This window comes from Pseudomonas fluvialis (genome assembly GCF_002234375.1).
GTDB lineage: Bacteria > Pseudomonadota > Gammaproteobacteria > Pseudomonadales > Pseudomonadaceae > Aquipseudomonas > Aquipseudomonas fluvialis.
Genome location: NZ_NMQV01000002.1, coordinates 56341 through 111807 on the forward strand (window position 1 = coordinate 56341; position 55467 = coordinate 111807).

General features: G+C 65.1%; 55 protein-coding genes and 1 pseudogene (2 of these 56 cut by a window edge). 28 read left to right on the forward strand and 28 right to left on the reverse strand.

The window, feature by feature from the left end; translation table 11 throughout:
- Both CFY91_RS00910 and sutA read left to right on the forward strand, forming a co-directional pair.
- Positions 1 to 988, forward strand: the 3' portion of a protein-coding gene (locus CFY91_RS00910; RefSeq protein WP_093984458.1) for an ammonium transporter. It extends 263 nt beyond the left edge of the window; only the last 988 of its 1251 coding nucleotides appear in the window; its start codon lies beyond the left edge, outside the window; it ends in the stop codon at positions 986 to 988.
- Positions 989 to 1199: 211 nt separating this feature from the next.
- Positions 1200 to 1532, forward strand: a complete 333-nt coding sequence (sutA, locus tag CFY91_RS00915; RefSeq protein ID WP_093984459.1) for a transcriptional regulator SutA — start codon at positions 1200 to 1202, stop codon at positions 1530 to 1532.
- Between the two features lie 61 nt (positions 1533 to 1593).
- On the opposite strand, the gene CFY91_RS00920 is transcribed toward sutA, so the two are convergent.
- From CFY91_RS00920 to lptM, 6 genes are all read right to left on the reverse strand, one after another.
- The gene (locus tag CFY91_RS00920) at positions 1594 to 2301 is read right to left on the reverse strand and encodes an HAD family hydrolase (RefSeq protein WP_093984460.1); all 708 of its coding nucleotides are present in this window, start codon (positions 2299 to 2301) and stop codon (positions 1594 to 1596) included.
- Complete coding sequence (xerC, locus tag CFY91_RS00925; protein WP_093984461.1) at positions 2298 to 3203, reverse strand: tyrosine recombinase XerC; 906 nt, start codon at positions 3201 to 3203, stop codon at positions 2298 to 2300. The genes CFY91_RS00920 and xerC overlap by 4 nt, the downstream gene beginning before the upstream one ends.
- Before the next feature lie 68 nt (positions 3204 to 3271).
- Positions 3272 to 3967 (reverse strand): DUF484 family protein, encoded by a 696-nt coding sequence (locus tag CFY91_RS00930; protein WP_093984462.1) that lies wholly within the window; start codon positions 3965 to 3967, stop codon positions 3272 to 3274.
- A 20-nt stretch (positions 3968 to 3987) separates the two neighbouring features.
- Positions 3988 to 4818: a diaminopimelate epimerase gene (gene dapF, locus CFY91_RS00935; RefSeq protein ID WP_093984463.1), complete on the reverse strand. Its 831-nt coding sequence runs from the start codon at positions 4816 to 4818 to the stop codon at positions 3988 to 3990.
- A gap of 10 nt (positions 4819 to 4828) precedes the next feature.
- Positions 4829 to 6076 (reverse strand): diaminopimelate decarboxylase, encoded by a 1248-nt coding sequence (gene lysA / locus CFY91_RS00940; RefSeq protein WP_093984464.1) that lies wholly within the window; start codon positions 6074 to 6076, stop codon positions 4829 to 4831.
- 9 nt (positions 6077 to 6085) lie between these two features.
- A complete protein-coding gene (gene lptM / locus CFY91_RS00945) occupies positions 6086 to 6223 on the reverse strand; it encodes an LPS translocon maturation chaperone LptM (RefSeq protein ID WP_093984465.1) in 138 nt (45 codons plus the stop codon).
- A gap of 135 nt (positions 6224 to 6358) precedes the next feature.
- Here lptM and cyaY point away from each other — a divergent pair, with 135 nt between their 5' ends.
- The 3 genes from cyaY (at position 6359) to rnk (ending at position 7688) form a co-directional block, all read left to right on the forward strand.
- Positions 6359 to 6691: an iron donor protein CyaY gene (cyaY, locus tag CFY91_RS00950; RefSeq protein ID WP_093984466.1), complete on the forward strand. Its 333-nt coding sequence runs from the start codon at positions 6359 to 6361 to the stop codon at positions 6689 to 6691.
- Positions 6692 to 6835: 144 nt separating this feature from the next.
- Positions 6836 to 7108, forward strand: coding sequence for a hypothetical protein (locus CFY91_RS00955; RefSeq protein ID WP_093984467.1), 273 nt, complete (start codon positions 6836 to 6838; stop codon positions 7106 to 7108).
- Positions 7109 to 7283: 175 nt separating this feature from the next.
- Positions 7284 to 7688: a nucleoside diphosphate kinase regulator gene (rnk, locus tag CFY91_RS00960; RefSeq protein ID WP_093984468.1), complete on the forward strand. Its 405-nt coding sequence runs from the start codon at positions 7284 to 7286 to the stop codon at positions 7686 to 7688.
- Between the two features lie 46 nt (positions 7689 to 7734).
- On the opposite strand, the gene CFY91_RS00965 is transcribed toward rnk, so the two are convergent.
- From CFY91_RS00965 to CFY91_RS01015, 11 genes are all read right to left on the reverse strand, one after another.
- Positions 7735 to 8139: an HPF/RaiA family ribosome-associated protein gene (locus tag CFY91_RS00965; protein WP_093984469.1), complete on the reverse strand. Its 405-nt coding sequence runs from the start codon at positions 8137 to 8139 to the stop codon at positions 7735 to 7737.
- Positions 8140 to 8250: 111 nt separating this feature from the next.
- Positions 8251 to 9375 carry a cytochrome-c peroxidase gene (locus tag CFY91_RS00970; RefSeq protein WP_093984470.1) on the reverse strand — a complete coding sequence of 375 codons (1125 nt, stop codon included), beginning with the start codon at positions 9373 to 9375 and terminating at the stop codon, positions 8251 to 8253.
- A gap of 54 nt (positions 9376 to 9429) precedes the next feature.
- Positions 9430 to 12252 (reverse strand): TonB-dependent receptor, encoded by a 2823-nt coding sequence (locus tag CFY91_RS00975; RefSeq protein WP_188390257.1) that lies wholly within the window; start codon positions 12250 to 12252, stop codon positions 9430 to 9432.
- A 129-nt stretch (positions 12253 to 12381) separates the two neighbouring features.
- Positions 12382 to 13317 carry a FecR family protein gene (locus CFY91_RS00980; RefSeq protein WP_165765282.1) on the reverse strand — a complete coding sequence of 312 codons (936 nt, stop codon included), beginning with the start codon at positions 13315 to 13317 and terminating at the stop codon, positions 12382 to 12384.
- Between the two features lie 69 nt (positions 13318 to 13386).
- Positions 13387 to 13893: a sigma-70 family RNA polymerase sigma factor gene (locus CFY91_RS00985; RefSeq protein WP_093984582.1), complete on the reverse strand. Its 507-nt coding sequence runs from the start codon at positions 13891 to 13893 to the stop codon at positions 13387 to 13389.
- 81 nt (positions 13894 to 13974) lie between these two features.
- A complete protein-coding gene (locus CFY91_RS00990) occupies positions 13975 to 16824 on the reverse strand; it encodes a class I adenylate cyclase (protein WP_093984472.1) in 2850 nt (949 codons plus the stop codon).
- Between the two features lie 50 nt (positions 16825 to 16874).
- On the reverse strand, positions 16875 to 17768 hold the full coding sequence (locus CFY91_RS00995; RefSeq protein WP_093984473.1) for an EamA family transporter: 894 nt from the start codon (positions 17766 to 17768) through the stop codon (positions 16875 to 16877).
- 7 nt (positions 17769 to 17775) lie between these two features.
- Entirely contained in the window at positions 17776 to 19461 is a 1686-nt protein-coding gene (locus CFY91_RS01000) for a putative 2-aminoethylphosphonate ABC transporter permease subunit (RefSeq protein WP_207759378.1), read from the reverse strand.
- A 57-nt stretch (positions 19462 to 19518) separates the two neighbouring features.
- The gene (locus CFY91_RS01005) at positions 19519 to 20583 is read right to left on the reverse strand and encodes a putative 2-aminoethylphosphonate ABC transporter ATP-binding protein (RefSeq protein ID WP_093984475.1); all 1065 of its coding nucleotides are present in this window, start codon (positions 20581 to 20583) and stop codon (positions 19519 to 19521) included.
- Positions 20584 to 20634: 51 nt separating this feature from the next.
- Entirely contained in the window at positions 20635 to 21657 is a 1023-nt protein-coding gene (locus CFY91_RS01010) for a putative 2-aminoethylphosphonate ABC transporter substrate-binding protein (protein ID WP_371870510.1), read from the reverse strand.
- A 210-nt stretch (positions 21658 to 21867) separates the two neighbouring features.
- Positions 21868 to 22770 (reverse strand): LysR substrate-binding domain-containing protein, encoded by a 903-nt coding sequence (locus CFY91_RS01015; RefSeq protein ID WP_093984476.1) that lies wholly within the window; start codon positions 22768 to 22770, stop codon positions 21868 to 21870.
- A gap of 177 nt (positions 22771 to 22947) precedes the next feature.
- On the opposite strand from CFY91_RS01015, the gene CFY91_RS01020 reads away from it, so the two are divergent.
- From CFY91_RS01020 to phnX, 3 genes are read left to right on the forward strand one after another with little or no spacing between them, the layout of a single operon-like run.
- Entirely contained in the window at positions 22948 to 23631 is a 684-nt protein-coding gene (locus tag CFY91_RS01020; RefSeq protein WP_093984477.1) for an HAD family hydrolase, read from the forward strand.
- A gap of 59 nt (positions 23632 to 23690) precedes the next feature.
- The gene (locus CFY91_RS01025) at positions 23691 to 24809 is read left to right on the forward strand and encodes a 2-aminoethylphosphonate--pyruvate transaminase (protein ID WP_093984478.1); all 1119 of its coding nucleotides are present in this window, start codon (positions 23691 to 23693) and stop codon (positions 24807 to 24809) included.
- Positions 24806 to 25639 (forward strand): phosphonoacetaldehyde hydrolase, encoded by an 834-nt coding sequence (gene phnX / locus CFY91_RS01030; protein ID WP_093984479.1) that lies wholly within the window; start codon positions 24806 to 24808, stop codon positions 25637 to 25639. The genes CFY91_RS01025 and phnX overlap by 4 nt, the downstream gene beginning before the upstream one ends.
- Positions 25640 to 25647: 8 nt before the next feature.
- Here phnX and CFY91_RS01035 read toward each other — a convergent pair whose 3' ends face one another.
- From CFY91_RS01035 to argH, 6 genes are all read right to left on the reverse strand, one after another.
- A complete protein-coding gene (locus CFY91_RS01035) occupies positions 25648 to 25890 on the reverse strand; it encodes a TIGR02647 family protein (RefSeq protein ID WP_093984480.1) in 243 nt (80 codons plus the stop codon).
- Positions 25891 to 25972: 82 nt separating this feature from the next.
- Positions 25973 to 26767 carry a substrate-binding periplasmic protein gene (locus tag CFY91_RS01040; RefSeq protein ID WP_093984481.1) on the reverse strand — a complete coding sequence of 265 codons (795 nt, stop codon included), beginning with the start codon at positions 26765 to 26767 and terminating at the stop codon, positions 25973 to 25975.
- Positions 26751 to 27218, reverse strand: coding sequence for a hypothetical protein (locus CFY91_RS01045; protein ID WP_229727142.1), 468 nt, complete (start codon positions 27216 to 27218; stop codon positions 26751 to 26753). Before CFY91_RS01045 ends, CFY91_RS01040 begins: the two co-directional genes overlap by 17 nt.
- Before the next feature lie 50 nt (positions 27219 to 27268).
- Positions 27269 to 28411, reverse strand: coding sequence for an NnrS family protein (locus CFY91_RS01050; protein ID WP_093984482.1), 1143 nt, complete (start codon positions 28409 to 28411; stop codon positions 27269 to 27271).
- A 1-nt stretch (position 28412) separates the two neighbouring features.
- A complete protein-coding gene (locus CFY91_RS01055) occupies positions 28413 to 29162 on the reverse strand; it encodes an endo alpha-1,4 polygalactosaminidase (RefSeq protein ID WP_165765283.1) in 750 nt (249 codons plus the stop codon).
- Between the two features lie 115 nt (positions 29163 to 29277).
- Positions 29278 to 30672, reverse strand: coding sequence for an argininosuccinate lyase (argH, locus tag CFY91_RS01060; RefSeq protein WP_093984483.1), 1395 nt, complete (start codon positions 30670 to 30672; stop codon positions 29278 to 29280).
- A gap of 200 nt (positions 30673 to 30872) precedes the next feature.
- Between argH and CFY91_RS01065 the strand changes: the two genes are divergently transcribed.
- The 9 genes and pseudogenes from CFY91_RS01065 to CFY91_RS01105 all read left to right on the forward strand — a co-directional run.
- Entirely contained in the window at positions 30873 to 31940 is a 1068-nt protein-coding gene (locus tag CFY91_RS01065) for a sensor histidine kinase (protein WP_093984484.1), read from the forward strand.
- Entirely contained in the window at positions 31937 to 32683 is a 747-nt protein-coding gene (locus CFY91_RS01070) for a LytR/AlgR family response regulator transcription factor (RefSeq protein WP_093984485.1), read from the forward strand. Before CFY91_RS01065 ends, CFY91_RS01070 begins: the two co-directional genes overlap by 4 nt.
- Positions 32684 to 32772: 89 nt before the next feature.
- Positions 32773 to 33711 carry a hydroxymethylbilane synthase gene (gene hemC, locus CFY91_RS01075; RefSeq protein ID WP_093984486.1) on the forward strand — a complete coding sequence of 313 codons (939 nt, stop codon included), beginning with the start codon at positions 32773 to 32775 and terminating at the stop codon, positions 33709 to 33711.
- Complete coding sequence (locus CFY91_RS01080) at positions 33708 to 34490, forward strand: uroporphyrinogen-III synthase (protein ID WP_093984487.1); 783 nt, start codon at positions 33708 to 33710, stop codon at positions 34488 to 34490. Before hemC ends, CFY91_RS01080 begins: the two co-directional genes overlap by 4 nt.
- Before the next feature lie 4 nt (positions 34491 to 34494).
- Positions 34495 to 35601 (forward strand): uroporphyrinogen-III C-methyltransferase, encoded by a 1107-nt coding sequence (locus tag CFY91_RS01085; RefSeq protein WP_093984488.1) that lies wholly within the window; start codon positions 34495 to 34497, stop codon positions 35599 to 35601.
- Positions 35598 to 36833 (forward strand): heme biosynthesis HemY N-terminal domain-containing protein, encoded by a 1236-nt coding sequence (locus CFY91_RS01090; RefSeq protein WP_093984489.1) that lies wholly within the window; start codon positions 35598 to 35600, stop codon positions 36831 to 36833. Before CFY91_RS01085 ends, CFY91_RS01090 begins: the two co-directional genes overlap by 4 nt.
- A gap of 85 nt (positions 36834 to 36918) precedes the next feature.
- Entirely contained in the window at positions 36919 to 37410 is a 492-nt protein-coding gene (locus CFY91_RS01095; RefSeq protein ID WP_093984490.1) for a disulfide bond formation protein B, read from the forward strand.
- A 223-nt stretch (positions 37411 to 37633) separates the two neighbouring features.
- Positions 37634 to 38104: a sigma D regulator gene (rsd, locus tag CFY91_RS01100; protein ID WP_093984491.1), complete on the forward strand. Its 471-nt coding sequence runs from the start codon at positions 37634 to 37636 to the stop codon at positions 38102 to 38104.
- Between the two features lie 76 nt (positions 38105 to 38180).
- A pseudogene (locus CFY91_RS01105) lies at positions 38181 to 38822 on the forward strand (AlgP family protein); the annotation flags it as partial.
- Between the two features lie 7 nt (positions 38823 to 38829).
- On the opposite strand, the gene CFY91_RS01110 reads toward CFY91_RS01105, so the two are convergent.
- On the reverse strand, positions 38830 to 39294 hold the full coding sequence (locus tag CFY91_RS01110) for a TIGR02444 family protein (RefSeq protein ID WP_093984493.1): 465 nt from the start codon (positions 39292 to 39294) through the stop codon (positions 38830 to 38832).
- A 38-nt stretch (positions 39295 to 39332) separates the two neighbouring features.
- On the opposite strand from CFY91_RS01110, the gene CFY91_RS01115 reads away from it, so the two are divergent.
- From CFY91_RS01115 to CFY91_RS01135, 5 genes are read left to right on the forward strand one after another with little or no spacing between them, the layout of a single operon-like run.
- Positions 39333 to 41243, forward strand: coding sequence for an ATP-binding cassette domain-containing protein (locus CFY91_RS01115; protein ID WP_093984494.1), 1911 nt, complete (start codon positions 39333 to 39335; stop codon positions 41241 to 41243).
- On the forward strand, positions 41243 to 41782 hold the full coding sequence (locus CFY91_RS01120; RefSeq protein ID WP_093984495.1) for a mechanosensitive ion channel family protein: 540 nt from the start codon (positions 41243 to 41245) through the stop codon (positions 41780 to 41782). Before CFY91_RS01115 ends, CFY91_RS01120 begins: the two co-directional genes overlap by 1 nt.
- A 24-nt stretch (positions 41783 to 41806) precedes the next feature.
- Positions 41807 to 42556, forward strand: coding sequence for a TerC family protein (locus tag CFY91_RS01125; RefSeq protein ID WP_093984496.1), 750 nt, complete (start codon positions 41807 to 41809; stop codon positions 42554 to 42556).
- Positions 42557 to 42574: 18 nt separating this feature from the next.
- Entirely contained in the window at positions 42575 to 43204 is a 630-nt protein-coding gene (locus CFY91_RS01130; RefSeq protein ID WP_093984497.1) for a LysE family transporter, read from the forward strand.
- Positions 43204 to 43656, forward strand: coding sequence for a YaiI/YqxD family protein (locus CFY91_RS01135; protein ID WP_093984498.1), 453 nt, complete (start codon positions 43204 to 43206; stop codon positions 43654 to 43656). Before CFY91_RS01130 ends, CFY91_RS01135 begins: the two co-directional genes overlap by 1 nt.
- A 52-nt stretch (positions 43657 to 43708) precedes the next feature.
- Here the strand turns inward: CFY91_RS01135 and CFY91_RS01140 are convergent, their stop codons facing one another.
- Both CFY91_RS01140 and elbB read right to left on the reverse strand, forming a co-directional pair.
- Positions 43709 to 44179 (reverse strand): thioesterase family protein, encoded by a 471-nt coding sequence (locus CFY91_RS01140; RefSeq protein ID WP_093984499.1) that lies wholly within the window; start codon positions 44177 to 44179, stop codon positions 43709 to 43711.
- Positions 44180 to 44218: 39 nt separating this feature from the next.
- On the reverse strand, positions 44219 to 44878 hold the full coding sequence (gene elbB, locus CFY91_RS01145; RefSeq protein WP_093984500.1) for an isoprenoid biosynthesis glyoxalase ElbB: 660 nt from the start codon (positions 44876 to 44878) through the stop codon (positions 44219 to 44221).
- Between the two features lie 186 nt (positions 44879 to 45064).
- Between elbB and hemB the strand changes: the two genes are divergently transcribed.
- Complete coding sequence (gene hemB, locus CFY91_RS01150) at positions 45065 to 46081, forward strand: porphobilinogen synthase (RefSeq protein WP_093984501.1); 1017 nt, start codon at positions 45065 to 45067, stop codon at positions 46079 to 46081.
- Between the two features lie 46 nt (positions 46082 to 46127).
- The gene (gene ppk1 / locus CFY91_RS01155) at positions 46128 to 48371 is read left to right on the forward strand and encodes a polyphosphate kinase 1 (protein WP_371870508.1); all 2244 of its coding nucleotides are present in this window, start codon (positions 46128 to 46130) and stop codon (positions 48369 to 48371) included.
- Here the strand turns inward: ppk1 and ppx are convergent, their stop codons facing one another.
- On the reverse strand, positions 48372 to 49874 hold the full coding sequence (gene ppx / locus CFY91_RS01160; RefSeq protein ID WP_093984502.1) for an exopolyphosphatase: 1503 nt from the start codon (positions 49872 to 49874) through the stop codon (positions 48372 to 48374).
- Between the two features lie 219 nt (positions 49875 to 50093).
- On the opposite strand from ppx, the gene trxA reads away from it, so the two are divergent.
- From trxA to CFY91_RS01180, 4 genes are all read left to right on the forward strand, one after another.
- A complete protein-coding gene (trxA, locus tag CFY91_RS01165) occupies positions 50094 to 50420 on the forward strand; it encodes a thioredoxin TrxA (protein WP_093984503.1) in 327 nt (108 codons plus the stop codon).
- 227 nt (positions 50421 to 50647) lie between these two features.
- Positions 50648 to 51907 carry a transcription termination factor Rho gene (gene rho, locus CFY91_RS01170; protein WP_093984504.1) on the forward strand — a complete coding sequence of 420 codons (1260 nt, stop codon included), beginning with the start codon at positions 50648 to 50650 and terminating at the stop codon, positions 51905 to 51907.
- A gap of 149 nt (positions 51908 to 52056) precedes the next feature.
- On the forward strand, positions 52057 to 53523 hold the full coding sequence (ubiD, locus tag CFY91_RS01175) for a 4-hydroxy-3-polyprenylbenzoate decarboxylase (RefSeq protein WP_093984505.1): 1467 nt from the start codon (positions 52057 to 52059) through the stop codon (positions 53521 to 53523).
- A 37-nt stretch (positions 53524 to 53560) separates the two neighbouring features.
- A complete protein-coding gene (locus tag CFY91_RS01180; RefSeq protein ID WP_093984506.1) occupies positions 53561 to 54532 on the forward strand; it encodes a 2Fe-2S iron-sulfur cluster-binding protein in 972 nt (323 codons plus the stop codon).
- 59 nt (positions 54533 to 54591) lie between these two features.
- Here the strand turns inward: CFY91_RS01180 and serA are convergent, their stop codons facing one another.
- On the reverse strand, positions 54592 to 55467 hold the 3' portion of the coding sequence (serA, locus tag CFY91_RS01185; protein ID WP_093984507.1) for a phosphoglycerate dehydrogenase. It continues 354 nt past the right edge of the window; only the last 876 of its 1230 coding nucleotides appear in the window; the start codon falls outside the window, past its right edge; the stop codon is at positions 54592 to 54594.

The following is a 55467-nucleotide window of genomic DNA, read 5'->3' on the forward strand; positions in this document are numbered from 1 at the left end:
TGACGAGCATGCCGTAGATGTCGTGGCGGCGGGTGGCGAGGATGCTCCCTATTACTCCGCGCGTGCCGACTTCTTCTTCCAGGTAGTGTTTGCCGCGACCTGTATGTCGATCGTTTCCGGTGCCGTGGCCGAGCGCATGAAGCTGTGGGCCTTCCTGGCCTTCGCGGTGGTGATGACCGGTTTCATCTACCCGATTCAGGGCTTCTGGAAGTGGGGTTCGGGCTTCCTCAACGAAGCCGGCTTCCTTGACTTCGCCGGTTCTGGTGTTGTGCACATGGCGGGTGCGGCTGCCGCTCTGGCGGGTGTCCTGCTGCTCGGTGCGCGTAAGGGCAAGTACGGCCCGAACGGCCAGATCAATGCTATTCCGGGGGCCAACCTGCCGCTGGCTACGCTGGGCATGTTCATCCTGTGGATGGGCTGGTTCGGTTTCAACGGTGGTTCGCAGCTGAAGATCAGCACCATCGAGGATGCCAACGCAGTGGCCAACGTGTTCGTCAACACCAACATGTCTGCCGCCGGCGGCCTGATTGCTGCGCTGATTGTCGCGCGCATCCTGTTCGGCAAGGCTGACCTGACCATGGCCCTCAACGGTGCACTGGCTGGCCTGGTGGCCATCACGGCCGAGCCGCTGACGCCCAGTGCGCTGATGGCTAGCCTGATTGGTGGTGTAGGTGGTGTGCTGGTGGTGTTCTCCATCCTGGCGTTGGATAAGTTGAAGATCGACGATCCGGTCGGTGCCATCTCGGTGCACGGTGTAGTCGGCATTTGGGGCCTGCTGGCGGTCTGCCTGACCAACAGTGATGCCTCGCTGGGCGCTCAGCTGCTGGGTATCGGGGCAATCTTTGCCTGGGTCTTCGTGGCCAGCCTGGTGGTCTGGAGCCTGATCAAGCTGCTGATTGGCCTGCGGGTCAGCGAGGAAGAAGAATACGAAGGCGTGGATATCGCCGAATGTGGCATGGAAGCCTACCCGGAGTTCACTCGCAAGTAAGCGGCCAGTGGCTTGGCAAGGGGCGCCTAAAGGCGCCCTTTGTTTTTTCCGGCGCCGCGCTAGAATGCGCGCCATCGAGCAGTCGCCCGTTGTCGGGCGACCTCATCGACAGCGCTTGGGAGCACCACTGAACGCCAGAGCCGGCAGGCCGGCGGCGGGTTTTTCCGGCTCTGCTATAACTAAGCTGCTTTGGCAAGCCATGAGGTAGAACATGAGCGACGATGATCTGGAACGCGACGAGCTGGAAGCCGGCGACGAAGACGAGGCGGAGGAGCTTGACGCCGCTGATGACGAGGTTGTCGAAGAAGAGGACGAAGATGGCCTGGTAGCAGCGCCAGCTGGCAAGCCTGCGAAGAAGGCCAAGGCGGCTGCCGTCGAGGAAGAGCTGCCGAGTATCGAGGCCAAGCAGAAGGAACGTGATGCTCTGGCACGGGCCATGGAAGAGTTCCTGGCGCGCGGCGGCAAGGTACAGCAGGTGGATGACAACGTGGTGGCCGATCCGCCCAAGAAACCGGACAGCAAGTACGGCAGTCGCCCGATCTGAGCGGATGCTGGCTGACGGCCTGCCCATCGATCCCCTGTTCAGCCTGGCTGACAGGGGATTTTTATTGCCTGCTTAGCCCGCCTCGCAACAGGCCAGGCAGTTCGGCGAGGCGTCGTACCTGGGCAGTGGGCGGCGCTGTGCTTGCCTGCCACGGCTGGCCCTGCGGATTGAACCAGATGGCCTGCAGGCCGGCCTGGCGGGCTCCGGCGATATCGTCCAGTGGATGATCGCCGATATGTACGGCCTGGTTGGCGCTGATTCCGGCCAGACGCAGGGCTTCCTGAAACGGTCGCGGATCGGGCTTGCCGATGCCCAGCTGCTCGGCGCTGACCGCGAAACGGAAGTAGTCGGCCAGGCCCAGGCGGCGAATATCGGCGTTGCCATTGGTGATCACGCCCAAGGTGTAGTCACGGGCCAGCTGCTCCAGGGTGCTGTGCACGTCATCGAAGAAGCTGACCCGGTGGCGCGCGGCGAGAAACGCCTGGAATGCACCTTCGGCGAGGCTGGCTGCTTCCTCGTCGGGGTAACCGGCGCTGCGCAGGGCCTGCAGGAGGATACGCCGGCGCAGCTCGCTGAGACGAAAACGCAGTAGCGGCTCGGCTTCCAGCAACTGGCCGCGGATGGCCCAGAGCTGTTCGATGGGCAGTGGGCCAAGACGCGGTGCCTGGCTGGCCAGCCAGTCGCGCAGGGTCGCTTCCGCACCACGCATCACGGGGGCGACATCCCACAGGGTATCGTCAAGATCGAAGGTGACTAGCCGCGGCGTCATGACTTGTCGGGGTCCTTGCGTTGCCTGGCGCGCGGGTGGGCGCTGTCATAGACCTTGGCCAGGTGCTGAAAGTCCAGATGGGTATACACCTGGGTCGTGCGGATATCGGCATGCCCGAGCAGTTCCTGCACGGCGCGCAGGTCTTGCGATGATTCCAGCAGATGGCTGGCAAAGCTGTGGCGCAGCATGTGCGGGTGCAGGTGCTCGCCCAGCTCACGGATGCCGGCCTGGCGGACACGCAATTGCACCGAGCGGGCGCTGAGGCGTCGGCCGTGGCGATTGATGAACAGTGCCGGCTCGCTGGCCAGGCCCTGACGTACCGCGAGCCAGGCACGCAGTGCGGCGCGTGCCGGTCGGCCGATTGGCACGATGCGCTCGCGGTTGCCCTTGCCGCTGACCCGTACCAGGCCTTCATCGAGGTCCAGCTGGAGCAGGTCGAGGCCAACCAGTTCGCTCAGGCGCAGGCCGCTGGAGTAGAGCAGTTCGAGAATGGCCTGGTCGCGCCGGGCGAGGAAGTCGTCCTCCGCAGCTGTCGCAAAGAGTTGCTGGGCACGGTCGGCATCCAGGGCACGAGGAAGGCGCCGTTGCCCCTTGGGGGTGCTCAGCCCGGCGGCCGGATCATGGCGGCACAGGCCTTCGCGGCCCAGGTACTGGTACAGCCCGCGACAGGCCGAGAGCAGGCGTGCCAGGCTGCGGCTGGACAAGCCCTGCTGGTGCAGGTGGGCGATCAGCCGGCGCAGGCGCGCACTGTCCAGCGCCTGCCAGTCGGCCAGTTGTTCATCCTGGGCGAAGGCCCGCAGTTTATCGAGGTCGCGCCGGTAAGCGCTGAGGGTGTGCGCGGAGAGCTGGCGCTCGCTGCGCAAGTGTTCGAGGTAGGCGTCAAGGTCAGCTGCAAGCTTCAAGCGTCAAGCTCCAAGTACGCCAGGATGACAACAGGCACGCGCGCGCCAACTGGCAGCCTGTGGCTGTTCTAGCGCACCGAGCGCAGTGGTGTGGCGTAGCGCGGCAGTACGCGGGCCAGTACTTCGCCGATGTAGCCGAGGAACAGGGTGCCCAGCGAGCTCTTGTAATGCTGGGGGTCGCTGCTGCCGATGGCCAGTACGCCATGCAGGCCCTGGTAATGCAGTACGGCCAGTGCCGCGGAGCCGACCTGGCTGGCCGCCTGCTCGCCAAACAGGAAGGTCAGTTCCTCCGGGCGCAAGGCGCCGCACAGGGTCTTGTTACCGGCCAGCAGGCCGCCGATGGCCTGCTGTGCTTCGGCCAGGCTGACGCTGCGGCCGATGCCGTGGTTGTGTTCGCTGAACAGGGTGAGGCCGACAAAGGGCACCTGGAACTCATGGCGCAGGCTGTCTTCCACGGCACTGATGACTTCGTCCAGGCTGTTGGCATCGAGCAGGCTGAGCACCAGGCGGCGGGTCTTGTCGAACAGCCGGTCGTTGTCGCGGGCCACGTCCATCAAGTGGCTCAGGCGATGGCGCATATCGATGTTGCGCTCGCGCAACAGCTTGACTTGGCGCTCCACCAGCGACACGGCGGCGCCGGGTTGGTGGGGAATGCGCAGCTCGGGGATCAGCTCTTCGTGGTCGACGAAGAACTCCGGATGCTGGCGCAGGTAGGCCGCTACGCGTTCGGCATCCAGGGGGGTGTCTTGCGGCTGATCACTCATCGGGCGCTCCTCGGGGCCGCCTACAGGCGAATCTGTCCTTCATACACCCGCACCGCGGGCCCGGTCATCATAACCGGCTGGCCGGGGCCTGCCCACTCGATGCTCAGGCTGCCCCCCGGTAGCTCCAGCTGCAGCGGCGAATCCATCCAGCCCTGGCGGATGGCGGCCACGGCCGCGGCGCACGCGCCGGTGCCGCAGGCCTGGGTTTCCCCTGCTCCACGCTCCCACACGCGCAGGCGTGCCTGCTGGCGGTTGATGACCTGCAGGAAGCCGACGTTGACCCGCTTGGGAAAACGCGGGTGGTGCTCCAGTTTCGGCCCCAGGCTGTGCACCGGCGCGCTGTCGACGTTGTCGACACGCAGCACGGCGTGCGGGTTGCCCATGGACACGGCGGCCAGCTCATGCCGCTGGCCATCCACTTCCACGGTATAGCTGAGCGCCTCGGCGTCGGCCTGGAAGGGGATCTGCTCGGGGACCAGGCGCGGCGCGCCCATGTCCACGGTGACCTGGCCGTCCGGACGCAGGTTGAGCTCGATGATGCCGCCCTTGGTCTCGACGCGGATCTGCTTCTTCACGGTCAGGCGCTTGTCCACCACGAAGCGCGCGAAGCAGCGCGCGCCGTTGCCGCACTGCTCCACTTCCGAACCGTCGGCGTTGAAGATGCGGTAGCGGAAGTCCACGTCCGGGTTGGTCGGCGCCTCCACCAGCAACAGCTGGTCGAAGCCGACGCCGGTGTGGCGGTCGCCCCAGGCCTTGGCGTGCTTGGGCTGGATATGCGCGTGCTGGCTGATCAGGTCGAGGACCATGAAGTCGTTGCCGAGGCCGTGCATCTTGGTGAAGCGCAATAGCATGATCGCGCCCTCACTGCGGCAGCAGGCTTTCGCCGGCGTAGAGTTCGGCGAGGGTCTCGCGGCGACGCACCTCGAAGACCTGTGCGCCGTCCACCAGCACCTCGGCGGCGCGGCCGCGGGTGTTGTAGTTGGAACTCATGACAAAGCCATAGGCGCCGGCCGAGCGCACGGCCAGCAGGTCGCCTTCGGCTAGCACCAGCTCGCGGCCCTTGGCGAGGAAGTCGCCGGTCTCGCAGATCGGTCCGACCAGGTCGTACTGGCGCGCCTCGCCGTCACGCGGCTGCACCGGGGTGACGTCCATCCATGCCTGGTACAAAGCCGGGCGGATCAGGTCGTTCATCGCCGCGTCGACGATGGCGAAATCCTTGTGCGCGGTGTGCTTGAGGTATTCCACGCGGGTCAGCAGCACGCCGGCGTTGGCCACGATAGAGCGGCCCGGCTCGAACACCAGAGCCAGCGCGCGGCCCTTGAGGCGCTCGCGCACGGCGGCGATGTAGTCGCCGGCCAGCGGCGGCTGCTCATCGCGGTACTGCACACCGAGGCCACCACCGAGGTCCAGGTGCTGGATCTGGATGCCCTGCGCCGCCAACTGGTCGATCAGCGCCAGCAGGCGCTCCAGGGCGTCGAGGAAGGGCGGCAGGCTGGTCAGCTGCGAACCGATGTGGCAGTCCACGCCGACGATGCGCAGGTTCGCCAGTGCGGCGGCGCGGGCATACACGGCCGGGGCCTGCTCGATGTCGATGCCGAACTTGTTCTCTTTCAGGCCGGTGGAGATGTAGGGGTGGGTGCCGGCATCCACGTCCGGGTTGACCCGCAGCGAGATGCTGGCGGTCTTGCCCAGTTCGGCGGCCACCAGCTGCAAGCGCTCCAGCTCGTCCACCGATTCGACGTTGAAGCAGTGCACGCCGACTTCCAGGGCGCGGCGCATGTCGTCGCGGGTCTTGCCGACGCCGGAGAAGACGATCTTGCCCGGCTCGCCGCCAGCGGCCAGCACGCGCTCCAGCTCGCCACGCGAGACGATGTCGAAGCCGGCACCGAGGCGCGCCAGGACGTTCAGCACGCCCAGGTTGGAGTTGGCCTTGACCGCGAAGCAGACCAGGTGCGGCATGCCGGCCAGGGCGTCGGCATAGGCGCGGTACTGCGCCTCGATGTGGGCGCGGGAATAGACGTAGGTGGGCGTGCCGAAGCGTTCGGCAATGGCGGACAGGGCCACGCCCTCCGCGAACAGTTGGCCGTCGCGGTTGTGGAAGGCTTGCATGCGGACCCCTTAGAGGAAAACGTCTTTGTCGCGTTCTTTGGTGGTTTTTTCGTCGTCAGGCAGGTACAGCGGACCTTTTTGGCCACAACCGGCGAGGGCGCTGCACAGCACGGCGAGCGCGAGGAAGGGAAGCAGCAGGCGCTTCATGGCGTAATCCTTTGCAAAATCGGCGATTGGCGGGGAGTATACCGGCCACCCGGCGCCTTGCCTATGCGCCCGCGCCGCGTCCTTTGTGGCTTGCAGCCCGTCCGGGGATGGCCCTTTTTGTTGTGAGGAATGATGATGACTCTTAGCCCTGCACGCTTTCATGCGCTGGTCGATGCGGTTCAGGAAAGCGTGGAAAATGTCTTCGATGACAGCGACCTGGATATCGATCTGGAAAACAGCGGTGGTGTGCTGACCGTGCGTTTCGAGAATGGCAGCCAGCTGATCCTCAGCCGTCAGGAAGCCCTGGCCCAGCTGTGGGTGGCGGCACGTTCCGGTGGTTTCCATTTCGACTACGACAGCGATAACCAGCGCTGGCTGTGTGACAGCGGTAGCGAGCCGTTGGGCGAGTTGCTGGCGCGGGTGGCCTTGGAGCAGGGTGGCGAGGCGCTGGACTTCGCCGGGCTGTGAAACCGACAGGTCGCTAGCCGGTGTGCGCGTCGGGCGCCTGCGCAGGGGTGGCTAACAAGTGCTTACATAGTCGTGCTGGTTATCGCCGGAGAGGCGCGCATACTGGCCGTCCATGCGCTGAGCAGGCCACGAGGGTCGGCACCGATGAATCATTTCTACCTGATCCCCTTCCTGTTGCTCTGCGGCCTGTTCTACGGCATGACCTTCGCGGTGCTCAAGCTCAATCGCTGGAAGGCCCTACCGACCGAGGAACAGTACCTGGCCAGCCTGGCGGGTCACCTGGCCGGCCAGCCTGCGCAGTGCAGCCACTGTGCCTCGGCGACCATCGAGGAGCGCGGCGAGTGGGGGCGCAACAGCCAGGAACGGGTGTTCGTCTGCCAGGGCTGTGGCCGCAAGCTGTACCGTAGCCAGCACTGACGGCGTGCGCTGTTTCGTGTCGTCGTGCGTCTTGGTCGGCAGGCATGCCTTGCCATTTGTCGTCGCTATGGTAGTGTCGGCCTAACGAGCCAATCTGACCGCTCTGTCAAACCAAGCCCCGCCTGTCCCGGTGGGGCTTTTTGCATTTTTTGTTCAAGGGAGAACTTGTCACGCCATGAACGCCCAGCCGCCCATCATCATCACTCGTGTCGACCTGCAACGCCTGGAGCGCCTGCTCGACAGTCTGGAGGAGTACGGCCCTGGCGCCGAGGCGCTGGAGCAGGAACTGGCGCGTGCCCAGGTGGTCGGCCATGACGAAGTGCCGGCGGGCGTGGTGACCATGAATTCGCGTGTGCATTGCCGTGAAGAGGCCAGTGGCAAGGACTACCACCTGACCCTGGTGTATCCGCAGGATGCCGGTGGCGAGGGCCGCGTTTCCATCCTGGCCCCGGTGGGCAGTGCCTTGCTGGGGCTGTCGGTCGGTCAGCACATCGACTGGCCGGCACCAGGCGGCAAGCAGCTCAAGCTGACTCTGCTGGCTGTGGAGTATCAGCCGGAGGCCGCCGGCGAGTTGCGTTGAGAAGCGCAGGGCTGCGGCAGGTCTGAGCCTGCCGTCAGCGTGGGGGTTACAGGCTGCGCAGTTGTTCGGCAGCCAGAAAGTCTTCTTCGAGCAGGGCGTCCTGGCTGGCCGTGCTGTCCTCTACCGGCTGGCTGGTGCGGCGTGCCCGCAGCTTGCCGAACTGGTGCTCCAGGGCGTGATGCAGCTTTTCCGCTGCACCGTCGATGGCTTGTTCCAGGGCTTCGGCCTTGTGTGTGACGGAAATTGGCTGTAGGCCTTTGGGGCGTGCTTCGATCTGGCAGCGCTTGTCCTGCGCCCCGGCCTTGTGGGCGTTCTCGTCATTGAGGTGCACGACCACACGGGTCAGTTCGTCGTCGAAACGTTCCAGGCGGCTGGCCAGGGTGGCGCTGACCCACTCGGCCAGGCGCGCGCTACCTTCGATATGGTTGTCGCTGTGTACTTGGATTTGCATGACGCGTTCCTTCTTCAGCTCAAGATGCCGCCCATGCCGGGCGACACTTGCAGCCTACGCCTTTCTCGCTGCGACAAGCCAGCAAAGAAAAATCCAGACATCCTTTACTGGCTACAGCGTATCGAGGAAAGCGCGTAAGGCTTGCAGTTCGGCGCGTTGCAACTGCAAAGGCTGGAGTAGCGGAGAGGTTTTCGGGAACAGGGGATCCTCGCGTTGTTGTGCGTTGGCCGGTTGCGGGCGGGGCATGCCGGCGTTGTACAGGTTGAGTATGCCTTCCAACTGGCGGAACAGACCGTTGTGCATCCACGGGCCGGTGCGACTGACCTGGCGTAGCGACGGGGTACGGAACGCGCCGACATCTTCGGCGCGACCGCTCACCAGGTAGCGACCGAGGTCCTCATAGCGGCGTCCGTAATAGGTCAGGCCGAGGTTGTGGAAGCGATTGTCGCTGAGCGCCGGGCCGGAATGGCAGTTCATGCAGCGCGCCTTGCCGCGGAACAGGTGTAGACCGTGCAGTTGCTGGTCACTGAGCAGTTGCTGGCGGCCCTGGAGGAACAGGTCGAAACGGTTGTTGCGTGGTAGCAGGCTGCGTTGGTAGCTGGCCAGTGCCTGGGCAATCTGTTCGGCCCGCAGTGGGGCTGGATCGGCAAAGGCCTTGCGAAACAAGGTCGGGTAGTCCGGGCTATTGCGTAGACGTACCACCAGTTCGTCGCTGCTGAAGGCCATCTCCAGCGGGTCGCTGACGGGCATCAGCGCCTGGCTTTCCAGGTCTGCGGCGCGTCCATCCCAGAACAGTGGCTGTACCAGTCCGGCATTGGCGGCGCTGGGCGAGTTGCGTTTACCGGCGGCACGCTGGTGACCGAACGACACGCGCCGGCCGTCGGCGAAGGCCAGGTCAGGTTCATGGCAGCTGGCACAGGCTATCTGCTGCGAGCGCGACAAGCGTGGGTCGAAGAACAGCTTTTCGCCAAGCGCTACCTTGGCCGGCGTGTCCGGGTTGCCGGCAGGCGCTGTGAGGCGCTCGGGGAGTGGCCCCAGTTCGCGCCAGGTAACGCCTGCATCCACTTGCGGTGGCGGCCAATGCGCCGGAGGCTGCTGGTATATGGCGCGCAGGCAGGCATAGCCTGCGGCGTCGGGGGTGGCGCCAAGGCGCGTCAGACAGGCCGGGTCGGCCTGGCTGTGCGCATGCCAGAGCAGGCTTAGCAACAGGCCGAGCAGGGGGCGATAGGAAAACATGCAGAGCTCGTTATGGGAGGTGCGCCCCGTCGCCATTGGGCCGGGGCGCTGGGTTCAGAAGCGGTAACCCACTTCCAGCCAGTATTGGCGGCCGACCTCGTAGGTGGGCGTGGCTGTGGCGTTGACACTGCTGGCATCGGCGACAATGACCCGGTCAGTCAGGTTGAACACATCCACATTGACGAACACGGCCTGCTCACGGGCTGTCGGCAGCTCCCAGGCTAGGCGCAGGTCCCAGGTCAGGGCGGCGGCATACTGCACTTCGTCCCAGACATCGACACGCTCGCCCTGATAGTCGACCTTTTGTCCCGTGGCGCCGATTTTGCTGTAGCCGGCACGGTAGCGCAGGAAGTTGCTCAGGGTGAGGTTCAGCGCGGAAAGTTCGCTGACCGTGGTCAGACGCGCCGTCCATGGCCGGTTGTAGTTGTCGGCTGGGCGATCGGCATAGCGGATGAAATTGCCCTGGTACTGGATCACCGGGTTTTCCAGGTAGGCGTCGCTGTCATCGAAATAGCTGGGTGCACTGGCCTGGCGATCAGTCCAGTCGAGTGCCAGCTGGCCGCTGTGGCTGGCGCCCAGCCAGGCATAGGCCTGCAGCGGCGTGACGGTGAGCGTGTAGATATCGGTCTCGCTACTGCCACCATTGGTGTAGGTGGTGTAGTTGTTGGCCAGGGTAGGGTCGTCGGCTGGCTGTCCGAGCGCGTTGCCCGATACCTGGATGACCTGATCGCGGCCTTTGCGGCGGACATACTTGACGCCGAACTCCAGGCCCTGCCATTGCTGCAGCAGGCCGAGCATCAGCTCGTCGTCATAGGCGATGTCCAGTTGGTTGAAGCGCACCTGATTGAGCGCCTGGCTGCCTACCGACCAGTCGTCTTCCAGCGAGTTGCGCACTTCGTTGTTGTAACGCAGGCGGTTACGACCTTCCTGCAGGCGCCAGGCGGCGATATTGCGGCCGTAGTAGCGGTTGGCACCGGCCTGCAGCAGGGTCTGCCGGTTACCCAGGAGGTCGTACTGCATGGCCAGGCGTGGCGCCAGGGTGGTCTGGTCCATGTAGCTGTCGTCATCCAGGCGAATGCCCGGACGCAGGTTGAGGCGTCCCAGCTGAATGTCATCCTGCAGGTACAGGCCCAGGCTGGTTGTGTCGAAGGCAAACTCGCCGGTGGCATAGCGGGTGCGCCGGGTCAGGAACTGGCCTGGCCAACCATTGGTTGCGGGGGTGCTGGTGGTGGTGGTGCCGAGGCTGCAGGCGACGTTGTCGGTTTGCCCGCGACTGTTGGTGCAGGTGCTGGTGCGGCGCGGCGTGGTATAGGTGCTGCTTTCGCTCAGGCGCTCGTAGTAGACGTGTTGCTGGTTGAGTTCCAGACCGCTTTGCACGCTGTGCTGGCTGCCCCACAAAGTGACGGGTTGCCACTCGACATCCAGCTTGTATTGCCAGGTACGCTGCTGCTGTTCGATGTCGCCAAACTCGCCTTCCAGAGTCAGGTTGCTGGTGCCCCAGTTCTTGCTCTGTGACTTGTGCCAGGTCATGTAGTCGTCGCTGTCCGGATCGCGGGACAGCTCCAGCTCGCTCCAGCCAAGCGTCTGCACGATGCGCGCCTGGTCGCCTTGCCAGCTGCCCTTGAGGTTGAACTGGGTGCCACCGGAGCGAATGTCGATACCTGAGTTGGCGATATTGGAACGGAAGTAGTGATTCTCTTCCGGGGCATAGGTCAGGCTGGACTCCAGCAGCAGGCGCTCGTTGGCCTGCCAGACACCCTTGACGAAGTAGTTGTCGATGCTGCGGCTTTGCTGTTCTTCGCGAAAGCCAAACGTATCGACCAGATGTGCCGAGTAGAAGCTCAACGGCATTTCCGAGCGCTTGCGACTGAAGTTGGCGAGCAGCCCGAAATCCTCGTGCAAGTGACCCTCCAGGGTGCCGCGCAGGATCTGTTTGTCGAACTCCGGCTGCTCGTTGTATGAGCTGGAGTTGGCAAAGCTTTCCGCCTGGCTGGGGTCGATGTGGTAATTGGTCCAGGACGAGCGCGTGGTCTGCCAGGACAGGCGGCCATGCAGCTCCTTGCTGGGACGACGCGTGCTGGCTTCGACCACCCCGCCGTTGAAGCCGCCGTAAGCGGCCGGCACGTTGCTGTCGTACACCTTGAGTTCGTCGAGCAGGTCGCTGTCCAGGGCCAGGCCCTGGCTGCGCCCGGGAACTGCAAACAACCGGTAGGGGGTTTCTTCCTGGGCGGGGTCGATGTCGTTGTTCATGTTCAGGCCGTCGACCACAAAGGCGTTCTGGTAGAACTGTGCGCCATTGATGCTGATATTGGCCGGGCTGATTTCGCCGGGTGTCTTGCTGCTTTGTTGGCGATTGTCGAACTGCACGTTGGGATGGCTCTTGAGCAGGCTGGTCAGGTCACCATTACCTGCCGGCAGAGCTCGGATATGCGCGCTATCGAAGCGTGTTTCGCCTTGGTAGTCGATGCGCTCGCTACGGATCAGCGTGCTGTCCAGTTGCACCTTGCCGGCCTGCTCACTGGCCGGGGCTTGTACCAGCAGCGCATTATCGGCGATCACTCGCCAGCTCAGCCCGGTGCCTGCCAGCAGTTGCTGCAGGGCCTGAGCGACACTGTAGCGGCCGTGCAGGGCCGGGCTATGCCGGGTGCGCAGCAGCTGGCTGTCGACACTGACCTGCAGGCCTGCCTGTTCGGCAAAACGCAGCAGCGCCGTGTCCAGCGCCTGACTGGGGATATCGAAGTGATGCTGCTGTTGTGCCACGGCATGTCCCTTGTCCAGGGTGGCAGCCTGGCTGGGCAAGGCCTGGCCGAGCAGCAGGGCGAGCAGGCCCGGTGTGGCGAGGGTCGACCAGTGTGGGCGACGGAGGGTTGTACGCATGATCTCATCCCCAGGCAAAAGCGCCTTATCTAAATGCGAATCAAAATCAAATGATCTGAGTTCGCTATAGACGAATGGGGTGCACGGATTTTCAGAAAAAGCGCAAAAATGCTTCGCGCAGCAGCGCGTTCAGGGACGCCGACGAATCAGGGTCAGGTGCTCTCCGATGGAGAGGAGTTCGCCGCCGAGCGGTTGTAGCGCCAGTTGCAGGGCCTGCTGGGGCTGCGTGAGGTCAAGTCGTGCGCTCAGGCGGCGTTCGCCGAGGGCAGGATCGAGCAACAGGACGATACCGGGGTGATAGGGCCTGAGTTGCTCGAGCACGTCATGCAGAGGTTGCTGTTCGACGAGCAACACGCCCTGCCGCCAGCTGGCCAACTGTTTGACCGGCGCTACCTGCAGCGCAGCTTGGCGACTGCCTTCTGTCCAGCGTAGTTGCTGCCCTGCTTGCAGCGTATAGCGTGCCGGCTGTCCGGCACTGCCGACCTGTACCTGGCCGCTGCTCACGCTGACCTGTATCCGGCCGGGCTGTCGGGCGACCTCGAAGGCGGTGCCGGTGACGCGCACGGTGACGGCCGCGGCCTGCACCAGAAAGGGGCGCTGCGGGTCATGATGCACGTCGAAGAACGCCTGGCCGGCGAGTAGCTGCACCTGGCGCTGCCGGCTGGCGAAGTCCAGCTGCAAGCGACTGCCGGGGGCCAGGGTTACCTGGCTGCCATCCGCCAGCGCATGCTGGCTGACCTGCAGGCCGTCATTGTGCAGCACGTTGCGCTCGTGGCCAGGCCCGCCGAGTACTACCGCGAGCAGGACTGCCGCGGCGCTGGCTAGCGCCCAGCGTCGGTTGCGCGGACGCGGCTGGCTGGCTTGCAAAGCAGGGCCGCTCAGCAGCCAGGTGCGTTCGGCTCGTGCATAGGCCTGGCGATGCCGTGGATCGACAGCCAGCCAGGCCTGCAGGGGAGCATGCTGTGTGGCGTCGAGGTGTTGCTCATGAATCAGCAGCAGCCAGTCCAGGGCCTGCTGCCAGATCAGCTGTTCGGCATCGGCGGTGGGTGCGAGCGGTTGCGGCAAGGCCAGTCTTCCTGTGACGGGGGGTGAAGTGTGCGCTGCGCAGACGGCGGGCGACAAGTCGTCATGCACTCAGTGGTCGTCCAGCTGCTCAGCGCAGTGGCTGAGTGCCGCGCGTACCAGCTGGTGAGCCAGGCCAACCGAGATATCCAGGCGGCGGGCGACTTCCTGCAGCGTCAGGCCTTCCAGGCGATGCAGGGCAAAAGCCTCGCGGGTACGCGGGGGGAGCGTTTGCACGGATTGATGCAGGCGGCGCAGCTGGGCCTGGCTGCTCACCTGGCGTTCCGGATCGGGCGTCGTGCTGGGTAGTTGGCCCAGCGCGGCCTGGCTGTCGTCCGGGCGGCGTTCGCGACCTAAGCGGCGCTGCACATCCAGCGCCAGGTTGCGCACGATGCGGTATAGGTAGCCGACCGGCTGGCGCATCGGCAGGCTGGACGAGGGGTTCTGCGCAAAGCGCAGCCAGGCATCCTGAACCACGTCCTCGGCTTGGGCGCGGCAGCCCACGATGGGCGCGGCATAGTCAACCAGGGCGGCACGATGGTTAAGGTAGATATCCAGTTTATCGGGCTGTTCGGGCAAGGCTGCCAATACCGCAGACGGTGTTTACGGGGCGGGGTATGCAGGCATTCTAACTGCAAATAAGAATTTCTATCAATAATATCAGGCTTGCTGCAGCGCGGCGTTCAGGCGGTCTTCCAGCTGCACCTTGTAATGCAGGTAGTGCACGGTCTGCATCTGCTGCTGCGGATAGATGCGTGACAGGTCGAGGTCGGTGATGTAGCAGGGGTAGCGCCCGCCGGTGCGCCGCTGGGCGAGGATGTGACTGGCCACCACCTGGTAGAGCTGCGTGCCATATTCCAGCTCGGAGAATTCGCGGTGGTTGCAGTACAGGGTGACGTGCTGGCGAGCGTGGTCATCCGGCTCGACGATCGCCTGTACGTCGTAGAACGCCTGGTTGACTGCCGCGGTGGGGGCAGCGCGGCGCTCCAGGCGCTGGGCGCGACCGGGCAGGGGCGGGAGGATTTCGTAGTAGAGAATCTCCAGGCTGTTGCCGGGGAGTTCCAGGTTCAGTGGTAGCAGCGCGTTGTGGCGGTATTGCAGGGATTGCAGAAAGCGCTGCAAGGGCGTCAGCAGGGTCTGCTCGTCGTGAAAGGGCAAGCGTTGCCGCCACAGCGCGTTGTGCTCGTCGAGCAGGCTGACCTCGGCCATGTCGCCATCCAGCCGGTAGAACAGTTGCAGGCAGTCGGGACGCCCGCAGGGCAGGAGCAGGGCCAGGTCGTGTCCTTCCAGGGCATGTCGGTCGAGGTGCAGCGGGCTGTACTGCGGCAGCTCTTCGCCCAGCGCGCTGACCAGGCTGGGCAGGTCGGGCAGGCTCTGGTGGCGTACCTGGCCGGCCTGCAGTTGCAACAGGTGGTAACGCTGCTGGATCTGCAGAAGCAGACGACTGGGCGGCTGTTCGGCAAGACGCTGCAGGGCTTCGCGGAACAGTTCCTCGACGCGCTGGGCAATCGCGCTGGCCCGGTTGCGGCAATAACAGCGCACCAGCAGCTCGGGGTGCGGTCCCTGGGCCGGCAGGCTGTTGAGGTAATCGCGCAGGCAGTCGAGCAGCGCATCCGCACCGCTGTAGCGACTGACCAGCAGCTCGTTCCAGCTGTTCAGGGTGACCTGGTCGAGGCTCAATACGAGATTTTCACGTACCCCGGAATAGCCCAGTGCGTCGGTGCGCGCGCTGGTCAGGTGGACATTCAGCTGGCTGTGCGCCTTCAGCGGGTCGCAGCCGACATTCACCAGCAGCAGCACCCGACGCGGCTGGCTGGCCTGCAGCAGGGCGCTTTCCGCGACGCTGGGCAGCGGCAGGGGGAAGGCCTGCTGCAGACTGCCGATCAGGTTGTTCAGCTCGTAGTCGCCCAGATCACTGTCGCCCGGGTGGATGGTCAGGCGTGTGCCGGCATCGATCACGGCGTTGCGCTGGCACCAGGCCAATAGCTCGATGAGCTCGCGACTGCGCTTGAGTGGCGCGTAGTCCGGCCATTCCTGCGCATGCAGGTTGCCGGAGAACAGTGCCCACTGGCTGTCCTGGTTATCGTCCTGGGCGGGCATATGCACCAGGGTCAGGCTATCTTCGGCGATATCCGGAGCAATGCCGGGGTTGATGTACTCGACCTTGCCGGCTTTGCGCTCGAAGGCGGCATACAGACGCCGGCCGAGCACTCCCAGATCGCGGCTGCTCAGCGAGCTGCCGGCCTCGCTGAGGCGGGCAAACTGGGAGAGAAAGCGGTAGCTGAAGGTCAGTTCGTTGACCAGCGCGCGGCGCTCGCCGACGACCTGGCGTACCTTCCACTGGCTGCGGCTGTCGAGCAGGGCCAGTTGCCGCTCGTGCCACTGCCAGCTGGCGGTGAGCCGCTCGAACAGCAGGCGTTGCCAGCTTTTGCTGCGCCCGCGCGGTGGCACGCTGAGTTTCTTGCCGATCTTCAGGTACAGGCAGCGGCGGATCAGTTCCAGGCGCTCCTGCTCGCCGCGCTCCAGCAGGTACTCTTCGAGGCGGCGATAGACGACGATGTACGGGTCGAGCTCGTCGAGGTCGAGCTGGTTGGCGAACACCGCCTGCTTGAAACGCAGGGCCAGGCAGCGCACCTGCGGGTGTTCGCTGGCATAGACCTCGGTAAGCAGCAGTTTGAGCACCGACTTGAAGGGCGACTCGATGCCCTTGTACAGCTGCCACATGCCGGCGCCGATGAACTCATGGGCGGGGATACGCGCCAGGTGGCCGAGGTCGAGCACCTCGTCGGCACGCACGAAGCGCTTGTTCAGCAGGGTCTGGGTGTACTGCGGGTAGCGGGCTTCCTCGTATACCGGCACCAGCCACCAGAGTGGTGTGCGTCCGCCCAGCCAGATGGCGGTGCGGTAGAACTCGTCGAGCAGCAGGTAGTGCTGGGTGGTGCCGCAGTCGTCGGAGGTCAGCTGGCCGTCGCGTTCGCCACGGCTGAAGCGTTGCGGATCAATCAGAAAGCAGTGCACCTCGGCACCCTGGGTCGCCGCCCAGGCTTCCAGCAGGCGGCATTTGCGCTGCAGTTCGAGGATGGCAGCGGCTGGCAGCTGCGGGTCGTGGCAGACCCACAGGTCCATGTCGCTCTGCTCGGCCTGCGCCACGGTACCCAGGCTGCCCATCAGGAACAGGCCATGCAGTGGCGCCTCGCTCTTGCCGCGCGCCGGCTTGTAGACGAAGGAGCGGGTCAGGCGCTGTGCTTCGGCGAGCAGCGACTCATCCGGCTCGAAGCCGGAAAGGCCGGCCGGCGTGGCAGCCGAGACATAACCGGGGAGCAGCGGATGATTGACGTGGAACAGCAGTGGCAACAGGCGCAGCACCAGTTGCTGGCGGCTGGACAACGCCAGCATGGCGCGCTGCAGGCGCCCGGCATTGACCTTGAGAAAGCGCGCACGCAACTGCGCCAGCACCTTGCGGTCGATGCCGTCGTCGATATCCGGACGAATTTCCTGGTTTCTGCTCATGGCGCAGAGCCTAAGCATATTCTCCGGTTGGCGCCAGTTGTCGGCGTTGCTCAGTCCAGCAGCACCAGGCCGAGCCCGCCCAGTACCAGGGCGACGCCGAGCAGCTTGGCCCGGCTCAGCGGTTCGCCCAGCAGCCAGATGCCCAGCCCGAGGCCGATCGGAATACTCACCTGGCGTAGCGCTACCACGTAGCTGACATGACTGGCATAGGCCATGGCCCAGACGACCAGGACGTAGGTGAGCGGCATCATGATTCCGGTGAACAGGCTGCTCCGCCACTGGCCGGCGAGGCGGCGCCAGGCCTGCTGGCGCAACAGTGGCAGGCCTAGCCAGGCGGCCGCGGCCAGCGACTGCAGGAGCACGTAGAGCAGGGCTACCTCGGCGGCGCTGTGCGCACCGGGTAACCCGCGCAGAGCCCGGGTGGCGATGTCGTCGACCAGCGAATAGCCGGCGGTGGCCGTGGCGGCGAGCAACGCAAAGGCGCTGGCTGGGTTGAGGTAGTGGCGCAGGCGCAGGTCGCCGAAGTGCCGCATGGGCAACAGCAGGCAGCCGAGCACGATCAGCAGGATGCCGGCCAGTGCCGCGTGGCTCAACGGATTACCGGCCTGCCAGAGCAGGCCGGCCAGCATCAGCAGGAGCAGCGGCACGGCGCGGATCAGTGGGTACAGGCTGGACAGTTCGCCACGTTGGTAGGCCTGGCCCAGCCCCCACAGGTAGAGGGCCTGACATAACCCGGACAGCCCCACCCAGGCCCACAGTGTGACGGGCATGCTCTGGAGTAGTGGCCAGGTGAAGGGCAGGATCAGCGGTGCGCCGAGCAGAAAGCCCCACAGGCTGGCGAGAAAGAAGAACGCCAGGTCCGGGCGGGCCTGCTTGCCCGCCAGGTTCCAGGCTGCATGGGCGATGGCCGAAAGCAGGACCAGCAGTAGGCTCAGGCCGCTCATCGGGCGCTCAGGCCTGGCCGCGCCAGGCTCCCTGGCGACGTACCAGGTACAGGCCGAGCAGGCTGTGCAGCAGCTTGGCCAGGGCGCAGGTGGCCATGATGCAGACCGCCATGGCGGCCGCACCGGCGGTTTGCCCGGCGTCGTCGAGGTTAAGCACGCTGATCGCCGCCAGGTTGCTGTCCGGGCCATAGAGGAAGACCACTGCCGATACCGTGGTCATGGCGTTGACGAAGAAGTACAGCGCCACGTCGAGCAGTGCCGGCAGGCTCAGCGGCAGGGTGACCCGGCAGAGAATTTGCGCCCGCGAGGCGCGCAGCGACTCGCCGACCGCCTCGAACTCGCTGTCCAACTGCTTGAAGGCAGTGAGCAGGTTGAGGTGCGGTACCGAGTAAAAGTGCACCAGGGTACAGAGCACCAGCAGGGTCATACCGCCGTACAGGCCATTGAGCGGGTTGTCGGGGTGATTAAAGAAGAAGATGTAGCCCAGGCCGAGGGTCATCCCGGGAATCGCCAGTGGCAACAGGGCGAGCAGCTGGAATGCCCCGAGCAGCGGCTTGGGCTGCGGGGTGCGCTGGCTCAGCCAGGCATTCAGGAACACCAGGCTGGTGCCGGCCAGCAGGGTCAGGCCGGCCAGGCGCAGGGAGTTCAGGTAGCTACCCCAGCCATCGCCGAGCAGGCGTTCGAACTGGTAGTTGGCCAGGCTCAGTTGCAGGTTGTAGGGCCAGTACCTGACCAGCGAGGCATACACCGCCATGCCGATCACGGCGAGGATGAACAGCAACGGCGGGGTCAGTAGCAGTGCGCCGCGCAAGTCGCGCAGGCGGTCGGGCTTGGGCGTGAAGGGTACGGCGCGGGCGGTCAGGGTGGCGGCCTGGCGCTGCTGCACCCAGCGGTCGGCGAGAAACGCCAGCAGCGCCGGCAACAGCAGCAGCACGCTGACCACGGCGCCCATTTCGAAACGCTGCTGGCCAATGACCTGTTTGTATACATCGGTGGCCAGCATGTCGTAGTTGCCGCCGATCACCTTGGGTACGCCAAAGTCGGTGAACACCAGAATGAACACCACGAAGGCGGCACTGACCAGACCGTAGCGAGCGTTGGGCAGGGTGACGCAGAAGAAGGTGCGCCAGGACGAGGCGCGCAGGACCTCGGCGGCTTCGTAGTGACGGGCATCAGCCTGCGACAGCGCGGTGAGCAGAATCATCAGCGCATGCGGGAACGTCCAGAAACACGAACCCATGACGATGCCCAGCGGCCCGTAGATCGACTGGCCAGCCAGCCAGCTCTTCAACAGACCCTGTTCGCCGAACAGGTAGATCAGGCTGATCGCGGGCAGCAGCGAGGGGGCGAGGATCGGCAGCAGCAGTGCCGCGCGGATCCAGCCGCGCCCCGGCAAACGGGTACGGGTCAGCGCCCAGGCGGCGGCAAAGGCGCTACTGATGACGATCAGCGTACTCAGCCCGGCCACCCATAGCGAATGACCAAGGGCGCGCTGCAGGGCGCCACTGTCCAGGTAGGCGCGAAAATTGGCCAGGCCGACATACTGGCCCTGGGCGTCTGCCAGGCTCCGGCTGAGCAAGCTAAACAGCGGGGCCGGCAGGACCAGCAGCAACAGCAGCAAGAGGATGACGAACAGCAAGCTGAGCAGGCGGCGCTCCTGGCGAACCAGCAGCGTGGGCAAGGACAGGGACATCTGGGACATCTTCAACACTCGGGCAGGGCCGGCGCAGTCGCCGGCGGTGCGGGCTGGTCAGGCGGCGTAACAGCGCAGGTTGACGGTGGGCAGGTGGGCATCCAGTTGCTGCCCGACATGCAAGTGCAAGTGCAGGGCGCTGCGAGGGTCGACATCCACGGTCAGCAGGGGCTCCAGGCCAGCGACCCGCACACGGGCGCGCAGGAAGGTGCCGAGAAACTCCAGTTGCTCGATGCACGCCGGCAGGCCGCCGCTGTGGCGTGGTAACAGCTGAACCTCCTCCGGGCGGAACGCCAGGCGGACCCGTGCGCCCTGGCTGGCGGCCTGCGGCATGTCCAGCAGGGTAGCGCCCAGACGGACCTTGCCGTCGGCCTGGCGGGGGCTGTCGATGAAGTTCATCGCGCCGATGAACTCGGCAACGAAGGGAGTGGCCGGCTGGCGGTAGATCTGTTCGGGCGTGCCGACCTGTTCGATCACGCCATGATTCATCACCACCACACGGTCGGCCATGGTCAGCGCCTCTTCCTGGTCATGGGTGACGAGAATGCTGGTTACCCCGAGTTGTTGCTGCAGGCGGCGGATTTCCTTGCGCAGGTGGCCGCGCACGCGGGCATCGAGGGCCGATAGCGGCTCGTCGAGCAGCAGCAGGCCGGGGGCCGGGGCCAGCGCGCGGGCCAGTGCCACGCGTTGTTGCTGGCCGCCGGAAAGTTGCGCGGGGTATTTGCCGGCCTGGTCGGCGAGGCCGATCAGCGCCAGCAACTCGTCGACACGCTGCTTGATCTGCGCTTTCGGCTGGCCGAGGCTGCGCAGGCCGAAGGCAATGTTGTCCTGCACGCTGAGGTTGGGAAACAGCGCATAGGACTGAAAGACGATGCCAAAGTCGCGTTGGCGTGGAGGCAGCATCGAGATGTCGCGGTGGCCCTGCAGCAGGCGGCCACTGCTCTGCTGTTCGAGACCGGCAATGATGCGCAGCAGGGTGGTCTTGCCGCAGCCGGAGGGGCCGAGGAAGCACACCAGTTCGCCGGGCTGGATGTCCAGATGAATGTCGTCCAGGGCGGTGAAGTGGCCGAAGCGCTTGTGGATGGCCTGTAGTTGCAGGCGGCTGCCGCAGTTCTGCTGCATGGGGAATGCTCCGTGGCAAAGGCCCCGGCCGCCGGCCGGGGCGTGGCAGGGTTACTGGGCTTCGGCCTTGCCTTCGTAGCGTTTCTGCCACTCGGCGAGGATGCGCTCGCGGCTTTCCGCAGCCCAGTCGAAGTCGTTGTCGATCAGCAGTTTTTCCGGCTCGGCAGGGAAATGCTCCACCGGCCGGGCGATCCCTGGCATGGCGACGATGGCGTAGCCCTCGTTGTACAGGCGGTTGGCTTTTTCGCTGGCCGCCCAGTCGAGCAGGGTCTTGGCGGCTGCCAGGCGCTGGCTGCCCTTGATGATGGCGGCGGCTTCCATTTCCCAGCCCAGGCCTTCGCTGGGGAAGATCAGCTCCAGCGGGGCGCCGGCACTTTTTTCCTTGGCGCCACGGTAGGCGAAGGAGATGCCGATCGGCGCTTCGCCAGTGGCGGCCATCTTGCAAGGCTTGGAGCCGGAATGGGTGTAGCTCTTGATGTTCTGGTGCAGGCCATCCATGTAGGCCCAGCCCTGCTCTTCACCGAAGGTCTGCAGCCAGGCCGAGACATCCAGGTAGCCGGTGCCCGAGGAGGCCGGGTGCGGCATTACCACGTGGCCACGGTAGACCGGCTTGGTCAGGTCCTGCCAGCTGGCCGGGATGGGCAGTTGGTGCTTTTGCGCTTCCACGGTGTTGAAGCAGATGGCGGCCATCCAGGCATCCATGCCGATCCACTGCGGCTGCTGCTGATTGTCCACGTAGCGTGGGTTGAGCTTGTCCAGGCCCTTGGGCGCATAGGCTTCCAGCATGTCCTGTTGCTGCAGCAGCTTCAGGCTGGTGGCGGCCAGGCCCCACACGGCATCGGCTTTGGGGTTGTTCTTTTCGGCGAGCAGGCGTGCCGTGATCACCCCGGTGGAGTCGCGGACCCAGTTGATCTTGATGTCCGGATGGTCGGCGTTGAAGCGGTCTGCGTATTTCTTCAGGTCTTCCGGTTCCAGCGCGGTATAAACGGTCAGCTGGTCGGCGGCAACGGCCGCGCAGGACAGGCTGGTCAGGGCGGCGGCGAGCAGGTGGCGCAAGCGGTTGGACGGTTTCACGAAGCATCTCCTGGGGCGGCAACATGCCGCGACGGGTCGGGTTGGCAGGGAGCGGTACGCATAACCTGTGCTTATGGCGCAGGCCGGCTCACCTGGGGCGATGCTAGGCAGGACCTGTTGCGTCTTTGTGACGAGGTGGCGGCGAATGCCCTGGATTTTCTGGGGCTTGCACCCAGGTGGGCTTGGCCTGCCGGGCTGGCCGGCATCGGCTCAGCCAGCCAGCCCGGCCTGGTGAATGCGCAGTTCGCGGCGTAGCCAGTCGCAGAAGGCCAACACCTTGGGGCGCTGGTCGCCCACCTGGCTGACCAGATAGTGGCCGCCACGGGTTTCCAGGGTGCCGGCATGCGGGCGCACCAGCTCGCCGCGTCGTAGGGCATCGCCGACCAGGAAGCTACGTGTCAGCAGCACCCCATCGGCATGACGCACGGCCTGCATGGCCAGGGTGGTGGTGTCGAACTCCAGGCAGGGCGGCGGAGCGAGCAGGCTGACCTGCTGCGCGGCCAGCCACTGGCTCCAGCTTTCGCGGTAGCCGAGCACGCTGAGCAGCGGCCACTCCAGCAGCTCGCGGGCCGAGCCCGGCGTGCCGCGCCGGGCGAGGGTCTGCGGACTGCAGACGAGCAGCCAGTGCTCATGGGTGAGGCGCTCGACCTGGCGATTGGTCCAGTCGCCATAGCCGTTGCAGATCTCCACGTCGGCATTGTTCGGCTGGTCGAAAACGGTCCAGGGTGAGGAACTGACCCGCACGCGAAAGCGCGGATATTCGGCCAGAAAGCGATGCAGACGGGGGGCCAGGAAATGTTCGGCAAAGGAATTGGAGGCCTGCACGTTGAGTTGGGTACGGCCGCGCTCGCCGAACAGTTCGGCGGTGCTGCTGCGCAGGGTATGGAACGCCTGGGTCAGCGCCGGCAGGTAACTGCGCCCCTGCTCGGTAAGGCGCAGACCCTTGGCTTCGCGGATGAACAGGCGTGCGGCCAGGTGTTGCTCCAGTTGCTTGACCTGCTGGCTGACCGCCGCCTGGGTGACATGCAGCTCTTCGGCTGCGCGAGTAAAGCTGCCCAGGCGCGCGGAAGCCTCGAAGGCGCGCAGGGCATTGAGTGGTGGCAGGCTGGACATGGCTGGCCTTATGCGATGCACGGGTGGCTGGGCTTGGCAGTTAAGCGCTGCGACGTGACAGCGCGATGACAAGTCATAAGAAAAGCTGGGGCATTGGCCAAGCCCAGGGCGCTGGGCGAGCGGCAGGGGCACGTCGATACTGCGCCAGGTCTTTCACCTGGCAGGCAAAGGTGCCCCATGCAGGAACTTACGCTGGCGATTTTCGACCTTGACCATACCCTGCTGCCGCTGGATTGCTCGGCGCAGTGGGCCGCGCGCATGCAACAGCTGGGTTGGGTGGCCGGCGCGCAGTTTCGCGCCCGGCATGCTGCGCTGATGGCTGAATACGGCGAGCGCGGGCTGGACATGCAGGCCTACCTGCAGCTGACCCTCGAACCGCTGCGCGGACGCTGCGCGCAGGCTGTGGCCGAGGCAGTACAGCAACTGGTCGATGAGCACCTGCTGCCGGCGGTCTATGCCCAGGCCTGGCGCTTGTTGCAGACGCACCGCGAAGCCGGACACAGCCTGTTGCTGGTGTCGGCCAGCGAGGACTTCCTGGTCGAGCCGATGGGCCGGGCGTTGGGCTTCACGCATATCTTTGGCGTGCCCTGCGCTCGCCAGGACGGTTGCTTCACCGGCGCGCCGGGTGGCCCGGCTACCTATGCCGAGGGCAAGGTGCGCTGTGTCGAAGCCTGGCTGGCGGGCCAGCAGGCGCGTGTGCGGCGTAGCTATTTCTACAGTGACTCGCACAACGACCTGCCGCTGCTGCACTGGGTCAGCGACCCGCGTCCAACCAACCCCAACGCGCGCCTGCAGGCCGAAGCTCAGCGCCTGGGTTGGCCATGCCTGTGGCTCGATCCGCAGCAGGCCGCCAGCGCCTGATCCCAGGCTTCCTTAGTTCCCATCAAGGGTGCCGCCTGGGCGGCGCCAGGAGTACTTTCATGCGTGAACCCGTACTGCTTACCCCCGGCCCGCTGACCACCAGCCTGGCTACCAAGACGGCCATGCTGCGTGACTGGGGCAGCTGGGATACGGCCTTCAACCAGCTCAGCGCATCCGTGTGCAGCGACTTGCTGGCGATTGCCGACGCCGGTGACAGCCATGTCTGCGTACCCTTGCAGGGCTCCGGGACCTTTGCCGTAGAGGCCGCCATCGGCACGCTGTTGCCGCGCGACGGCACGCTGTTGGTGCTGGTCAATGGTGCCTATGGCGAGCGTATGGCGCGCCTTACCGAGGTCATGGGACGGCGTGTGGTGCGTCTGACCTTTGCCGACCACCAGGCGGTTTGCCCGCGCCGCCTGGCGGCCGCCCTGGCCGCGCACCCGGAATGCAGCCATGTCGGGGTCATCCATTGCGAAACCAGCACCGGGCTGCTCAACCCGCTGGAGCAGATCGCCGGTGTGGTAGCGGCCGCTGGGCGCGCGCTGATCATCGACAGTATGAGTGCCTTTGGTGCCTTGCCGGTGCTGGCCCGCCAGGTACCCTTTGCCGCGCTGGTTTCTTCGGCCAACAAGTGTCTGGAGGGCGTGCCGGGCATGGCCTTTGTCCTCGCCGAGCGCCAGGCGCTGCTGGCCAGCGCCGCTAACAGCCATTCGCTGGCGCTCGACCTGCACGACCAGTATGTCTATCTGCAGCGCAGCGGACAGTGGCGCTTCACGCCGCCGACCCATGTGCTGGCGGGCTTGCGTGCGGCGCTTGACCAGTACCTGGCCGCGGGTGGCCAGCCGGCGCGCCTGGCTCGTTACCAGGCCAACGCCGCACGGTTGCGCGACGGTCTGCGGCGCCTGGGGCTGCGCAGCTATCTGGCCGAGGACGTGCAGGCGCCGATCATCTTCACCGTGCATGCGCCACCCCTGCCGGGCTATCGCTTCGCCGCGCTCTACCAGGCGGTCCGTGCGCGCGGTTTCATCCTTTATCCGGGCAAGCTGACCTCGTGCGAAACCTTCCGCATAGGCTGTATTGGTGCGCTGGATGGCGCGGAAATCGACCAGGCCCTGGCCGCCCTGGCGGCGGCGCTTGATGAACTGGGCTATCTGCCCGCAGCGGAGGTGGCGGCATGAGCTATCGCTACCAGCGTCGTTACTGTGCCCCGCTGCAGGCGGTGATCCTCGACTGGGCAGGCACGGTGGTGGATTTCGGCTCGTTTGCCCCTACCCAGGTGCTGATCGATGCCTTCGCGGCCTTCGGCATCAGCGTCAGCCTTGACGAAGCACGCGTGCCCATGGGCTTGGCCAAGTGGCAACACATCCAGGCGCTGGGGCGCCTGCCGACGGTGGCGGCGCGCTGGCAGGCCCGCTATGGCAAGGCGATGAGCGACGCCGATGTGGATGCGCTGTATGCACGCTTCATACCCCTGCAGATCGAACGCGTCGGGCAGTATTCGGCACCTATTCCCGGTGCCTTGGCGGCGGTTGCCGCGCTGCGCCAGCGTGGCCTGAAAATCGGTAGCTGCTCCGGTTACCCGCGTGTGGTGATGGACGCGCTGTTGCCGATTGCCGCGGCGGCGGGCTATCAGCCTGACCATACGGTGGCCACCGACGACCTGCCGGCGGGCGGTCGCCCGGGACCCTGGATGGCGCTGGAGAATGTGCTGCGTTTGGGGGTGAGCGACGTGGCGGCGTGCGTCAAGGTTGACGATACCCCGCCGGGGATTGCCGAAGGCCTGGCGGCCGGCATGTGGACAGTCGGCCTGGCGGCTTCGGGCAACGAAGTGGGTGTCGACTACGCGCAGTGGCAGGCTCTTGACCCGCTAGCCCGCGAGCAGCGCCTGCAGGGCGCCCGCCAGCGTCTCTACCAGGCCGGTGCCCACTATGTGCTGGACAGCCTGGCCGAGTTGCCGGCGTTGCTGGACGAGATCGACGCCCGCCTGGCGCGCGGCGAGCGTCCCTGAGTGGAGGCTCAGGCGTGTTGCGGCTGCAGGATGCGCAACAGTGCCTGGGCGTGCTCGGCGGCGTCCAGGCCCAGGCTGGTCAGGTAGCCGCCATCGGCCTGGCTGATCAGTCCCTTGGCATGCAGGCGCTGGGCGGCGGCAACGGTGGCGGGGGCGGCGCTGTGGTGCACCTTGAGGCCTTCCTGGGTGTTGTCCAGGTTGAACAGGGCGAGCAGTTCGGCTTCGGCAATCAGTTCGGCGGTGTAGGCCATGGGAACTCCAGAGGTGGGGGTGTGCCAGCAGTCTAGACCCTGTGGCGTTGCCACGGGGCGTGGATAAAGGTCGCAGGTAGTTTTACGGGCCGCCCAGCTTGAGCAGGGCCGGCTGGGCATGCGCGGCCGTGGGCGCCCAGTCGCGCAGGATGGCCTGATAGCGCCCGCTGCTGTGCAACGCGCGCATGCCACGGTCGAAGGCGGCGAGCAGCGCCGGTGCCTGTGCATGCTGGCGGGAAAAACTGAGGTACAGGCTGGGACGGTGTACGGTGGCCAGGGCATGGAACTGCCCGGCCAGCTCGGGGTGTTCGCTGAACAGCACGGCAGCTGTGCCGCGGTAGGCGACAAAGAACGCCACGCGGCCGCGCTGCAGCATGCGGAAGCCGTTGAGGTCCTGGCGTACCGGGACACGCAGGATCGCTTCCCGGCTGTCGAAGCGGCTACCGTATTCGTAGCCGATGGTCACCGCGACCCGGCGGCCGTCGAGCTGTTGCAGGTGCTGGATCTCACTGTATTCGCCCTGGCGCGCCCACAGCAGGATGTCGTCCTGGAACAGCGGTTGTTCGGGCAGCAGGTAGTCGCGGGCGATCTGTGGGTTGGGTGCGGTATTGAAGCAGCCGGCCAGCTCGCCTTTGCGGGTCATCTGCATGCAGCGCGCGTAGGGATAGGCGAGCAGCTCGACTTCCACCCCGGCAGCGGCAAATGCGGCGCGAACGATATCTACCGACAGGCCACGTATTTCACCCTGGCGCACGGCGCTGTAGGGATACCAGTCGTCCTCGACGCCGATTCGCGGCACGTCGGCCTGGGCTGTGCCCAGTGCGCCAAGCAGCAGGGCCAGCAGCGCACAGGCGAGGTGCTTACTGCGCGGCTTCATCCGCCAGCTCCGGCAGCGTCGGCAGTTCACGGAGCAGGCGCTCGTAGCCGGGCATGTCGAAGGGCTGGCCGCTGTCGAGCATCTGCTTGATGCTGTAGGCCAGTACCTGGCTCATCAGTTCGATGATCTCTTCGCGTGCATAGCCCACCAGGCTGAGCTTGTTGAAGCTGGCCTGAGCGGCTGGCGGTTTGCCGGCGGCGAGCTGGTTCTCCACCGCTTCGGCGAGCATGGCCGCGGTGAACTGCTCTTCGTCGTCGTCATCATCGTGTGGGGCGTGTGGTTCGGTATGCATGGCGGAATTTTCCAGTGAGGTGGCCTGTTCCAGTTGGCACAGCTGGCAGTCATCGGGGTCGCCCAGGGTGCCTTCCTGATAGCGCACCCGGCGTTGTGCGGACTGACGGTCGGCACTGAAGCGAAAGTGCGCCGGTCGCTTTGGCGATTGTTCTGGCACGGCGGGCTCCACAAGGCGCAGGTCAGGTTGGACAGTGTACGCCAGCCCGGTTAGCGAGAAGACTGACGCTGATCAGCGCGCTGACTGTCGCGCAGTTGCCAGAGCAATACCAGCAGGCCGGCAAAGGCCAGGCTCCACAGGCCAGCCGCCAGCGCCAGGCAAAGGGCGGGAGGCAGTCCCGGCAGCCCGGCGAGCAGGCGAGCCAGGGCGGCCAGGCTGGGCAGCAGGGCGATCGCGTGGATCCAGGGCCGGGCATTGGCGTTACGCCAGCATAGCAGCAGGCGGGTGCGCGCCATCACCGCCAGGCTCAGCGTGCCCAGTGCGCCGATGCTCAGCGCATGCAGGGCGGCATTGCCGCCTGGCAGCGGCCAGAGCAGGTGCAGGCCGTACAGGGCCAGACCGATGACCAGCCAGGCATAACCCAGCAGCAAGATCAGCAAGTCAGCCCGTTGCCGGTAGCGCCAGGGTTGCCAGCGTAACCAGCGCAGCAGAACCAGCAGGCTGGTCAACAGCAGTGCCAGGCCGGCGAGGGGCTGGCTGAGCGGCTGCAGGCCAAGCAGTAGGGCCGCAGCCAGACCAAGCAGCCCGGCACCTTCCAGGCGCGGTTGCACACGGTGCTGCAGCGTCCAGCCCTGCTGCTGTGCGTGGCCGGCCAGTGCCGGGGCAATGATCCGCCCGCCCATGAAGAACAGCAGGCCAGCCAGCAGCAAGAGTGCACTGCGTGCCTGCGCCGGGCCATCGAGCAGCCCTGTGCCCGTGGCCGGCAAGCTGCTGAGCAGGGCGAGCAGGCCAACCATCGGCGCTACGCTCTGGTTGCGCCACTTTTTCGCTGCGCCGAGAAAGCGCGGCAGTACCTGCCAGGTCAGGCCGGCGGCGAACAGCGCGGCGGCCAGCCCCGCCAGCAGGCTGCCGGGATAGGCGAGGAATAACAGGCGCGCGGCCAGCCAGCAGCCGAGCAGCGCCAGGCAACGCGGTTGTGGTTGTGGGCCAAGCAGGTAGCCGGCGACCACTGCCAGGGCATAGCCAAACAGCAGCTCGTGGGCGTGCCCCAGCGGCTGGGCGAGTCCCGGTGGCATCGGTAAAACACCCAGCAGGCCGGCCACGCTCAGCGGCAGCAGCAGGGTGGCGTACAGCGCCGCCGCGGGAAAGAACCAGGCATGCGCCATGGTCGGGCGTGGGCGCTGCATGGTCATGTCAGCGGCAGGCCCGGCCTATGCCACGCAGATTGCGACGGAAGAACTGCAGCTGATAACCGGCCTGTCGTGCCTGGCGACACAGCGTGCGGCTATAGGGACGGTATTCGGCAATGAACACTGGCTTGCCCTGGCTGCGCATCAGCTGGTAAGCGGCGCATTCGCTATAGCGGTAGCAGCTTTCGTTGACGGCAAAGTCGAAGGCCTCATGCAGCTCATCCAGCAGTTCGACGGCATTCTTCAGGCCGACCGCCAGGTCGCGGGCATGCGCCTGCTCGGCCAGCCAGCGGTTGAACAGCAGTTGCTCGCTGCGCGTGAGCGCCAGTCCGTTGTGGTTGGCATAGCCGTCGACATTGTCGGGATCCACGCCGTCACAGCCCTTGTCGCGGGCCAGGTCCAGGCGCGCGGCCAGCACTGTGCGTACCTGTGGGTAGCGATAGTCCAGCCAGCGCTCACCGGGCCAGTCCGCCAGGGGCAGGCCCAGACTGTCTGGCGGGAATTGCCCGGCATCTGCGCGCCAGTCTTCCCAGGTGCCGGCACTGAAATAGCACAGCACGATGTGCCCGCGCGCCTTGAGGTGGGCGATGCGCGGCGCGCTGTGGTCGAACAGATCGATGATGTACACCTGGCGGTGCGGCTGGCGCAGCGGGCCATCGAGTTGCAGATGCCAGCTGCTCTGCGCAGGAATCACCAGGGGCGTGGCCAGTGCTGGTGTGGCAAGCAGCACAAGCAGGACAAACAGTGCACGCATGGCGATCTCCTTGAGCCTGTGCGAAAGCCGGTGGCTGGCTACTGCCGTGCGCGTAGCGCCTGTCCGGGCAACATGACCGGCGGGCCGGCCGGACAGAGCCGGCCAGGCCAACCTGTTAGCGGCTTGCCAGCAGTTCGCGGCCGCGCGCCACGGCCGCGCGTACCTGGTTCGGCGCGGTGCCGCCGATATGGTCACGGGCGTTGACCGAGCCTTCCAGGGTCAGCACGGCGAACACGTCCTGTTCGATTTGCTCGCTGAACTGGCGCAGCTCGTCCAGGCTCATCTCAGCCAGGTCCTTGCCGGTTTGCACGCCGTACTTCACCGCATGGCCGACGATCTCGTGACAGTCGCGGAAGGGCAGGCCCTTGCGTACCAGGTAGTCGGCCAGGTCGGTGGCGGTGGAGAAGCCACGGCGCGCGGCTTCGCGCATGATGTCCTTCTTCGGCTTGATCGCCGGAACCATGTCGGCAAAAGCGCGCAGCGAGTCGCGCAGGGTATCGGCGGCGTCGAACAGCGGTTCCTTGTCTTCCTGGTTGTCCTTGTTGTAGGCCAGCGGCTGGCCCTTCATCAGGGTCAGCAGGCCGGTCAGGGCGCCGAATACGCGGCCACTCTTGCCACGCACCAGTTCCGGCACGTCCGGGTTCTTCTTCTGCGGCATGATCGAGGAACCGGTGCAGAAACGATCCGGCAGGTCGATGAACTGGAACTGCGCGGAAGTCCACAGCACCAGCTCTTCGGAGAAGCGCGACAGGTGCATCATCGCCAGGGAGGCGGCGGCGCAGAATTCGATGGCGAAGTCGCGGTCCGACACGCCGTCCAGCGAGTTGCCGCCCACGGCGTCGAAACCCAGCAGCTCGGCGGTGATTTCGCGGGCGATCGGGTAGGTGGTGCCGGCCAGCGCGGCCGAGCCGAGCGGCATGCGGTTGACCCGCTTGCGGCAGTCGACCAGGCGCTCGTGGTCGCGCGACAGCATCTCGAACCAGGCCAGCAGGTGATGCCCGAAGGTCACCGGCTGGGCGGTCTGCAGGTGGGTGAAGCCGGGCATGATGGTGTCCGCTTCGGCTTCGGCCAGGCCGAGCAGGCCCTGCTGCAGGCGGGTGATTTCGCCGAGGATGATGTCGATCTCGTCGCGCAGCCACAGGCGGATGTCGGTGGCCACCTGGTCGTTGCGGCTACGTCCGGTGTGCAGCTTCTTGCCGGTGATGCCGATGCGCTCGGTCAGGCGCGCCTCAATGTTCATGTGCACGTCTTCCAGGTCGACGCGCCAGTCGAACTGGCCGGCTTCGATCTCGGTCTGGATCTGCTGCAGGCCCGTTTCGATGGCGTCACGCTCCTCGGCGGTCAGTACGCCGACCTTGGCCAGCATGGTCGCGTGGGCGATCGAGCCCATGATGTCGTGGCGGTACAGGCGCTTGTCGAAATCGACGGAGGCGGTGAAGCGGGCGACGAAGGCGTCGACGGGCTCGCTGAAGCGGCCGCCCCAGGACTGGTTGGTTTTCTCGCTGCTCATGCTGGACTCGTGCAGTTAAGGCCGGAAAAAGTGGCGCGATCATAGCAGGCTGGCGCGCCCCGCGCAGGGCTGTGGCCTGCCGTAGGTAACTGTCGGCTGGTTCACGCAATGACGTTTTGCCAGGCCTTTGACGCCGGCAAAATGGCCGGTCGGCGCCTGCCCCGCTTGTCGCCAGGCGGGGGCTGGTCAACACTGCGCAGATGCACAAGACCACGCCTGCCGCGCCGCCTGCGCCCGCTACCGATGATTTCTTCGTTCCCGAGCTGTGTCAGTCGGAGGCGCTGCTCGCCCTGGTGTTGCTGGCCGAGCTGCTGGTGCTGGTGCTGGTGCTGGCCGAGCCGATGAATGGCAGCTTCGATTGGCTGCGTCTGGCGCTGACTTCACTGTTTGTGCAATGGATCGTCCTGCTCTCGGCGGCCCTGACCTGCCGTCTGCGTCCCTGGCTGGCGCGCTTGCCGGTGGCTCTGGCCGGCGTGCTGTGCTGCCTGCTGGTGGTGCTGCTGACGCTGCTGTGTACCTGGATTGCCGACTATTACCTGTTGCTGGACGAGCCGCAGGCCGACTTGTACCTGCGCCATGCGTTGATTGCCCTGATCATGTCGGCGTTGCTGCTGCGCTATTTCTACCTGCAGAGTCAGTGGCGCCGCCAGGAGCAGGCCGAGCTGCGCGCGCGCATCGAGTCGCTGCAGGCGCGTATCCGCCCGCACTTTCTGTTCAACAGCCTGAACAGCATTGCCAGCCTGGTGGCTGTCGACCCGCACAAGGCCGAACAGGCCGTACTGGATCTCTCCGACCTGTTTCGCGCCAGCCTGGCCCGTCCCGGTACGCTGGTGCCCTGGCGTGACGAGCTGGCGCTGGCGGAACGTTACCTGTCGATCGAGCGTTACCGTCTGGGCGAGCGCCTGCAGCTGCATTGGGACATCGCCGGTGTGCCGGACGACTTGCCGATTCCCCAGTTGACCCTGCAGCCACTGCTGGAAAACGCGCTGATCTACGGTATCCAGCCGCGCATTGAGGGGGGGCGGGTGGATATCCAGGCGCGTTATGCCGATGGCCAGTTCAGCCTTTGCGTGAGCAACCCGTGTGACGCGGACGAGGTGCCGACCAACAGTCGCGGTACCAGGCTCGCGCTGGGCAATATCGAGGCGCGCCTGGCGGCGCTGTTCGGTCCGGCGGCGCGGCTCAGCCAGGAGCGCCGCGACGGTCGCCATTTTGCTTGTCTGCGCTATCCTTGTGCCAGACCCCTGCAGGAAGCCGGAGCACCATGAATGTTCTGATCGTCGATGACGAACCGCTGGCCCGCGAACGCCTGATCCGCCTGTTGAGCGAGATCGAGGGTTGTCGGGTGCTGCAACCCTGCGCCAGTAATGGCGAAGAGGCGCTGACCCTGATCGACAGCCTCAAGCCCGACGTGGTGCTGCTGGATATCCGCATGCCCGGGCTGGACGGCCTGCAGGTGGCGGCGCGCCTCTGCGAGCGTGATGCACCGCCTGCGGTGATCTTCTGTACCGCGCACGACGAGTTTGCTCTGGAAGCCTTCCAGGTCAGTGCGGTGGGCTATCTGGTCAAGCCGGTGCGTGTCGAGGCCCTGGCGGCGGCCCTGAAGCAGGCCGAACGGCCCAACCGCGTGCAGCTGGCCGCGCTGACGCGCCCGCCGCAGACGCCCGGACAGGGGCCGCGCAGTCACATCAGTGCGCGTACACGCAAAGGCATCGAACTGATTCCGCTGGAACAGGTGATCTATTTCGTGGCCGATCACAAGTACGTGACCCTGCGCCATGAGGGCGGCGAGGTACTCCTCGACGAACCGCTCAAGGCTCTGGAAGACGAATTTGCCGCACGCTTCGTGCGTATCCACCGTAATGCCCTGGTGGCCCTGGAACGCATCGAACGCCTGCAGCGTACACCGCTGGGGCACTTCCAGTTGTACCTGCGTGGCCTGGGTGATGAAGCGCTGACGGTCAGTCGGCGACACGTCGCCGGGGTGCGCAAGCTGATGCAGAGCCTCTAGCGTTCCCGGGCAATTTCCTTGATCCCGGCCAACCGGTGGCCTCTGCCTGCCTGTTATGATCGCCACCAGTTCAGCCTGTGGAAGTCATCATGTCCCGCGAAATCCGTATTGCCACCCGCAAGAGCGCCCTGGCCCTGTGGCAGGCCGAGTACGTCAAAGCCGCGCTGGAGCGTGCCCATCCCGGCCTGCGGGTGAGCCTGGTGCCGATGGTCAGTCGTGGCGACAAGCTGCTCGATGCGCCGCTGGCAAAAATTGGCGGCAAGGGCCTGTTCGTCAAGGAGCTGGAAACGGCCCTGCTGGAAAACGAAGCCGACATCGCCGTGCACTCCATGAAGGACGTGCCGATGGATTTCCCGGAAGGCCTCGGGCTCTACTGCATCTGCGAGCGTGAAGATCCGCGCGACGCCTTTGTGTCCAACACCTACGACAGTCTCGACGCGCTGCCGCCAGGTAGCGTGGTGGGCACTTCCAGCCTGCGCCGCCAGGCGCAACTGCTGGCGCGCCGTCCGGATCTGAACATTCACTTCCTGCGCGGCAACGTCAACACGCGGCTGGCCAAGCTGGATGCCGGCGAGTATGACGCGATCATCCTCGCCGCCGCCGGGCTGATCCGCCTGGGCTTTGCCGAGCGCATCCGCAGCTCGATCAGCGTCGAGGACAGCCTGCCGGCTGGTGGCCAGGGTGCCGTGGGTATCGAATGTCGCAGCGCCGATAGCGAAATCCACGCGCTGCTGGCGCCCTTGCACCATACCGCGACGGCCCTGCGGGTCAGCGCCGAACGGGCGCTCAACAAACACCTGAATGGCGGCTGCCAGGTGCCGATTGCCTGCTATGCCCTGCTGGAAGGTGATCAGCTGTGGCTGCGCGGCCTGGTCGGCCAACCCGATGGCGGCCTGCTGTTGCGTGCCGAAGCGCGTGCTGCGGCCAGCGCTGCCAGCGAGCTCGGAGTACAAGTGGCCGAGGCGCTGCTGGCCCAGGGTGCCGACCGCATCCTGCAGGCGGTGTATGGCGAGACCGATCCGGCGTGAATGACTGGCGTCTGCTGCTGACCCGGCCGGCGCAGGAATGCGCCCGTCAGGCGGCGCAGTTGGCCGAGGCCGGGGTGTTTGCCTGCTGCCTGCCGATGCTGGAGGTCGAGGCCCTGCCTGATGACCCGCAGCAGCAGCGCTGCCTGGAGGCTCTGCCCGAGTACAATGCGCTGATCGTGGTCAGCAAGCCGGCAGCCCAGTTGGGCCTGGCGCTCTACCAGCGCTACTGGCCCGGGGCCGTGCAGATGCAACCGTGGTTTACGGTCGGTGCTGCCACTGCCAGGGTGCTGGAGGATGCTGGCTTGCAGGTGCACTGCCCAGCGCAGGGTGATGACAGCGAGGCCCTGCTGGCGCTGCCCAGCCTGGCGCAGGCGTTGGCGGTGCGCACGCCGCGGGTGTTGATCCTGCGTGGCACCACGGGGCGCGATTACATGGCCGAGCAGCTGCGCAGCCAGGGCGTGCAGGTCGACTATCTGCCGCTGTACCGGCGCCTGGCGCCGATCTATGCCGAAGGCCAGGTGTTGCAAACCTGCCGGCAACACGGCTTGAATGGCCTGGTGGCCAGCAGTGGCGAAGGCCTGGCCAATCTGTGTGCCAGCGCCGCGGCAGACTGGCCGCAGCTGGCTGAGCTACCCTTGTTCGTGCCCAGCCCGCGAGTGGCCGAGCAGGCGCGCCAGGCCGGTGCGCGGCAGGTCATCGATTGTCGGGGGGCCAGCCTGCAGGCGCTGCTACAAGCCTTGCAGAAACACACCCCGGACTCTTCTCGAACCACAGGATGAACGTGTGAACGAAGCCCAGACGCCCGAAACCCCGCCACTCGACGCCCCTGTTACGACCCCGCCCAGTGCCGCGCCGAAGCCCAGGCCGGCCGGGCGTGGCCTGGCTGGGCTGGCTGTTTTGCTGGCCCTGGCGGCTGTGGCGGGTACTGCCTGGCAAGGCTGGCAGCAGCGCCAGGCGCTGCACGAGCAGCAGACTTGGCAGCAACAGCTGGACAGCAGTCAGGCGCAGTTGGCGGCGCTGCTGGCGGCGCAGGCGCAACTTGGTACGCGCCTGGAGCAGCTGCCTAGCGCGGCGCAGTGGCGCGAGCGTGAGCAACTGCTGGCCAGCCTGCAGGGTGAGCAGCAGCAACAGACGGCCCGTCTTGATGCGCTGTTCGGCAAGAGTCGTGAAGACTGGCGGCTGGCCGAGGCGGAGCACCTGTTGCGCCTGGCGGCGCTGCGCCTAAGTGCTCTGCAGGACATCAACAGTGCCGAAGCGCTGCTGCAGGCCGCGGACCAGATTCTTCACCAGCAGGACGACCCGGCGGCCTTTGCCAGTCGCCAGCAGCTGGCGCGCGACCTGGAAACCCTGCGCACCCTGCAGCGCCCTGATCGCACCGGACTGTTCCTGCGCCTGGCGGCGCTGCGCCAGCAGGCCGAACAGCTCACCCCGCTGCAACCTCTGGCAGAGGGGCAGGGTGGCGTACTCCTCGATCTGGCTGAGCAGGAGGCCCCGGACAGTCCCTTCAAGGCGTGGCTGCAGACGCTGTCGGGTTACTTCCGCATTCAATTCGATGCGCAGGAAGAAGTGCGTCCGCTGCTGGCCGGTCAGGGCCTGCAGCAGGTGCGCCTGGCCCTTTCGCTGGCGCTGGAGCAGGCGCAATGGGCGGCACTGCACGGTTATAGCGCCGTCTATCGACAGGCTCTGGGCCAGGCCGAGGAGATCCTCGCGGCGCATTTCAACGCCGAGGACCCAGCCGCTGCCGGCCTGCGCCAGCGCCTCGGCGAGCTGGCCGACCTGCCAGTCGAAGTGCAGGTGCCTGATCTCAGCGATAGTCTGGCTACCCTGCAGGCCTACCTGGCGCGCCGTGCCGGGTTGCGTGAGGCGCCGGCCGCGGAGGAACAGCCATGAAGCGCCGCCTGCTGTGGGGCCTGGTGCTGTTGGCTGGCCTGCTTGGGCTGGGCTATGGGCTGTGGTGGCTGATCAGCCAGGACCCCGGTTACGTCCTGCTGGCGTTCAAGGGCTTTCGCTACCAATCCAGCCTGTGGGCTTTCCTCGCCCTGCTGCTGGTGACCGGCCTGCTCGGCTGGGCGCTGCGCCGGGCTCTGCGCTTATTGCTGCTGTCGCTGGGGGTGGTCAATCCCTGGTCGCGCCTGCATCGCGGGCGCCGCCTGCGCCTGGCCTGCGAGCAAGGCCTGCTGGATTTGGCCGAGGGGCGCTGGCAGCCGGCCTTGCGCCATCTGCGCCGGGCCGCCGAGGGTAGCGCCCAGCCGTTGCCCTACTACCTGGGGGCTGCCAGGGCCGCCGAGGAAATGAGCGACAGTGCCAGTGCCGAGCAATTGCTGGCGCGGGCGCGTGAGCGGCAGCCCAAGGCGGAGCTGGCCATCGCCCTGACCCAGGCCGACCTGCAGGCCGAGCGCGGCGACTGGGCAGCCGCACAGGCTACCTTGCAACAGTTGCGCGACCAGTATCCGGCACATCCGCAGTTGTTGCGCCAGCTACAGCGTGTACTGACGCAACGTGCCGACTGGTCGGGGTTGCTGGGCCTGCTGCCTGACCTGATCAAGGCCAAGGCCCTGCCGGCTGCCCAGCTGCAGGCGCTGCAGGAGCAGGCCTGGCAAGGCCGCCTGCTGGCGGCTGGCCAGGCCGGTGGCGAGGCGCTGGCGACGGTACAGGAAGCCTGGCAACAACTGCATGCCCACGAGCGGCAGAATCCTTTGCTGCTCAAGGCCTATGCCGGCCAGCTGCAGGCCCTGGGGGCTGATGAAGAGGCTGAGTCTGTGCTGCGTGCGGCACTCAAGCGCAGTTACACCTCCGAGCTGGTCGCCCTGTATGGGCAGCTGTGCGGGCGTGACCCGGGCAAGCAACTGCAGCTGGCCGAGAGCTGGCTCAAGCAGGCACCGCAGGATGCACAGCTGCTGTTGTGCCTGGGCCGCCTGTGCCTGCGCAATCAGCTGTGGGGCAAGGCGCGCGAATACCTGGAGGCTAGCCTGCAGTTTGCTCGTCAGGCTGACACCTGTATCGAACTGGCCCGCCTGCTGGCCAGTCAGGGTGACCTGGCGCGTAGCAACCAGCTGCTGCAGGAGGCCGTGCAGCTGCGCGGCGGGCAGTGGCCGAGCCTGCCCCTGCCGTCAGGTCACTGAAGCCATCCAGCCGCCTGTGCCTTGCTGGGCTGGGCGGCTTTCCTCTACCGTAGCGGCCTTTGCCGATTCTCATCCTGGAGCCATCATGCCGCTGCCCAGTTCCCGTCTGTTGAATGCCCTGGCCTTCCTGGGCTGTCTGCTGCTCATGCTGGCGGCTTTGTACCTGGAGCATGTCGAGGGGCTGGAGCCCTGCCCGCTGTGCATCGTGCAGCGTATCTGCGTGCTGCTGTTTGGCCTGTTCTGTCTGGCGGCGGCGCTGCATAACCCGCAAGCCCTGGGCCGTCGTTGCTATGCCGGGTTGGCCGGACTGGCTGCTGCGGGTGGCCTGGCGGCAGCCTGGCGACAGATCTGGCTGCAAGGTATCCCGCCGGAAGAGTTGCCGGCCTGTTTGCCCAGCCTGGAGTACATGCTCGAAGCGCTGCCCTTCCAGGACATCCTGCGCCTGGTGCTGCACGGCACCGCCGAGTGCGCCGAGGTCAAATGGACCCTGCTGGGCATGAGCATCCCCGAATGGAGCCTATTGGGCTTTATCGGCATGCTGCTGTTGGTTGCCGTGCAGTTGCTGCGCCGCGATTAATGATTTGCGGCAAGTACCGGGTTGTACCCGGCGCGCAGAATGATCACGGATGATTAAACGCTTGTATTAAATTTGTCCGGGCGCTGGCTTGAAGGCGTTATGCCAGCGGCATACTCTGGCGCTGCACAGTGCCGGAAAACTGCCGTTGCGGCGCTGCGCCGCCAATCCCTCTCCCACGTGGGAGCCTGGACAGTACAAGAAAATCAAGGGAAGCGAGGCTGCCATGCTCGAGAAATGCCGAAATGCCCAGGAGCGCTGGGGTGGGGTGCATCAGCTGATTGATCGCTGGTTGCAGGAACGTCATGAGCTGATCAGTGCCTACCAGCAGCTGCAAAGCCAGCTTGATCGCTGCAGCCGTGAAACGCTGCAGGTGTTTTGCCAATGGCTGGTCGACTATGCGTCGGCAGGACATTTCGAGGTCTACGAGCAACTGCTCCGCGAAGCCCAGGATTTCAATGATCAGCGTGGTCTGGAACTGGCCCGGCAAATCTATCCGCGCCTGCAGGTCATCACCCAGCTGGCGCTCGACTTCAATGATCGTTGCGATGCCCAGTTGGCGCGTGGCGAGCAACCGCAGCTGGCCAGCGAGTTAGCACCTTTGGGGCAGTTGCTGCACGAGCGTTTCGAGCTGGAAGACTGCCTGATCGAGGTGCTGCATACCGCTCACCAACAGCAGGCCATGCAGGCGGTATAGGACGCGCAGCGCGCTAGCCAGGGCCTTGGCCTTGTGGCTAGTATGGCTGGCACATTTGTCAGCCAGGAGGCTCGTCATGTCATCGAAGAAAAAGCCGGTAACCACCCCCCTGCATTTGCTGCAGCAGCTTTCCCACAGCCTGCTGGAACACCTGCAGGATGCCTGCAGTGCAGCCCAGGCGGATGCCGAGAAGCTGCTGGCCAAGTTGGAGAAGCAGCGCGGCAAGGCCCAGGACAAGCTGCATGATGCGCGTGGCAAGCTGGAAGCCGCAGCGGCTGCCGGCAAGCAGAAAGCGCAGAGCAAGGCACGTGCCGCCATCGATGAGTTGGAGACGCTGCTGGAAAGCCTCCAGCAGCGCCAGGCCGACACCCGTCACTATATCCTCCAGCTCAAGCGCGATGCCGAGGATAGCCTCAAATTGGCACAAGGCGTCGGCAAGGTGCGCGATGCCGCCGCCAAGGCGCTGGGTGCCCGCGAAGTGGCGGCCCGCCAGGTGTCGGCCAGCGCGGCTAAGCCCGCTGCCAAGCCCAAGACGGCGCGCCGGCCTGCAGCATCGACCAGCAAAACGGTCAGTAAAAACCCGGCTGGGCAAGCTGCGCCACGCAAACCGAGCACCAGCAAAGCAGTGGCCGCTAAGCCGGCAGCCGCCCGTAAGCCGGCGACTCGTCAGCCAGCCGCCAAGCCGGTGGCAGTCCCTGCCAGCAAGGCCGCTGACGCCGCGCAGGTCAGCTGATCTCTGTCTGCTGCAGGGCCTGTTGCAGGCGCTGCAGCAGGGGCCTGTTATTGGTGTTTTGCAGCACTGGCAGGGCAGTCAGCCACGCGGCGGGCTGCCCTGCCGGCCATGTCTCACAGCCGGCCTGCAGGCGCTGCAAAAGTGTCTGCTCGGCGTGCAGTTCCAGCTGCTTGAGCTGGTCGCGCAGTGCCGTCAGTCGTTCGTCGCGCTGTGCGGCGTCACGCCATTGCTGGCGCAGCAGGCGCAGTGGCGTGATCACCTCGTTTTGCCAGGGGCTGGCCAGCTCGCGCAGTTGCTCTACGGCGCGCGCGCTGCGGGCTATGCCGCGTCGTTCCAGCCAGCACAGACACAGCAGCAGGCAGACATCCTCGCCCTGTGCCTGCAGTACCAGGCAGTCATCAGCGACTCCCGGCAAGGCATAGAGATTCAGGGCAAACTCCCACAACGCATCACGCATGCTGTTCTCCCGGGCGAACTGCTAAACTCCGCCGCCTTATGATCAGACTGCAAAATCTTACCCTGCAACGCGGCCCGCAGCGCCTTCTCGAAGGTGCCGAGCTGACATTGCACGCCGGCCACAAAGCCGGTTTGATCGGTGCCAATGGCGCTGGTAAATCCTCCTTGTTCGCCCTTCTGCGAGGTGAGCTGGCTGCCGACGGAGGTGACTGCCAGTTGCCTCCCGACTGGCGCATTGCGCACATGCGCCAGGAGGTCGACACCCTCGAGCGTCTGGCCGTCGACTATGTGCTCGATGGTGACGTGGCGTTGCGGGCGATCCAGCAGGCACTGCGCGTTGCCGAGGCGGCCCACGACGGTGCGGCCATCGCCCGCCTGCACGTGGAGCTGGACAATGCCCAGGGCTACAGTGCCGATGCCCGGGCGCGCAAGCTGCTGGCCGGACTGGGGTTCAGTAACGAGCAGATGGAACGCCGGGTGGGCGACTTCTCCGGTGGCTGGCGGATGCGTCTGAACCTGGCCCAGGCACTGATGTGCCCGTCCGACCTGTTGCTGCTCGACGAGCCGACCAACCACCTCGATCTGGATGCGATCCTCTGGCTGGAAGACTGGCTGAAGAGCTATCCGGGCACCTTGCTGCTGATTTCCCACGACCGTGACTTCCTCGATGCGGTGGTCGACCACGTGGTGCATCTCGAACAGCAAAAACTGACCCTCTACCGGGGTGGCTACTCGGCGTTCGAGCGTACCCGCGCCGAACGACTGGCCCAGCAGCAGCAGGCCTTCGAGAAGCAACAGGCGCAGCGTGCGCACATGGAAGACTTCATTCGCCGCTTCAAGGCCAAGGCCAGCAAGGCGCGCCAGGCACAGAGCCGCATCAAGGCCCTGGAACGCCTGGAAGAGCTGGCGCCGGCGCATGTCGACTCGCCGTTCGACTTCCGTTTCCGCGAGGCGCTCAAGGTTTCCAGTCCCTTGCTTGACCTGGCCGAGGGCGTGCTGGGCTATGCCAGCCAGCGCGTGCTGGAGCAGGTCAAGCTGCAACTGGTGCCGGGCGCGCGCATTGGCCTGCTCGGTCCCAATGGGGCGGGCAAGTCGACCCTGATCAAGACCCTGGCGGGTGAGCTGGCGCCGCTGGCGGGGCGCCTGGCGCGTGGCGAGAACCTGGCCATCGGTTATTTCGCCCAGCACCAGCTGGACGGGCTGGACGCCAAGGCTAGCCCGCTGTTGCACCTGCAGCGCATTGCCAGCGGTGAGCGTGAGCAGACCCTGCGCGACTTCCTCGGTGGTTTTGATTTCCGTGGCGCGCGCTGCGACGAGCCAGTGGTCAATTTTTCCGGGGGAGAGAAGGCCCGCCTGGCCCTGGCCTTGATCGCCTGGCAGCGCCCCAACCTGCTGCTGCTCGACGAGCCGACCAACCATCTCGATCTGGAAATGCGCCTGGCCCTGACCCTGGCCCTGCAGGACTTTGCCGGCGCGGTACTGGTGGTGTCGCACGACCGTCACCTGCTCAAGAGCACCACCGATGAGTTCCTGCTGGTGGCGGATGGCCGCGTGCAACCCTTTGCCGGCGACCTCGACGACTATAGCCGCTGGCTGGTCGATTACCGGGCCCGCCAGCAGGCGCCGCAGACGAGCGCGCCGGCTGCCGACAAAACCGACAAGCGCGCGCAGCGCCAGGCTGCGGCGGCACTTCGCCAGCAGCTGGCGCCGCATCGCAAGCAGGCCGACAAGCTGGAACAGGAACTTGGCCAGCTGCATGAGCAACTGGCCGTCGTTGAAGCCCAGTTGGCGGATAGCAGCCTCTACGAAACCGCGCGCAAGGATGAACTGCGTGAGCGGCTCGCCGAGCAAAGCCGCCTGAAGAGCCGCGAGGCGCAGTTGGAAGAGGCCTGGCTGAATGCCCTGGAGCATCTGGAACAGCTCCAGCAGCAACTGGAGGACAGTCTCTGATGGATTACCTTGGCGTACTGCATGAGTGGCGCGAGCCGTTATTGGTGGCCGGGCAGGTACTGCTGATCCTCTTGCTGGCCTGGCTGCTGCAAGGTTTGCTGGTGCGTGCGATCAGTCGCCTGGGCGATCGCTACAGCCTGGTGCCTCGCGAGGTATTGCTGCTGTTGCGCGGGCTGTTGCGCTGGTTGGTGATCGGCAGTGCACTGATGCTGGTGCTGGAGCGTCTGGGTGTGTCGGCCAGTGTGCTGTGGGCTGCCCTGACCGGCTTTGCCGCGGTAGCTGCCGTAGCCTTCTTCGCCATCTGGAGCGTGCTCTCCAATATGTTTTGTGCCTTGCTGATCTTCGCCCTTGGACCGTTTCGCCTGGGGGATCTGGTGGAGATCATCGAGACAGCCGACAAGCCTGGAGTGAAGGGCCGGGTGCATGCCATCAACCTGTTCTACACCACCCTGGAGGATGTCAGCGACGAGCATGCCGGCGCGCTTCTGCAGGTTCCCAACAGTATGTTTTTTCAAAAGTCCGTGCGCCGCTGGCGTTGAGCGGCTACCTAGGAGTCCTGTGTTATGGAGTGGTTGAGCAATCCGGAAATCTGGGTGGCGTTCTTCACCCTGACTGCTCTGGAAATTGTCTTGGGCATCGACAACATCATCTTTATCTCCATCCTGGTTTCCCGCCTGCCGGTTGCCCAGCAGCCACGCGCGCGATTCTTCGGCCTGGCTTTGGCGATGGGCACGCGCATCCTCCTGCTGCTGTCGATTACCTGGGTCATGCAGTTGACCAGCGACCTGTTCCAGGTGTTCGAACAGGGTATCTCCGGGCGCGACCTGATTCTGCTCGGTGGCGGCCTGTTCCTGTTGTTCAAGAGTACGCTGGAGATCGGCCATAGCCTGGAAGGGGCCGCTGATGAATCAGGCAGTACGCCGCGTAGCTATGGTTTCATGGGCATCATCCTGCAGATTGCAGTGATCGATATCGTGTTCTCCCTCGACTCGGTGATCACTGCGGTAGGCCTGGTGCAGAATGTGCCGGTGATGGTGGCGGCGATTGTCATCTCGGTCGTGGTGATGATGCTCTCGGCCAGTACCATCAGCGAGTTCATCGACAAGCACCCGAGCCTGAAGATGCTGGCCCTGTCGTTCCTCATGGTGGTGGGCACCATGCTGGTCGCTGAAGCGTTCGAAGTGCATGTGCCCAAGGGCTACATCTACTTTGCCATGGCGTTCTCGCTGGCGGTGGAGACTCTGAACATCCGCATGCGCGTGCGTCGTGAGCGTCGCACGCAGCCGGTCCAGCTGCACAAGAACCTGCCGTAACCGACAAGGAGGCAATCCATGACCCTGGAAACCTGGTTGGCATTCTTCGTGGCCTGTTGGCTGATCAGCCTGTCGCCGGGGGCCGGCGCTGTCGCCTCGATGTCGGCTGGCTTGCGCTATGGCTTCTGGCGTGGCTACTGGAATGCCATTGGCCTGCAGCTGGCCCTGCTGATGCAGATCGGCATCGTCGCGGCAGGCCTGGGTGCGGTGCTGGCGACTTCGGAGCTGGCCTTTGCGGTCATCAAGTGGTTTGGCGTGGCATATCTGCTCTACCTGGGCTGGCGGCAGTGGTGCGCGGCGCCCGAACCGCTCGACGAAGGGGCGTCTGAGCGGCCGTTGGGTCGGCCGCTGAGCTTGATGTTGCGGGGCTTCCTGGTCAATGCCAGCAACCCCAAGGCCATCGTTTTCATTCTCGCCGTGTTGCCGCAGTTTCTCGATCCGCGCCAACCGCTGCTGGGGCAATACCTGGCCATGGCCCTGACCATGGTGCTGGTGGACCTGGTCGTCATGGCCGGCTACACCGGCCTGGCGGCCCGGGTACTGCGCAGCCTGCGCTCACCCCGCCAGCAGCGCCTGCTCAACCGCAGCTTCGGCGCACTGTTCATGGGCGCCGCCGGCCTGCTGGCCAGTGTGCGGCGCGCCGCCTGATGCGTGTCTGGATCGATGCCGATGCCTGTCCGCGGCTGGCCCGCGATCAGTTGGTGAAGTTTGCCCTCAAGCGCGGCCTGGAGGTGGTGCTGGTGGCTGGCCAGGCGGTAGCCCGGCCGAACTTTGCCTGCGTGAAGCTGGTGGTGGTGCCGAGTGGCCCCGATGCGGCGGATGACTACCTGGTGGAGCATGCCGCCCCCGGTGAGCTGGTGATCTGCAGCGATATTCCGCTGGCTGCGCGGCTGGTGAAGAAGGGGGTGGCGGCGCTCGATCCGCGGGGCCGTGAGTTCGACGAGCGCAACATGGCCGACAAGCTGGCCACGCGCAATCTGTTCACCGAGTTGCGTGAGCAGGGGCAGGTGGGGGGTGGTCAGGCCAGTTATAGCGACAAGGACCGCCAGGCTTTTGCCAATGCGCTGGATCGCCTGCTCACCCGCCTGAGTCGCCGCTAGCGAATAGCACGGTGCTGCCTGGCGTCGTGCCACGCGCGACGCGCTGCACGGCTTAGCCGCACAGGTAGGTTCCGGTGCCTACGGCGACCAACAAACCTTCCTCGTTGAATAGTTCGCTGCGCACCACGGCGACCTTGTTGCCCGAGCGCAGCAGGCTGGCGCAGGCGGTGAAACGCTGGCCGCGACCGGGGCGCAGGTAGTCGACGCGCAGGTCAATGGTGCCGAGCTTGGCCAGCTTGCTCATGCGCTCATGAGTGCTCAGGTGCTGGTGCCGGTCCATGGCGCCAATCAGCGCCATGGCACCGCCGGTGACATCCAGCAGCGTGGCGATGACGCCACCATGCAGGATGCCTTGCACGTAGTTGCCGATCAGCTCGGGCTTCATCGGCAGGTGCATGGTCACCCGTTCCAGGCTCAGTTCGTCGATCTCGATATCGAGGAACTGGTTGAACGGGATGCGGGTGAAGAAGGCCCGCACCGCCTGCTGGATGTCCTCGGTCAGCACAAAGTGATTCTGGGTCATGCTGCTCTCCTGTCTGCACGGCCCGCAGGCGGCGCTGCCTTACTGCTGGGTGAGTTCCAGTACGCGGTCGACCAGCTTGTTGATGCCGGCGGCGGCCTGGCTGATCGACTGGGCGAGCATGTAGGCCGGGGTGCTGACCAGCTTGTGCGTGCTGTCCTCGACGATCTCGTCGACCGGGCACTCCTGGTGCACGGCGCCCATCTGGGCGATGGCCGCGGCGGTGTCATGGTCGTTGCCGATGGTACAGGTGACACCCGGGCCGAACAGTTTGGCGGTCAGCGCCGGGGCGATGCAGATCAGGCCGACCGGCTTGCCGGCCTTGGCAAAGGCCTGCACGGCCGCCTGTACATCGGCCTGTACCTGGCAATGCACGCCGCTGATGGCAAAGTCCGAGAGGTTCTTCGCCACGCCAAAGCCGCCGGGCATGATCAGCGCATCGAACTCGCCAACGTGCAGTTCGCGGACATCCTTGATGTTGCCGCGGGCAATGCGTGCGGCTTCCACCAGGACGTTACGCTGCTGGTCCATTTCGTCGCCACTGTAGTGGTCGACCACGTGCAGTTGCGGCACGTTGGGCGCAAAGCACTGTACCTGCGCGCCGCGTTGATCGAGGCGCAGCAGGGTGATCACGCTTTCATGGATTTCCGCGCCGTCATAGACGCCGCAGCCGGAGAGAATCACGGCGACTTTCTTGTGCATGCTAGGCTCCTCAGCAAAGGCATGATGAACCCCGCTGTTTTACTCCCTGCGCTGGCCAGCGTCGAGCCTTGCACGAGGCGGTCGGCTGTTGAGTTGTTCCTGATCAGGTCACGCCTGTCACCAATTGGTCATAATGCCCCGGTATAACCGTCAAACTCGCCCGCCTCGCGGGTTCTGGAGCCTGTTGTGAGCATTACTCCCGCCAATCGCCTGTTTCCTGCCACCCGCCTGCGTCGCAATCGTCGTGATGAGTTCTCGCGCCGCCTGGTACGCGAGAACGTGCTGACCTGCAATGACCTGATCCTGCCGGTGTTTGTCCTCGACGGTGAGAACCGCCGTGAAGCGGTGCCCTCGATGCCGGGCGTCGAGCGGCTGTCCATCGACCTGCTGCTGCAGGAAGCCGAGCGCTGGGTCGAGCTGGGTATTCCCATGCTGGCGCTGTTCCCGGTAACCCCGCTGGACAAGAAGTCGCTGCTCGCCGAGGAAGCCTGGAATCCCGAGGGTATCGCCCAGCGCGCGATCCGCGCCCTGCGTGCGCGCTTCCCCGAGCTGGGGGTGATGAGCGACGTGGCCCTGGACCCCTTCACGACCCATGGCCAGGACGGCATCCTCGACGAACAGGGCTATGTGCTCAATGACGTCACGGTGGACGCGCTGGTCAAGCAGGCGCTGTCGCATGCCGAAGCCGGTGCCCAGGTGGTGGCGCCTTCGGACATGATGGACGGGCGTATCCAGGCGATTCGCGAGGCGCTGGAGCTGGCCGATTTCCCCAATGTGCGCATCATGGCCTACTCGGCCAAGTACGCCAGCGCCTATTACGGACCGTTCCGCGATGCGGTGGGTTCGGCGGCCAACCTCGGCAAGGGCAACAAGGCTACCTACCAGATGGACCCGGCCAACGGTAACGAAGCCCTGCATGAAGTGGCTGCCGACCTGGCCGAAGGTGCCGACATGGTGATGGTCAAGCCGGGCATGCCCTACCTGGACATTCTCTGGCGGGTCAAGGAAGCCTACCAGGCGCCGACGTTCGTTTATCAGGTGAGTGGCGAATACGCCATGCACATGGCTGCCATCCAGAACGGCTGGCTGTCCGAAGCGGTGATTCTCGAGTCGCTGCTGGCCTGCAAGCGCGCTGGCGCCGATGGCATACTCACATACTTTGCGGTGCGTGCTGCGGAACTTTTGCGTCAGACGGACGCCTGAAGTCGCGTGCTGCAAGGCGCAGCCCGTGACGGCTGCGCCGCCGCCCATGACAACAAGGGGCCCGGCCCCACACAGGACTTGCCTTGCGATGAACAGTGCCGAACCGCTCGAAACCCCACCGTCGTCCACTGAACCGGCCGTCGCCGAGGCCGAGCTGCTGACGCCTGCGCCGCAGGAGGTTGCCGTAGTCAGCGAACCCGTGCCGGTGATCCCCGGGCTGGATGACAGCGGCCTGTACATCCATCGTGAAATCTCCCAGCTCAAGTTCAACATCCGCGTGCTGGAGCAGGCGCTGGACGAGTCCTACCCGCTGCTGGAGCGCTTGAAGTTCCTGCTGATCTTTTCCAGCAACCTCGACGAGTTCTTCGAGATCCGCGTGGCCGGCCTGAAGAAGCAGATCACCTTTGCCCGCGAGCAGGCGGGGGCCGATGGCCTGCAGCCGCACCAGGCGCTGGCGCGGATCAGCGAACTGGCCCACGAACAGGTGCATCGCCAGTACGCCATCCTCAACGACATCCTGTTGCCCGAGCTGGCCAAGCACCAGATCAACTTCATTCGTCGCCGGCACTGGAACACCAAGCTCAAGGCCTGGGTGCGTCGTTATTTCCGCGACGAGATCGCGCCGATCATTACCCCCATCGGCCTCGATCCCACCCACCCGTTTCCCTTGCTGGTCAACAAGAGCCTCAACTTCATTGTCGAGCTGGAAGGGGTGGATGCCTTCGGGCGCGACTCCGGCCTGGCCATCATCCCGGCGCCGCGCCTGCTGCCGCGGGTGATTCGCGTGCCGGCCGAGGTGGGCGGCGCGGGCGACAACTTCGTGTTTCTGTCGTCGATGATCCACGCGCATGCCGATGACCTGTTCCAGGGCATGAAGGTCAAGGGCTGCTACCAGTTCCGCCTGACCCGTAACGCCGACCTGGCGGTGGACGCCGAGGATGTCGAGGACCTGGCGCGTGCGCTGCGCGGCGAGCTGTTCGCCCGCCGCTACGGCGATGCGGTGCGCCTGGAAGTGGCCGACAACTGCCCGCGCCACCTGACCGACTACCTGCTCAAGCAGTTCGGCCTGGGCGAGAACGAGCTGTATCAGGTCAACGGGCCGGTCAACCTGACCCGCCTGTTCAGCATCACCGGCCTGGATAGCCATCCCGAGCTGCAGTACAAGCCGTTCACGCCGACCATTCCGAAGATGCTGCAAAGCAGCGAGAACATTTTCTCGGTGGTCAGCAAGCAGGACGTGCTGTTGCTGCACCCGTTCGAGTCCTTCACGCCGGTGGTCGATCTGCTGCGTCAGGCGGCTAAGGACCCCCATGTGCTGGCCATCAAGCAGACCCTGTATCGCTCCGGGGCCAACTCGGAGATTGTCGACGCGCTGGTCGAGGCGGCGCGCAATGGTAAAGAAGTCACGGCAGTGATCGAACTGCGTGCGCGCTTCGATGAGGAATCCAACCTGGCCCTGGCCAGCCGCCTGCAGGCGGCCGGTGCGGTGGTGATCTACGGCGTGGTGGGGTTCAAGACTCACGCCAAGATGATGCTCATCCTGCGCCGTGAGAACGGTGAGATCACTCGTTACGCGCATCTGGGGACTGGCAATTACCACGCCGGTAATGCTCGGCTGTACACCGACTACAGCCTGCTGACCTCCGATGATGCGCTGTGCGAGGACGTTGCCAAGCTGTTCAGCCAGCTGATCGGCATGGGCAAGACCCTGCGCATGAAGAAGTTGCTGCATGCGCCCTTTACTCTGAAGAAGACCCTGCTTGACCTGATCGCTCGGGAAACCGCGCTGGCTCAGGAAGGCAAGGCGGCGCATATCATCGCCAAGTTCAACTCGCTGACCGATCCGAAGATCATTCGCGCACTGTACAAGGCCAGCCAGTGCGGGGTGCGTATCGATCTGGTGGTGCGCGGCATGTGCTGCCTGCGTCCGGGGGTGCCCGGGGTGTCGCACAATATCCAGGTGCGTTCGATCATCGGCCGCTTCCTGGAGCACACGCGGGTTTTCTACTTCCTCAACGACGGCGAGGAGAAGCTCTACCTGTCCAGCGCCGACTGGATGGAGCGCAACCTCGACAAGCGGGTCGAGACCTGTTTCCCGGTGGAAGGCAAGAAGTTGATCACGCGGGTCAAGAAGGAGTTGGAAAGCTACCTGACCGACAACACCCAGGCCTGGCTGCTGAACAGTGATGGTACCTACTCGCGCCTGCAGCCCACCGGCAACCAGAACCCGCGCAACGCCCAGCAGAGCCTGCTGGAGCGGCTCGGCAGCCCGCTGGTCAGCGTGCGTTGATCAGCTGACCTTGAGCTCCAGGTCGATGCGTTTGAGCCACTCGGCTTCCTGAGCGAAATCGGCCTGGGTCAGCGGGTTGGCTTCCAGCCAGCCGCTGGGGAAGTGCACTTCCAGGCTGCTGCTGGTCACCTGCAATTCCACCTTGGGCATCTCCTGATGGCCACGGATGTGGTGGAACAGGATGGCAAAGCGCAGCAGTACGCAGAGGCGCACCAGCTTGATCGCCTCGTCGCCGAACTCGGCCAGCTTGTCGCGTGGAATGTTGCGGCGATGGCCGCGCACCAGCAGAGCGAGCATTTGCTGATCCTGGCGTGAGAAGCCGGCCAGGTCGGAGTGTTCGATCAGGTAGGCACCATGCTTGTGGTACTGGTAGTGGGCAATATCCAGGCCGATCTCGTGAACCCGCGCGGCCCATACCAGCAAGTCGCGGTGCCACTCGTCATCGAGCTGCCAGGCCTGACGTACCTGCTCCAGGGCTTCCAGGGCCTTGCTTTCAACGCGCGCGGCCTGCTCCAGGTCGACGTGGTAGCGCTCCTGCAGGGCGCTGAGGGTGCGTTCGCGGACATCTTCGTGGTGGTGGCGACCAATCAGGTCGTAGAGCACGCCTTCGCGTAGCGCACCTTCGGAATGGCTCATGCGCTGCAGTTCCAGAGCGTCGAAGATGGCTTCCAGGATGGCCAGGCCGGCCGGGAAGATGCTGCGCCGATCCGGCTTGATGCCGTCGATGTCGAGCTTCTCGGTTTCACCTATCTTGAATAACTTGCGCTTGAGCCAGGCCAGCCCTTCCAGAGTGACTTCGGCGTTGCTCAGTCCGGCCGCCTGGGTGGCCAGGCCGACCGCCTTGATGGTGCCGGAGGCGCCTACGCTGTCCTGCCAGCCGATGCGCCGCAGGGCATGTTCGATGCCCATCAGTTCCAGGCGGGCTGCCGTGTAGGCCTGGGCGTAGCGTGCCGGGGTGATCTTGCCGTCCCGGAAATAGCGCTGGGTATAGCTGACGCAGCCCATTTGCAGGCTTTCACGAATCAGTGGCTCGAAACGCTGGCCGATGATGAACTCGGTACTGCCGCCGCCAATGTCGGCGACCAGGCGGTTGCCCGGTGTGTCGGCGATGCTGTGCGATACGCCCAGGTAGATCAGGCGGGCTTCCTCGCGGCCGGAGATGACCTCCACCGGGTGGCCAAGTATCGCTTCGGCACGACGAATGAATTCGCCGCGGTTGCGCGCCTCGCGCAGCGCGTTGGTGCCGACCACGCGAACGGCGCCTTCGGGCAGGTTGCAGGTCAGTTGGGCGAAGCGGCGCAGGCAGTCCAGCCCGCGCTGCATGGCGTCTTCGCTGAGCAGGCGCTGTTCATCGATGCCGGCGGCCAGTTGTACCTTCTCGCCCAGGCGTTCGCGGATGCGCAGCTCGCCATGGGTGACCGTGGCCATGACCATGTGGAAGCTGTTGGAACCCAGGTCAATGGCGGCGATCAACGGGAAATTGCTGGCTGGGGTATGCGGCATCAGGAGACTTTCCTCGGAACTTGGCTACCATCGTGCCACGCACGGGCAGCCTCGCCAATCAAAGAAATATGACAGCCACTGCGACCAAATGCCTACTTGCCAGCGACGCGGGGCGTCATGGCCGGCGCTGTAGGGTGGCTGACAGAGGCGCTTTCGGTGCCTGGCAATGACGGCTATGATAGCGACCACTTTTATTGCTTCCGACCACGGAGACTATCCATGAGCGACTTCATCACCAACGTCAGTGACGCCAGTTTCGAGGCCGATGTGATCAATGCAGATTGCCCGGTGCTGGTCGACTACTGGGCCGAATGGTGTGGCCCGTGCAAGATGATTGCGCCGGTCCTGGATGAAATCGCCAAGGACTATCAGGGCCGTCTCAAGGTGTGCAAGCTGAACATCGATGAGAACCAGGCTACCCCGCCGAAGTTTGGTGTGCGCGGTATCCCGACCCTGATGCTGTTCAAGAATGGCAATGTCGAAGCGACCAAGGTCGGTGCGCTGTCCAAGTCGCAGCTGGCCGCTTTCCTCGACGCCAACCTGTAATTCGCAGGGGTTTCGCCTAAAGCCGCAAGTTCATTGCGGCTTTTTTCCAGCTCAGGCTGGACGCATTCCTTTACAGGATGCTACATTCCGGACAGCCGCACTTCTCGCTGCGGTTCCCGTAAGCCGTCGCCGACGCATTCCTTCCGTAAGCATCGCGATCCTGTCGCCCTCTTTCCGGCCACGGCTGTCCAAGCCCAACGCTTAATGCCCCTACCTACGTCATTCCTATGAATCTGACCGAACTCAAGCAAAAGCCGATTGCCGAACTGCTGGACATGGCCGACCAGATGGGTCTGGAAAACATGGCCCGTTCGCGCAAGCAGGACATCATCTTCGCCCTGCTCAAGAAGCACGCGAAAAGCGGTGAAGAGATCTCCGGCGACGGTGTGCTGGAGATCCTCCAGGATGGCTTCGGCTTCCTGCGTTCCGCGGACTCCTCCTACCTGGCCGGCCCGGACGATATTTATGTCTCGCCCAGCCAGATCCGCCGCTTCAACCTGCGTACCGGTGACACCATCGTCGGCAAGATCCGTCCGCCCAAGGAAGGCGAGCGTTACTTCGCCCTGCTCAAGGTCGACTCGATCAACTTTGATCGTCCGGAAAACGCCAAGAACAAGATTCTCTTCGAGAACCTCACGCCGCTGTTCCCCAACGAGCGCCTGACCATGGAAGCCGGCAACGGCTCCAAGGAAGACCTCACCGGCCGCGTGATCGACCTGTGCGCTCCGATCGGCAAGGGTCAGCGCGGCCTGATTGTCGCCCCGCCGAAAGCGGGCAAGACCATCATGCTGCAGAACATTGCCAGCAACATCACGCGCAACAACCCTGACTGCCATCTGATCGTCCTGCTGATCGACGAGCGCCCGGAAGAAGTGACCGAGATGCAGCGCACCGTGCGCGGCGAAGTAGTGGCTTCGACCTTCGACGAGCCGCCGACCCGTCACGTGCAGGTTGCCGAGATGGTCATCGAGAAGGCCAAGCGCCTGGTCGAGCACAAGAAGGACGTGGTCATCCTGCTCGACTCGATCACCCGCCTGGCGCGTGCCTACAACACGGTGATCCCGAGTTCCGGCAAGGTGCTGACCGGTGGTGTCGACGCGCATGCCCTGGAGAAACCCAAGCGTTTCTTCGGTGCCGCGCGCAACATCGAGGAAGGGGGTTCGCTGACCATCCTCGCCACCGCGCTGGTGGAAACCGGCTCGAAGATGGACGAAGTGATCTACGAGGAATTCAAGGGCACCGGCAACATGGAGTTGATCCTTGATCGCCGTGTTTCCGAGAAGCGTGTGTTCCCGGCCATCAATATCAACAAGTCGGGTACTCGTCGTGAGGAGTTGCTGACCGGCGAGGAAGAGCTGTCGCGCATGTGGATTCTGCGCAAGATCCTCCATCCAATGGACGAAATTGCCGCCATTGAGTTCCTCCTCGACAAGCTCAAGGACACCAAGACCAACGACGAGTTCTTCTTGTCGATGAAGCGCAAGTAATCCTCAGGGTTGCCCGCTTCACCCAGCAAGGCCGGGGCAACCCGGCCTTGTCATGTCTGCCTTCTTCTGAATAGCCGACTTCGGCGCTAAACTTCAGGCCTTTGGCGCTAACGTCAGGCCTTTTTGCGCGCCCCCCGAGAGGCTCAAGCATGCAGTATCGCGACCTTCGCGACTTTATCCGCGGTCTGGAACAGCGCGGTGAACTCAAGCGTATTGCCGTGCCGGTTTCGCCGGTGCTGGAAATGACCGAAATCTGCGACCGCACCCTGCGCAAGGGCGGCCCGGCGCTACTGTTCGAAAACCCCACCGGGTTCTCCACTCCGGTGCTGGGCAACCTGTTCGGCACGCCCAAGCGCGTGGCGCTGGGCATGGGCGCCGAGGATGTCTCCGAGCTGCGTGAAATCGGCAAGCTGCTGGCCTTTCTCAAGGAGCCCGAGCCGCCCAAGGGCCTGAAGGACGCCTGGAGCAAGCTGCCGATCTTCAAGAAGGTCCTGGCCATGGGGCCGAAGGTGCTCAAGGATGCGCCCTGCCATGAAGAAATCATCGAAGGCGACGATGTCGACTTGGGCCAGCTGCCGATCCAGCACTGCTGGCCGGGCGATGTGGCGCCGTTGATCACCTGGGGACTGACCATCACCAAGGGTCCGCACAAGGAGCGGCAGAACCTTGGCATCTACCGCCAGCAGGTGATCGGTCGCAACAAGGTGATCATGCGCTGGCTCAGTCATCGCGGCGGCGCCCTGGATTTCCGCGACTGGTGCGAGAAGTTTCCCGGCAAGCCCTACCCGGTGTGCGTGGCGCTGGGTGCCGATCCGGCGACCATTCTCGGTGCTGTGACGCCAGTGCCGGATACCCTCTCCGAGTACGCTTTCGCCGGTCTCTTGCGCGGCCACAAGACCGAGCTGGTCAAGGCCATCGGCTCCGACCTGCAGGTGCCGGCCAGTGCCGAGATCGTCCTGGAAGGGCATATCTATCCGGGCGAGGCCGCGCCGGAAGGCCCCTATGGCGATCACACTGGCTACTACAACGAGGTCGATACCTTCCCGGTGTTTACCGTCGAGCGCATCACTCAGCGGCGCAAGCCGATCTACCACAGCACCTACACCGGGCGGCCGCCGGATGAGCCGGCGATCCTCGGCGTGGCGTTGAACGAAGTGTTCGTGCCGATCCTGCAGAAGCAGTTCCCGGAGATCACCGACTTCTACCTGCCGCCCGAAGGCTGCTCGTACCGCATGGCGGTGGTGACCATCAAGAAGCAGTACCCGGGGCATGCCAAGCGGGTGATGCTCGGCGTGTGGAGCTTCCTGCGCCAGTTCATGTACACCAAGTTCGTCATCGTCACCGACGACGACATCAATGCCCGCGACTGGAACGACGTGATCTGGGCCATCACCACGCGCATGGACCCCAAGCGCGACACGGTGATGATCGACAACACGCCGATCGACTACCTGGACTTCGCTTCGCCGGTCTCCGGCCTGGGCAGCAAGATGGGCCTGGATGCCACCCATAAATGGCCTGGCGAAACCAGTCGCGAGTGGGGGCGCTGCATCGAGCGTGATGCGGCTACCGTACAGCGTGTGGACGCGCTGTGGGCCGAGCTGGGCCTAGACTGAAGTCATACGCCACGCGTTGTAAGAAGAGTTCTAGACAGTGCTTAAAGTAACCCTCCAGCCCTCCGGCCTGGTTTTCCAGGTCGAACAGGGCGAACGCATCCTCGACGCCGCCCGGCGTCAGGGTGTCGAGTGTCCGCAAAGCTGCCGCAACGGCAATTGCCGGATTTGCGCGGCCCTGCTGGTCAATGGGCGTATTCGCCAAGCCGGGCAGTCGCTGGAGCAGGGCGAAGTGTTTTCCTGCCTGGCGGTACCCGAAGAAGATTGTGTCCTGCACTGGGAGGGCGTCTTGGCACCCGGGGAGTTGCCGGTGCGTCGCCTGGCCTGCCAGGTGCTGGGTTGCGAGCCACTGGGTGGCGATGTCTACCGTGTGCAGTTGCGGGCGCCGGCAGGCAAGCCGCTGCGCTACCACGCCGGGCAGTATCTGCTGGTCGAGCGCGCCGATGGTGACATGGCGGCTTTCTCGATCGCCTCGGCGCCGCATCAGGGGCGTGAACTGGAGTTGCACATTCTGGTGCGCGAAGAGAGCACCCGGCAGCTGCTCGCCCAGCTCCAGCAGCAGGGTACGGTGTCCGTACAGTTGCCGATGGGCAGCGTGCAGCTGCGCGAGCCAGCCCCTGCGGGACTGTTGCTGATTGCCGCGGGCACCGGCCTGGCGCAAATGCACAGCCTGGTGGCGCATAGCCTGGCCGAGGGCTGGACGCAGCCCATTCATCTGTATTGGGGCGTGCGTCAGGCGACGGATTTCTATGCGCTGCCGGCGTTGGCGGCGTGGCAGGCCAGTGGTCAGGTGCGCGTGCATCAGGTGGTGAGTGACGATCCCGCCTGGGCGGGGCGCCAGGGTTTGCTGCACGAGACGGTGTGCGCCGACTTTGCAGACTTTCGTGGCTTGCAGGTCTATGCCAGTGGCTCGCCCGGCATGGTCTATGCGACCCTCGATGCGCTGCTGGCGGCGGGTATGCAGCGTGAGCAGATGCAGGCTGATGTCTTCGACTATGCGCCCCGCGACTGAGCAGCGGGCATAAAAAAGGGAGGCCTGCGGGCCTCCCTTTTTCGTTGCGGCAACGGCTGTTAGAACAGCACGCGACTGCGGATGGTGCCGTTGACGTGCTGCAGCTTCTCCAGCGCCAGGTCGGAGTATTCCTTGTCCACGTCGATCACCACGTAGCCGACCTTCTCGTTGGTCTGCAGGAACTGCCCGCAGATGTTGATGCCGTTGTCGGCGAACACCTTGTTGATCTCGCTCATCACGCCAGGGATGTTCTGGTGGATGTGCAGCAGGCGGTGCTTGCCCGGGTGCGACGGCAGGGCCACTTCGGGGAAGTTGACCGAGGACACCGAGGTGCCGTTGTCACTGTACTTGACCAGCTTCTCGGCGACTTCCAGGCCGATGTTGGCCTGCGCTTCGGCGGTGGAGCCGCCGATGTGCGGGGTGAGGATCACCCGGTCCAGGCCGCGCAGCGGGCTTTCGAACTCTTCGTCGTTGGACTTCGGCTCGACCGGGAACACGTCGATGGCCGCACCGATCAGGTGCTCGTCCTTGATCGCGGCGGCCAGGTGGTCCAGTTCGACCACGGTGCCGCGGGCGGCGTTGATCAGGATGCCGCCCTTCTTCATGGCGCGGATTTCCTTCTCGCCGATCATCCACTGGGTGGACGGCAGTTCCGGTACGTGCAGGGAAACGATGTCGCACATGCCCAGCAGGTCATACAGGTTGCCGATCTGCGTGGCGTTGCCCAGCGGCAGCTTGGTGACTACGTCGTAGAAGAACACCTGCATGCCCAGCGCTTCGGCGAGTACCGAGAGCTGGGTGCCGATGGAGCCGTAGCCGACGATGCCCAGCTTCTTGCCGCGGATTTCGAAGGAGTTGGCCGCCGACTTGATCCAGCCGCCACGGTGGCAGGAGGCGTTCTTCTCGGGGATGCCGCGCAGCAGCAGGATGGCCTG

Bases quoted from the DNA above. Each gene is read 5' to 3' on its own strand.
- CFY91_RS00995 (WP_093984473.1), bottom strand. From the start codon at position 17,768: ATGAGCGGCCTGAGCCTACTGCTGGTCCTGCTTTCGGCCATCGCCCAT.
- CFY91_RS01125 (WP_093984496.1), top strand. From the start codon at position 41,807: ATGGAGTGGTTGAGCAATCCGGAAATCTGGGTGGCGTTCTTCACCCTG.
- CFY91_RS01140 (WP_093984499.1), bottom strand. From the start codon at position 44,179: ATGACCCAGAATCACTTTGTGCTGACCGAGGACATCCAGCAGGCGGTG.
- CFY91_RS01055 (WP_165765283.1), bottom strand. From the start codon at position 29,162: ATGCGTGCACTGTTTGTCCTGCTTGTGCTGCTTGCCACACCAGCACTG.
- ubiD (WP_093984505.1), top strand. From the start codon at position 52,057: ATGCAGTATCGCGACCTTCGCGACTTTATCCGCGGTCTGGAACAGCGC.
- CFY91_RS00975 (WP_188390257.1), bottom strand. From the start codon at position 12,252: ATGCGTACAACCCTCCGTCGCCCACACTGGTCGACCCTCGCCACACCG.
- CFY91_RS01000 (WP_207759378.1), bottom strand. From the start codon at position 19,461: ATGTCCCTGTCCTTGCCCACGCTGCTGGTTCGCCAGGAGCGCCGCCTG.
- lysA (WP_093984464.1), bottom strand. From the start codon at position 6,076: ATGCAAGCCTTCCACAACCGCGACGGCCAACTGTTCGCGGAGGGCGTG.
- CFY91_RS00965 (WP_093984469.1), bottom strand. From the start codon at position 8,139: ATGCAAATCCAAGTACACAGCGACAACCATATCGAAGGTAGCGCGCGC.
- trxA (WP_093984503.1), top strand. From the start codon at position 50,094: ATGAGCGACTTCATCACCAACGTCAGTGACGCCAGTTTCGAGGCCGAT.
- CFY91_RS00920 (WP_093984460.1), bottom strand. From the start codon at position 2,301: ATGACGCCGCGGCTAGTCACCTTCGATCTTGACGATACCCTGTGGGAT.
- CFY91_RS01110 (WP_093984493.1), bottom strand. From the start codon at position 39,294: ATGCGTGATGCGTTGTGGGAGTTTGCCCTGAATCTCTATGCCTTGCCG.
- CFY91_RS01040 (WP_093984481.1), bottom strand. From the start codon at position 26,767: ATGAAGCCGCGCAGTAAGCACCTCGCCTGTGCGCTGCTGGCCCTGCTG.
- rho (WP_093984504.1), top strand. From the start codon at position 50,648: ATGAATCTGACCGAACTCAAGCAAAAGCCGATTGCCGAACTGCTGGAC.
- CFY91_RS01005 (WP_093984475.1), bottom strand. From the start codon at position 20,583: ATGCAGCAGAACTGCGGCAGCCGCCTGCAACTACAGGCCATCCACAAG.
- CFY91_RS00970 (WP_093984470.1), bottom strand. From the start codon at position 9,375: ATGTTTTCCTATCGCCCCCTGCTCGGCCTGTTGCTAAGCCTGCTCTGG.
- CFY91_RS01035 (WP_093984480.1), bottom strand. From the start codon at position 25,890: ATGGCCTACACCGCCGAACTGATTGCCGAAGCCGAACTGCTCGCCCTG.
- CFY91_RS01120 (WP_093984495.1), top strand. From the start codon at position 41,243: ATGGATTACCTTGGCGTACTGCATGAGTGGCGCGAGCCGTTATTGGTG.
- CFY91_RS01065 (WP_093984484.1), top strand. From the start codon at position 30,873: ATGCACAAGACCACGCCTGCCGCGCCGCCTGCGCCCGCTACCGATGAT.
- CFY91_RS01050 (WP_093984482.1), bottom strand. From the start codon at position 28,411: ATGACCATGCAGCGCCCACGCCCGACCATGGCGCATGCCTGGTTCTTT.
- ppx (WP_093984502.1), bottom strand. From the start codon at position 49,874: ATGCCGCATACCCCAGCCAGCAATTTCCCGTTGATCGCCGCCATTGAC.
- dapF (WP_093984463.1), bottom strand. From the start codon at position 4,818: ATGCTATTGCGCTTCACCAAGATGCACGGCCTCGGCAACGACTTCATG.
- CFY91_RS00955 (WP_093984467.1), top strand. From the start codon at position 6,836: ATGAATCATTTCTACCTGATCCCCTTCCTGTTGCTCTGCGGCCTGTTC.
- CFY91_RS00990 (WP_093984472.1), bottom strand. From the start codon at position 16,824: ATGAGCAGAAACCAGGAAATTCGTCCGGATATCGACGACGGCATCGAC.
- ppk1 (WP_371870508.1), top strand. From the start codon at position 46,128: ATGACAACAAGGGGCCCGGCCCCACACAGGACTTGCCTTGCGATGAAC.
- phnX (WP_093984479.1), top strand. From the start codon at position 24,806: ATGAGCTATCGCTACCAGCGTCGTTACTGTGCCCCGCTGCAGGCGGTG.
- elbB (WP_093984500.1), bottom strand. From the start codon at position 44,878: ATGCACAAGAAAGTCGCCGTGATTCTCTCCGGCTGCGGCGTCTATGAC.
- CFY91_RS01025 (WP_093984478.1), top strand. From the start codon at position 23,691: ATGCGTGAACCCGTACTGCTTACCCCCGGCCCGCTGACCACCAGCCTG.
- lptM (WP_093984465.1), bottom strand. From the start codon at position 6,223: ATGAAGCGCCTGCTGCTTCCCTTCCTCGCGCTCGCCGTGCTGTGCAGC.
- CFY91_RS01020 (WP_093984477.1), top strand. From the start codon at position 22,948: ATGCAGGAACTTACGCTGGCGATTTTCGACCTTGACCATACCCTGCTG.
- rsd (WP_093984491.1), top strand. From the start codon at position 37,634: ATGCTCGAGAAATGCCGAAATGCCCAGGAGCGCTGGGGTGGGGTGCAT.
- CFY91_RS01090 (WP_093984489.1), top strand. From the start codon at position 35,598: ATGAAGCGCCGCCTGCTGTGGGGCCTGGTGCTGTTGGCTGGCCTGCTT.
- CFY91_RS01070 (WP_093984485.1), top strand. From the start codon at position 31,937: ATGAATGTTCTGATCGTCGATGACGAACCGCTGGCCCGCGAACGCCTG.
- cyaY (WP_093984466.1), top strand. From the start codon at position 6,359: ATGACTCTTAGCCCTGCACGCTTTCATGCGCTGGTCGATGCGGTTCAG.
- CFY91_RS01115 (WP_093984494.1), top strand. From the start codon at position 39,333: ATGATCAGACTGCAAAATCTTACCCTGCAACGCGGCCCGCAGCGCCTT.
- CFY91_RS01095 (WP_093984490.1), top strand. From the start codon at position 36,919: ATGCCGCTGCCCAGTTCCCGTCTGTTGAATGCCCTGGCCTTCCTGGGC.
- CFY91_RS01135 (WP_093984498.1), top strand. From the start codon at position 43,204: ATGCGTGTCTGGATCGATGCCGATGCCTGTCCGCGGCTGGCCCGCGAT.
- CFY91_RS01130 (WP_093984497.1), top strand. From the start codon at position 42,575: ATGACCCTGGAAACCTGGTTGGCATTCTTCGTGGCCTGTTGGCTGATC.
- CFY91_RS01015 (WP_093984476.1), bottom strand. From the start codon at position 22,770: ATGTCCAGCCTGCCACCACTCAATGCCCTGCGCGCCTTCGAGGCTTCC.
- rnk (WP_093984468.1), top strand. From the start codon at position 7,284: ATGAACGCCCAGCCGCCCATCATCATCACTCGTGTCGACCTGCAACGC.
- hemC (WP_093984486.1), top strand. From the start codon at position 32,773: ATGTCCCGCGAAATCCGTATTGCCACCCGCAAGAGCGCCCTGGCCCTG.
- argH (WP_093984483.1), bottom strand. From the start codon at position 30,672: ATGAGCAGCGAGAAAACCAACCAGTCCTGGGGCGGCCGCTTCAGCGAG.
- CFY91_RS00930 (WP_093984462.1), bottom strand. From the start codon at position 3,967: ATGAGTGATCAGCCGCAAGACACCCCCCTGGATGCCGAACGCGTAGCG.
- sutA (WP_093984459.1), top strand. From the start codon at position 1,200: ATGAGCGACGATGATCTGGAACGCGACGAGCTGGAAGCCGGCGACGAA.